The sequence below is a fragment of the Companilactobacillus hulinensis genome (assembly GCF_003946555.1).
In the GTDB taxonomy this organism is placed as follows: domain Bacteria; phylum Bacillota; class Bacilli; order Lactobacillales; family Lactobacillaceae; genus Companilactobacillus; species Companilactobacillus hulinensis.
In genome coordinates this window covers 1-40,779 of sequence record NZ_RHOO01000024.1, presented here as the reverse complement: position 1 = coordinate 40,779, position 40,779 = coordinate 1, and the positions used below count along the sequence as shown (strand labels likewise).

At 37.6% G+C, this 40,779-nt stretch carries 32 protein-coding genes and 1 pseudogene; 25 read left to right on the top strand and 8 right to left on the bottom strand.

Features of this window, described 5'->3' with window-relative positions; all coding sequences use genetic code 11:
* The first annotated feature begins 173 nt into the window (after nucleotides 1-173).
* The 6 genes and pseudogenes from EKM66_RS10540 to EKM66_RS12935 form a co-directional block, all read left to right on the top strand.
* Nucleotides 174-2,132 carry a GTP-binding protein gene (locus EKM66_RS10540; RefSeq protein ID WP_125764388.1) on the top strand — a complete coding sequence of 653 codons (1,959 nt, stop codon included), beginning with the start codon at nucleotides 174-176 and terminating at the stop codon, nucleotides 2,130-2,132.
* Nucleotides 2,133-2,284: 152 nt separating this feature from the next.
* On the top strand, nucleotides 2,285-2,779 hold the full coding sequence (locus tag EKM66_RS10535) for a hypothetical protein (protein WP_125764386.1): 495 nt from the start codon (nucleotides 2,285-2,287) through the stop codon (nucleotides 2,777-2,779).
* A 1-nt stretch (nucleotide 2,780) separates the two neighbouring features.
* Nucleotides 2,781-2,966: a hypothetical protein gene (locus EKM66_RS10530; protein WP_125764384.1), complete on the top strand. Its 186-nt coding sequence runs from the start codon at nucleotides 2,781-2,783 to the stop codon at nucleotides 2,964-2,966.
* On the top strand, nucleotides 2,951-3,124 hold the full coding sequence (locus EKM66_RS12630; protein ID WP_164505129.1) for a hypothetical protein: 174 nt from the start codon (nucleotides 2,951-2,953) through the stop codon (nucleotides 3,122-3,124). Before EKM66_RS10530 ends, EKM66_RS12630 begins: the two co-directional genes overlap by 16 nt.
* Nucleotides 3,125-3,276: 152 nt before the next feature.
* On the top strand, nucleotides 3,277-5,166 hold the full coding sequence (locus EKM66_RS12625) for a collagen-binding domain-containing protein (RefSeq protein WP_164505128.1): 1,890 nt from the start codon (nucleotides 3,277-3,279) through the stop codon (nucleotides 5,164-5,166).
* Between the two features lie 177 nt (nucleotides 5,167-5,343).
* Nucleotides 5,344-5,430, top strand: a pseudogene (locus EKM66_RS12935) (LPXTG cell wall anchor domain-containing protein); the annotation flags it as partial.
* 38 nt (nucleotides 5,431-5,468) lie between these two features.
* Here EKM66_RS12935 and EKM66_RS10515 read toward each other — a convergent pair.
* A complete protein-coding gene (locus EKM66_RS10515; RefSeq protein ID WP_125764383.1) occupies nucleotides 5,469-6,536 on the bottom strand; it encodes an acyltransferase in 1,068 nt (355 codons plus the stop codon).
* A 110-nt stretch (nucleotides 6,537-6,646) separates the two neighbouring features.
* Here EKM66_RS10515 and EKM66_RS10510 point away from each other — a divergent pair, with 110 nt between their 5' ends.
* On the top strand, nucleotides 6,647-7,312 hold the full coding sequence (locus EKM66_RS10510) for a CPBP family glutamic-type intramembrane protease (RefSeq protein ID WP_125764381.1): 666 nt from the start codon (nucleotides 6,647-6,649) through the stop codon (nucleotides 7,310-7,312).
* Between the two features lie 156 nt (nucleotides 7,313-7,468).
* Here EKM66_RS10510 and EKM66_RS10505 read toward each other — a convergent pair whose 3' ends face one another.
* Both EKM66_RS10505 and EKM66_RS10500 read right to left on the bottom strand, forming a co-directional pair.
* Entirely contained in the window at nucleotides 7,469-8,635 is a 1,167-nt protein-coding gene (locus tag EKM66_RS10505; protein WP_125764379.1) for an MFS transporter, read from the bottom strand.
* A 77-nt stretch (nucleotides 8,636-8,712) separates the two neighbouring features.
* A complete protein-coding gene (locus EKM66_RS10500) occupies nucleotides 8,713-10,140 on the bottom strand; it encodes a carboxylesterase family protein (protein WP_125764377.1) in 1,428 nt (475 codons plus the stop codon).
* A gap of 516 nt (nucleotides 10,141-10,656) precedes the next feature.
* Between EKM66_RS10500 and EKM66_RS12620 the strand changes: the two genes are divergently transcribed.
* Nucleotides 10,657-10,872 carry a hypothetical protein gene (locus EKM66_RS12620; protein WP_164505127.1) on the top strand — a complete coding sequence of 72 codons (216 nt, stop codon included), beginning with the start codon at nucleotides 10,657-10,659 and terminating at the stop codon, nucleotides 10,870-10,872.
* Here EKM66_RS12620 and helD read toward each other — a convergent pair whose 3' ends face one another.
* A complete protein-coding gene (helD, locus tag EKM66_RS10495; RefSeq protein ID WP_125764375.1) occupies nucleotides 10,873-13,137 on the bottom strand; it encodes an RNA polymerase recycling motor HelD in 2,265 nt (754 codons plus the stop codon). It abuts the gene before it with no gap.
* Between the two features lie 415 nt (nucleotides 13,138-13,552).
* On the opposite strand from helD, the gene trpS reads away from it, so the two are divergent.
* The 6 genes from trpS (at nucleotide 13,553) to EKM66_RS10465 (ending at nucleotide 21,712) form a co-directional block, all read left to right on the top strand.
* Entirely contained in the window at nucleotides 13,553-14,578 is a 1,026-nt protein-coding gene (trpS, locus tag EKM66_RS10490) for a tryptophan--tRNA ligase (RefSeq protein ID WP_125764373.1), read from the top strand.
* Between the two features lie 389 nt (nucleotides 14,579-14,967).
* A complete protein-coding gene (locus tag EKM66_RS10485; protein ID WP_125764371.1) occupies nucleotides 14,968-15,411 on the top strand; it encodes a MarR family winged helix-turn-helix transcriptional regulator in 444 nt (147 codons plus the stop codon).
* Between the two features lie 10 nt (nucleotides 15,412-15,421).
* Nucleotides 15,422-16,939, top strand: coding sequence for an MDR family MFS transporter (locus tag EKM66_RS10480; RefSeq protein WP_225426597.1), 1,518 nt, complete (start codon nucleotides 15,422-15,424; stop codon nucleotides 16,937-16,939).
* Nucleotides 16,939-17,661 carry a DUF4811 domain-containing protein gene (locus EKM66_RS10475; RefSeq protein ID WP_125764369.1) on the top strand — a complete coding sequence of 241 codons (723 nt, stop codon included), beginning with the start codon at nucleotides 16,939-16,941 and terminating at the stop codon, nucleotides 17,659-17,661. Before EKM66_RS10480 ends, EKM66_RS10475 begins: the two co-directional genes overlap by 1 nt.
* 353 nt (nucleotides 17,662-18,014) lie before the next feature.
* Nucleotides 18,015-20,216 carry a Tex family protein gene (locus tag EKM66_RS10470; RefSeq protein WP_125764367.1) on the top strand — a complete coding sequence of 734 codons (2,202 nt, stop codon included), beginning with the start codon at nucleotides 18,015-18,017 and terminating at the stop codon, nucleotides 20,214-20,216.
* 224 nt (nucleotides 20,217-20,440) lie between these two features.
* A complete protein-coding gene (locus EKM66_RS10465) occupies nucleotides 20,441-21,712 on the top strand; it encodes a peptidoglycan-binding protein (RefSeq protein ID WP_125764365.1) in 1,272 nt (423 codons plus the stop codon).
* A 48-nt stretch (nucleotides 21,713-21,760) separates the two neighbouring features.
* On the opposite strand, the gene EKM66_RS10460 is transcribed toward EKM66_RS10465, so the two are convergent.
* From EKM66_RS10460 to EKM66_RS10450, 3 genes are all read right to left on the bottom strand, one after another.
* Nucleotides 21,761-24,136, bottom strand: coding sequence for an isopeptide-forming domain-containing fimbrial protein (locus EKM66_RS10460; RefSeq protein WP_125764363.1), 2,376 nt, complete (start codon nucleotides 24,134-24,136; stop codon nucleotides 21,761-21,763).
* A gap of 263 nt (nucleotides 24,137-24,399) precedes the next feature.
* Entirely contained in the window at nucleotides 24,400-25,212 is an 813-nt protein-coding gene (locus EKM66_RS10455) for a 2-keto-4-pentenoate hydratase (RefSeq protein ID WP_225426596.1), read from the bottom strand.
* Between the two features lie 842 nt (nucleotides 25,213-26,054).
* Nucleotides 26,055-28,475, bottom strand: a complete 2,421-nt coding sequence (locus tag EKM66_RS10450) for a hypothetical protein (protein ID WP_125764361.1) — start codon at nucleotides 28,473-28,475, stop codon at nucleotides 26,055-26,057.
* Between the two features lie 304 nt (nucleotides 28,476-28,779).
* Here EKM66_RS10450 and EKM66_RS10445 point away from each other — a divergent pair, with 304 nt between their 5' ends.
* The 3 genes from EKM66_RS10445 to EKM66_RS10435 all read left to right on the top strand — a co-directional run bounded on the left by EKM66_RS10445 (nucleotide 28,780) and on the right by EKM66_RS10435 (nucleotide 31,198).
* Nucleotides 28,780-29,430, top strand: a complete 651-nt coding sequence (locus EKM66_RS10445; RefSeq protein WP_404811471.1) for an ABC transporter ATP-binding protein — start codon at nucleotides 28,780-28,782, stop codon at nucleotides 29,428-29,430.
* A complete protein-coding gene (locus tag EKM66_RS10440) occupies nucleotides 29,430-30,203 on the top strand; it encodes an ABC transporter permease (RefSeq protein WP_125764356.1) in 774 nt (257 codons plus the stop codon). The genes EKM66_RS10445 and EKM66_RS10440 overlap by 1 nt, the downstream gene beginning before the upstream one ends.
* Nucleotides 30,204-30,274: 71 nt before the next feature.
* Nucleotides 30,275-31,198, top strand: a complete 924-nt coding sequence (locus tag EKM66_RS10435) for a Ppx/GppA phosphatase family protein (RefSeq protein ID WP_125764354.1) — start codon at nucleotides 30,275-30,277, stop codon at nucleotides 31,196-31,198.
* On the opposite strand, the gene EKM66_RS10430 is transcribed toward EKM66_RS10435, so the two are convergent.
* Nucleotides 31,195-31,704, bottom strand: coding sequence for a YbhB/YbcL family Raf kinase inhibitor-like protein (locus EKM66_RS10430; protein WP_125764352.1), 510 nt, complete (start codon nucleotides 31,702-31,704; stop codon nucleotides 31,195-31,197). The genes EKM66_RS10435 and EKM66_RS10430 overlap by 4 nt on opposite strands.
* A gap of 43 nt (nucleotides 31,705-31,747) precedes the next feature.
* On the opposite strand from EKM66_RS10430, the gene EKM66_RS10425 reads away from it, so the two are divergent.
* From EKM66_RS10425 to EKM66_RS10390, 8 genes are all read left to right on the top strand, one after another.
* Nucleotides 31,748-32,704 carry a hypothetical protein gene (locus EKM66_RS10425; protein ID WP_125764350.1) on the top strand — a complete coding sequence of 319 codons (957 nt, stop codon included), beginning with the start codon at nucleotides 31,748-31,750 and terminating at the stop codon, nucleotides 32,702-32,704.
* A 21-nt stretch (nucleotides 32,705-32,725) separates the two neighbouring features.
* Nucleotides 32,726-33,427: an NAD-dependent protein deacylase gene (locus EKM66_RS10420; protein WP_404811470.1), complete on the top strand. Its 702-nt coding sequence runs from the start codon at nucleotides 32,726-32,728 to the stop codon at nucleotides 33,425-33,427.
* Between the two features lie 45 nt (nucleotides 33,428-33,472).
* Nucleotides 33,473-35,491 (top strand): methionine--tRNA ligase, encoded by a 2,019-nt coding sequence (metG, locus tag EKM66_RS10415; protein WP_125764346.1) that lies wholly within the window; start codon nucleotides 33,473-33,475, stop codon nucleotides 35,489-35,491.
* Entirely contained in the window at nucleotides 35,491-36,255 is a 765-nt protein-coding gene (locus tag EKM66_RS10410) for a TatD family hydrolase (RefSeq protein WP_125764344.1), read from the top strand. Before metG ends, EKM66_RS10410 begins: the two co-directional genes overlap by 1 nt.
* A complete protein-coding gene (rnmV, locus tag EKM66_RS10405) occupies nucleotides 36,255-36,824 on the top strand; it encodes a ribonuclease M5 (RefSeq protein ID WP_125764342.1) in 570 nt (189 codons plus the stop codon). The genes EKM66_RS10410 and rnmV overlap by 1 nt, the downstream gene beginning before the upstream one ends.
* Nucleotides 36,811-37,701: a 16S rRNA (adenine(1518)-N(6)/adenine(1519)-N(6))-dimethyltransferase RsmA gene (rsmA, locus tag EKM66_RS10400; protein WP_125764340.1), complete on the top strand. Its 891-nt coding sequence runs from the start codon at nucleotides 36,811-36,813 to the stop codon at nucleotides 37,699-37,701. Before rnmV ends, rsmA begins: the two co-directional genes overlap by 14 nt.
* Before the next feature lie 79 nt (nucleotides 37,702-37,780).
* On the top strand, nucleotides 37,781-38,068 hold the full coding sequence (locus EKM66_RS10395; protein WP_125764338.1) for a Veg family protein: 288 nt from the start codon (nucleotides 37,781-37,783) through the stop codon (nucleotides 38,066-38,068).
* Nucleotides 38,069-38,214: 146 nt separating this feature from the next.
* Nucleotides 38,215-40,602, top strand: a complete 2,388-nt coding sequence (locus tag EKM66_RS10390; protein WP_125764336.1) for a leucine-rich repeat domain-containing protein — start codon at nucleotides 38,215-38,217, stop codon at nucleotides 40,600-40,602.
* The last annotated feature ends 177 nt before the right edge of the window (nucleotides 40,603-40,779 follow it).

Below are 40,779 nucleotides of genomic sequence, written 5' to 3'. Positions count from 1 at the left end.
TGGCACCACGGTGATACTGTGTTAAAGTAGATATGCTCATAGTAAATGTCTTCTTTCATGGTCTGTTTAGTCACTACCATTGTAAAACATTTACTATGGGTATTTTTTTTTGATTAGGTGTTCGGATTAATTTTACAATTCACGAATTATTAAAATTTATGGAGGAAACAACAATGAAACACATAGTAGCAGGGATAGTGGCTCACGTTGACGCTGGCAAAACGACACTTTCAGAATCGTTATTGTTCCAGTCTGGTGAACTGCGTAAGTTGGGACGTGTGGATAACGGCGATGCTTTCCTCGACCCAGATAAATTGGAGAAGCAGCGTGGTATTACGATATTCTCCCATCAAGCTAGTCTACATTACGGCAACACTGAATTGACACTTTTAGATACTCCGGGACACGTGGATTTTGCTGCACAAACTGAGCAAGTGCTTAGTGTATTGGACTATGCTATTTTGGTAATTTCTGCTACTGACGGTATTCAAGGTTATACCAGAACATTGTGGAGATTGTTGCAACATTATCATGTTCCTGTATTTATCTTTGTGAATAAGATGGATGCTAACGGTGCTGATGAGCAACTGGTTCTCAGTCAGTTACAGGATGTCTTTTCTAAGGGATGTATCAGATTTGGTACCGAAATGGGTGAAGAGTCTTATGAAGAAATCGCTATGCAAGATGATAATGTCTTGGAGCAATTCTTGGATTCAGGTAGTGTTGAGGATGATGTCATTCGCGATATGATTGCTCATCGGCAAGTTTTCCCATGTTACTTTGGTTCGGCATTGAAGCAGGATGGTGTGGATAACTTTTTGGCTGGAATTGATCAATGGTCGACTGAAAGAACTTATCAACAGGATTTTGGTGCAAAAGTCTTTAAGGTCTCACATGATGAAAAAGGTGAACGATTGACTTGGATTCGGGTTACCGGTGGAGTGTTGCCTAATAAATCAATTGTTTTTGGTGAGCAAAAGGCCAATCAATTACGTATCTATAACGGTAGTAAGTACACAACTACCCAAGAGATTCCAGCTGGTGGAGTTTGTGCTATTCCTGGATTAACTGATACCTTTCCTGGCCAGGGACTTGGGAAGGAAAGGGATAGTGGAGCTCTCGAAATCCAACCTGTTTTGAATTATGCTTTAGATGTTTTGGGCAATGATGTACACACTTGTTTGACAGCATTGCGCCAATTAGAGGACGAAGACCCACAACTACATGTTTCATGGTCAAGTCATCTACAAGAGATACGTGTTCAAATCATGGGTGAGGTGCAGTTAGAGATTTTGCAACAAATAATGTTGGATCGATTCAATCTGGATATTGAATTTGGGGAAGGCAGTATTTTGTACAAGGAGACTGTGACTAAGGCTGTGGAAGGTGTCGGTCATTTTGAACCGCTACGTCATTATGCGGAAGTACATTTGTTATTGAAGCCTGAACCTGCGGGCAGTGGATTAACATTTGATACGCAATGTGACTTAGAAATTTTGAGCAAAAATTGGCAACACCAGGTGTTGACTAACCTTGGTGCTAAAGAACAATTGGGTGTTCTAACGGGTTCTCCACTGACAGATATGAGTATTACCTTAGTTGGCGGCAGATTCAGTAATGTCCACTCAGTCGGTGGGGATTTCCGTGAAGCTACTTGGAGAGCTGTACGACAGGGATTAATGGAATTGAAACAAGTCGGGGCTTGTCAGTTATTGGAGCCTTGGTATAGGTTCCGATTAGAGGTTGGAACGGATCAAGTTGGTCGTGCCATGAATGATATTCAAAGGATGAGCGGTAGTTTTGATACACCTGAAGCTGGTAGTGCGAATGAAATGACAGTTTTAACAGGGACTGCTCCAGTATCAGAGATGCAGGATTATGCACAAGAAGTTAATGCCTATACGCATGGCCAAGGACAATTCGAATGTTTGGTAGATGGATATCGGCCTTGTCATAATGCAGAAGAGGTAATTGCTGAGTTTGATTATGACCCAGTATCAGATTTGGACAATACTCCAGGTTCAGTTTTCTGCGCACATGGTGCTGGTTATCCAGTGCATTGGGATGAAGTTCCGGAGATGGCACATTTTCCATATGTTTATTCACAGGACCAATTAGATGAGATTAAATAAGCATAACAACTACTGGTTGTGGTGCTTTTTTTACACAAATTTTACGTTAAATAGGTAATCATTATATATTTGTTGTTTATAATTTTTGAATTATACATTTTTGTGGAGAATATGAGGATAAAATTATTAACAATAAATTTGAAATTGATATTTTGATTGATGAATTGACTGAGTGTCTGGAAGATTCGATAACAGGTGAAGTATTTCGAACTGAGTATGAAAAAATTGAAATGACACCTAGGTTGTCCAAAAAATTATTGAATCAGGGATGGAGATTTAATTGGGATCTGGTAGATGATAAAAATACTATTATTAAATTACATCTTAAAAATTCGTTAGCCATTGAGGGTTTGGTAGCATTCCATGAAGATGATGATTTCTTAAAGATTGATTTAGTTGAATCAGCCCCGTATAATGTCGGTACAGGAAATGGATTAAATGGAGTCGGTGGGCATCTTTTTGCGATTGCTTGTAAGGCCAGCTTTGGTTGTGGTAGTGACGGCTATGTACTATTTATTCCAAAAACAAAATTGAAAAATTATTATGTAAATAAATTAGGGGCAAAGTATACTCCGAGTGGGAATATGTTTTTAGACTCTAATGCAAGCTCTCTTTTGATAAGTAAATATATGAATACTGGTGAATAAATTGAAAATAGATAATATAGACGATCTTGTAGAAGAACATAATCGATTATTAAATGGTAATATTCCAACAATGGGTGAAGAAAGCAGGCAATTGGATAATAAATTCATTAAAGCAGTCAAATTGGTGAATGGTAATTTAACCGTTGAGGAATTTAATGAGAGAAGTAGACAATGGACGAAAAAATGATACTATTGGATGAAGTAATTGCTGAACAAAATCGGCAAATGAATGGTGTCATTCCAAAAGAAACAGAAGAACACCGTCAGATGAATGCTAAATATATCAAAGCAATCAAAGAATCTAATGGAAAAATAACATATGAAGAGCTTTGTAAAATTAAATGAGACACCACAACTACCAGTTGTGGTGTTTTTTTAATATCAAATTGACACGAAAAAATATCAGCGTGATAATGAAAATGTTAAAGAAAAATTTATATTTTACACTAATATGCCAATGCGAAGTCGACGTATTAATGCTCTAGGGGGACATTTCCATGAATAGTAAAAAGGGAATGAAATGGGCTTTATCTTGCGTTGCAACAAGTGCAGCTGTACTTTCATTCATGATTGTTTCGAGTAATGTTAATGCTGCTGAAAATGATACAACAGGAGCAGTAACAGCTAGCCAATCAGAAACACCGGTTGAAAAGACCGGAGAACAACCAGCAGGGAATGTTGGTAACGTTGATCAACCTGCTGATCCTAGTCAAAATAATACTGATGAACATAGTTCAGAATCTGGTTCAAATTTGAATGGTAATGAGGATTCATCGCAATCAGATAATCAAAAGGGCTCAACTGATGATCAACAATCAGCAGGAGCTCAAAAGGTGGCTACTGGTGCACCAATTCAATCTAGAAGTGCTGCACCGGTTGATTCGAATATTAATCCACAATCAGCAACTAGAGATAATAACGATGCTGTGAATTATGGCGGTACGTTTGCCAATGATATTAAGAATTATAGTGAGAGTGACAAAACTGGATTTAATCTACATCCAGAAGATAATGAATTAGGCTATGCTGCATACTTCCATATTTTTGCCAACGAAGCACATTTGAGTACTCATACAAATGGTAATGTTGCTACTGGTTTGCTTGATGGACAAGTGAACTTTGGTACTAATATTAAAGAAGAGCTTGTTGATTATGATGTTTCATATATTCAAAAAATTTCAAAAATTGCTGGAAGTTCATTCGTATCGGGTGGAAGCAATCGTCAAAACAAAATTGTTTTTGGTAATGGAATAGCAATCGATGTATCTAATCCAGATAGACCATTGGTAACTTTTGGTGATAATGATGAGCAAGTATACATCGATCATTTGAAGGCTAAAGAGACTTTCCAGGACAAAGCAGGTCAACCGGTATATATTGACTTTGCTGACATGTTTAATAATTATCTTGAACCAAAATCACAAGAGTTGGCTACAAGAGAACCAAGTACGTTTGAGTCAGGCAAAAAAGCATTAATTACTAATAGTCAGTTTGAAGACAATAATAATCGTGTTATCGATTTGATGGATATGACACCTGACAAGGATAATCAGATTGTTATTTATCTATCACCTGATGTTTTGCAACAAAGTACGCCATTGACTATTAGAGGATTAGCAAGTCTTCCCGAAGGCCCAACCGTAATTCTCAATGTTGATACTCAAGGAAGCAATCTTCCACTAAATCAATCAAACAACCAACAATATACTGTTGGTTCACAAATAAAAGTCATTTACGATGATGGTAATGACAGAAATAACCATGAGACTGAATACTTTGGTGATAATCACTTATTGTGGAATTTCTATGATAGTACGGCTTCAGATAAATTGTTTGATGGAAACATTGACTTCAACAACACATTCCAAGGTAGTGTTCTTGCACCCAAGGCTGACGTAACGGTTCACCATAACCTAGATGGTAATATTGTTGCTGATAAGGTTAATATCAAGGGTGAGTCTCATAGATGGGATCTCCAAGATAACGCTACTCAAGAAGAAGAAGAGGAAGACAAAGAGGGCGAAGAGGAAGAAGAAGACAAGGATGACAAAGAAGAGGGAGAAAAACCTGAAGAGGAGTTTCAAACTATTAAGCCTCTTCCAATTGAAGTTGAGCCTGATTTAGGAGTTGATCCTGGAGAGCCAGAAGAACCCGGTGAATGGGAAGGTACTCCAGATCCAGACCCAGAGGAACCTGGTGAAGAAGGTAATTGGGAGAAGCCTGGAGAACCAGGAATTCCTGCTACTCCTTGGGAACCTGACGATGAAGATAACAATGGTGGCAATACCGAAGAACCTGACAACCCAGGTACTGAGACGCCAGGTAAACCAGGAATAGATGTTGAAGAACCTGGTGAACCCGACAAACCTGTAACGATCCCCGGTTAAGTTCCTGGTATTCCAGATTATCCAGAAGTAGATACTGATGGAGATGGAATTCCTGATACACCAGTTACATTACCTGGAACTGAAGCACCAGTTAATGAAGTATCAAATGACACAAATGCTTCAAGTTCTAATTCAGCTTCAACAAGTACTAGTGAAGGAACATTTCCTCAAACAAATGCATCAAATGGTGGAATCTTAAGTATCTTGGGATTAGCCTTGATGTCATTCTTAGGATTGTTCGGATATAAACGCAAACAAAATTAATATGTGATACAAAAAATAGGACTCGCAGTTTGCGAATCCTATTTTTTGTGCGTCCCTGTTAATAAGTAATTCAATCCTGGAATCAAGCTAATGATCCAAATAATTAATGTTGAAAGTGCTGCTACGGCAATGTAACGAATAAAGGTTGAGGCTAGTCCGCCAAATGGAAGAATTGACATGAACCAAGGTTCCAAGTATAGAATCAGCAAATTGTGAATTAAGTAAATTCCGAATACAAGTGGTGCTAGGAATTCAAAGACACGAATTACTTTTTCAGATTTGATACGTTCTCCCCATTTTTGTAACAGAATGTAAGCTGGAATTGACATCAAGGGGATGAAGATTGAAGTTACATAGTAGCCATTGTAAGCATCGAAGATTTTGGGAACCATTTCTGAGATAAAATTACCGGCAAATCCGAACACTAGCATCATGATCCATAGACCGATATTGCTGTACTTGTGGATATCAATTTTTGTTAGTAAATATCCAAGAATAAAGTATCCTGTAAATCCTCCAACGAGGAAGAAGTTGGCGACAGGGTAGATTGTTAATGCGTTAGTCCAGTTCTTGGGTACCATCACAGCAATCGATGGCAGCAGTGAATTCGTTACCAGCCAAATTGCCATAGTATACAATAGCATCTGCTTGCTGGCGTTCTCAGTAAATTCTTTGATGATTGGTGATAAAATGTACACACCAACTAGTGGATACATGAACCAGAGAGTTGGGGATGTTGGTTGGTATAACATCATTTTCATTGCTGCAAGTACATTATGAGCTGACAATGAATGTGCGTAGATACCGACAACAATTGGTGAAATTATTGACCAGAGTACGAATGGAATTACCACACGTGGAACTCGCTGCTTCCAGGTGTAGCTGATTGATTTGGTTTTTTTGCTGTTCAACAGCAGTGCACCCGATATCATGAAGAAGACCGGCACACTGATATGTGCAAAATAATTTAGAATTTTGGTAATTTGCCATTGACCACTGCCAATGTTCAGGGTAGTGTCGATAGCTGATACGTGAATGAAGATAACTAGAAATATTGCGATAACACGAATAAAGTCTAGAAAAAAGATACGTTTACTTTTTCTCATTGAATTTCCCTCCGAATACTTATCTAATAATAAGTTAAATAGAGAAAAAAATGAAGTATTCGTATATGATATAATAACGAAGTAAAATTATTGATTGGAAGATATTAATTATGCGAGTAGGAGAATCTCCTGGAACAGACTTAGTCAGGTACATTATTTGGATTATTTTTGCCGTAATTACACTAAGTTTAAAAAATATAACCGCAACAGATAAAGGCTTGAATGTGATCTTAGCTGTAGTATTCTTTGCAGTTGGAATTGTCTTTACATTCTTGATGACGAGAAGATATTTACGTGAAAGACGTTCGTTCTCTGATAATCCTAATGGATTTATGAGTTCGTTAGTTTCAAACATTGGATTAGTAACATTGATGATTATTCTGGTTTGTGCACTAAGAATTATGATCAGTTATCTACAAGTTACTGGTAAGTTGCCACAGTTTAAGAACGATGATGTTATGAGTTCTGACCAAAAAGTATTTGCTTTTAATATGATTGCGAATGTGTTCATTATTACTATTCAGCAACAGTTGGTTCAAACTGGGTTTTTCTTTAATTATTTCTTTAGAAAGAGTACACCAAGCAATGCCATTATTGGGATCGTCTTTAGTGGTATTATCGGTGGTTTGATCAGTTTGCCAGGTTCATTATTGCAATTCTTCATGATGATGGCTCTGGGGTGGTGTTATGCATTGACATATCTTTATACTCAAGATGAAAAGATGTCGATGTTGGTTGCCATTGTAAGTTCTATTGTTGGTACGATTTTAATTTGAATTTGATGATCCGTTGATGAGGTTTTTACCTTGTTGGCGGTTTTTTTGTTTGGTTTTTGTGATCTACAGATGAATAGTAATTATTAAATTCTGTGGGTCTAAATATTCTTAACAGCAATTTATTTCAAAGAAAGTAGTTTTGAAAATAATGTGGCTTTAGTTGTACTGTACTGCTGAATTGAGTTTACGACTATTACATAAATAGAGAATTACTGTTAAAGGAACGATAAGTAGCATCACTGGGTAGAAGAATTTGAGTGGAAAAATAGTTGGTAGAATTCCACCAATGATGGGTCCAAGTGACATACCAATATCGGTTCCCAAATAATAAGTGGCATTAGCAAGTCCTTGCTCTTCCAAGGGGGCTAATAAGAGAGCAGTTGATTGGGAAACAGAAACCATGATTCCAAAGCCGACTGCCATTAATCCAGCTGCCAGAATCATTTCAAAGTTATTCTGCATTATGGTTAACAGTGTTATATAACCAATTGTTGCAATTATGCAGATAGAGAACCAAATACCAAATGAAATAGTATCAAAATAATTTTTTAATAGAATTCGAATAACAATCAAGATAAGTGAGTAACTTAGGAAGAATAGACTTACGGTAATATTCAAATGGCGTTCTTGAACGTACATGACAATATCGGCTTGAGTAACAAAGTAAGGAATAGACAATAGTGAAAAAATTATTGCTACCGGTAATGCATCTCGTTGAATAATCTTAAAGTGCTGAGCTTCTAATTTAACAGATGGTTTTGCACGGTTATTGATCAATTGTATTACAACCACCATAGCTACTGCACTTAAGGCAGCTAACAATATAATGAATTTGTATCCTAGAAGTTGATAGATGCTGATGGCTAGTGCTGGGGCAATCGCCATTGCAAGGGCATTTAATAATCCGTAATATCCCATCGCCGCTCCAAGATGTTGCCGTGGGACTAGAAAGGCCATCCAAGTTGCTAGGCAAACGGTACATAAAACGAAACCTACACCATTGACGATTCTAAAAGCTAATAGCAACGAAGCATTGGAAGCAAAAAGGTATCCCAAATCACTAATTGCGCACAAACTACCGCCGACTAGTGCTAAACGATATTTGGAAATTCGATCGGTTAAATTCCCAGCAAATGGTCTTAATAACATTGAAGTAATGCTCATAGTTCCCACAATAATGCCGGCAAAAGTACTATGGATTCCTAGATTACGGGCATATCCATTCATTAGTGGGTTGACTGCCTGAATGCTAAATTGATAAAAGAAAGTTGCTAACATGACACAAATAATATCCCTTGAAAAAAACGAAAATTTCTTTGTCAAAACTTATTTTTCCCCTTTGAAATCTATTTTGGGCAAATAAAAAGGGTGGTTATAAACACCCCTTTTGTAAATACTAATTATGGACGAGCGATACCTTTAAATAGTTGTAGCACGGTTTTGGCATGTTCAACTCCGTTATAAGGTCTCTGACCGATGTCTTTGATGACTAATTGATCTGCCTTCACTGGCGACCATAATTTTTCATGCTGATCAGTAGCAAAGTTAATTAATGTTTGACTAATAAAGCTATCACGGTCGAGCTGTTCTTGACTAGCATTGGGTGCAGCTTGACCTACAATACCGTACATATCAGTACCATGGTATGCAGGATCCCCCTCGGCTGGTCCAACACTTAGTTGATAGACACGCCCACCAGCTTGAGCATGATCGTGTGCTTCTCTAATAGCTGGTAAGGTGAAATTATAATCTGTAAAGAAGCGAGTTCTGACGTTAAGTGGTGAATCTTCGCCAGCTCCACAATGTAAGGCGATAGCCTCAGCTTGTTTGCGTGGAATATGGCAGTCATAAACCATTTCATCAATTACAGCTTCGATAGTTTTGGGATCAACATTATCCGGAATGTTGGCTGCATACCAGCTGGCTTCTTCTGTTGTTGAAGTTATTATTAAGTCGGTGTCTTTATGTTCACCACTTTTGATAACATCAGCAGGGTGAGCTTTTAAAATACCATTTGGTAAAAATTCATCATCAACAATTCCAATTGAAAGTGTGTTTAAATTGCCACGTTTCAAAACGTCAGTTGGCAAAACTTTATTGACGGCATTGATCAGTGATTTGGAATCAACTGTTAATAACTCTTCTGGTGAAGTTAATTCCAGTTCCTTTAAAGTTTTAGCCGCCAATTCTTCGGCCCACCAGGCTGGGATATAACGTGCAGCATATCCAGAAAATGCTGCTAATTTGTTATATAATCCGTCAGCTTCAGGTACAGCTAAGAGAGTTAGTAGTGAAAATGAACCGGCACTATGACCTGTAAGAGTAACTTGATTAGGGTCACCACCGAATAATCCGATGTATTGTTGAATCCACTTTAAGGCTACGATCATATCTTGCAAACCTAAGTTACTGGCATCTTTAAACTTTCCACCATATTGTGATAATTCAAGCCAACCAAGTGGTCCAAGGCGGTAATTAATTGAGACGCCGATAACTTTACCGCTAGCAACTAAGCCAGATAAATCCGATGTATCTTGAGAATTAGCACCATAAGTCCAACCACCACCATGGATATAAACGACGACTGGTAGTTTTTCTTGAACATTATCTGGAGCCCAGATATTAAGATTCAAGCAGTCTTCACTTTCACCTTTGTCGGAATTTAAAAAAGCAGGATCTGTTACTTGAACTGATGCTGGCCCACTTTGACTATATTCATGGTTGGGGTCGAATGGTACAATTTGAACTTTTTGGAATCGGCTAGCAGTACCGTAAGGTATCCCGAGCCATTCCTGAACGTTATTAAATTTTTTATTAGGATGTGACATGTTAAATTCCTTCTTCCGCATTTTTGTATCGCTTTAGTTCATTATTTGTTCATTGTAAACTGTACCGTAACGTTACAGTCAAGAAGAATTTTAATGGTTTGTTTTATAAGTTAATTTTGTGAAGATAATACGAACTAGTCGGAAGGAATGAAAATAATCACCCGCTATGGCAGTGTTGTTATGGCTTTAGCCATTACAACACCGGACGTGTTTGGAGACTTGCCGAACTTTGCAAGGCTTCAAACCGAAATCCGAGACCGAACTATGGCTCGGGTAGGTCCGCATAGCGGGTGATTATTCTCATTCCTGGAGACGGAAAACAAAAAAAGACTTGAAGAAAAATGCTCTTCAAGTCTTTACACATAATTTACATTAAATTAATCGAACCTTTACATTGCCGCATTAAAATTTTGATAGAGGGCAATGATTATGGGATTATCACATATTTCGATAGCTATGTTTCTCTTCCAAATCTTCGAAGCAGTTTTAATAGTACAGGTTTCAAGGTCACGCTCCATGATGACATTGTTGTTTCTGATGATGCTCGATTCACTATTTGTGGACAATGTATTATTACCGCTAATGGTAATTTTCATTATGGGAGTTATTTTAACGTATCTTGGCTACACTCGTCGAAGCAAGTTGCAACTAGTTTTTGGCTTGGCAACTTGTACTTCTCTGGCAAGTATTCTGTTATATGAAACCTATCTAGTTGCAGAAGAGGTTTCATAACTAGTTAGTTATCTTTGTGTGCTCCAATAATGGAGATGGTTCTTTTTCAACACATAATGTTAGATTATGCATAGCACGGGTACAAATTGTGTATAGCGTATCGCGACTTCTCGAATCAGGATAGTTGGCTGCGGAAATATCGTGTCCAATAACGGCATCGAATTCTAATCCTTTGGCCAGATAAATTGGCATGACTAAGATGCCCTTTGGAACTGAACGGAAGCCGGCATCAACCAAGGTGACTAATGATTCATCACCGAAGTGAGTATAGACTTGTTCGGCTTGTGCCTGGTTTCTAGTTAAAATAGCCACCGTTTCGTATTCATCAGTCAAATCACGTGCGGTTTGTTTTAGTCCCATGTAGTAGTCAGTTTCATCGTCAAAAATCTTAACGGTTGGTGTTTCGCCTTTTCTCGAGAACGACTTAACTTCATCCGCATTTGGTAATAATGACTTGGCGAAGTTAGTGATTTCAGCGGTGGAACGATAACTTTGATTCAAGGTAATAGTTGTGACTTTCTTACCTTTGTACAGTTCACAAATGGCGGTAATGACGTCCTTATTACGATATGAACTTGTCAGGACATCCTGTGCACGGTCACCTAGTAGTGTCATTTTGGCATTCGGGAAAGAGTGAGAAATGTACTTCAGTTGTGCCATTGTGTAATCTTGAATCTCATCGATGAAGATGTGTTGGATATTGTGATTGATACCATTGTCAGTTATGAAATCACGTAAATAAAGAATAGCTACGGCGTCACTCAAGCCTAGTTTATGAGCTTCCACACTTTGGTCGATTGATTCGATCATTGTTTGCCAAACACTGTCAGAAACAATATTTTGGCGCATATTATCTAGTAAGAAAACATATTCTTTGTATGGATCAAAGAAATAATTATTGATCAGAGCATTGTAAATAGGAGCGTAACGTTCCTTCAGGAATTCTTCAGCGATAATTGAACGCTGATTAGTTGATTCCTCAATATTGTGATCAGTAATGATTTGTTGGAAGTCCTCATCGTTTAGATTATCGATTTCCGCTTGAACCCAGTCTTCATCACGATCATTGTGAATGCGACGTTTCAGACGTTTAATTAGGATATTCTTAGTCTTGAGGAAGCGGTCAGGAATGCTGAAAGCTGTATTTTGCTTGTCATATATTTCTGAGATTTCTTCTTTGGTGAAGAATGGTTTACCTTCGAAGATAATATCTTCGAAGTACAAAGTGTGTTCTTTGTTTTCTTTTTCAGTTTGTTCCAGTGTTTCAAGGAATTCGGCACTTTCTTTGAACAAACGAATGTTAATTGTAGTCTGAGGTAGATTATGCTCGTCTTTTTCGTAACGGTCGAATAGTGTTTCAACTTGAATACCAGTCAGACGTAGTGAAATGAATTCATTAAGGGTGACCTGGCGCATGTTTCTTTCACCCAAACTTGGTAGAACTTCAGAAATATAGTTACTGAATAGTCTGTTTGGTGAGAATAGAACAATTTTGTCGGCATCCAAAGTTGAACGACTGTGGTATAGCAGGTAGGCTACACGTTGCAAGATAGCTGAGGTCTTACCACTTCCGGCAACACCTTGAACCAGTAGAACATCCGAGTGTGTATCGCGAATAATAGTGTTCTGTTCATGTTGAATAGTTGCGACAATATTCTTCATATATTCGTCGCTGTATTCGCTAAGAACAGATTGCAGAATTTCGTCTCCAACAGTTTCGTTGGTATCGAACATGTTGCGAATCTTGTTGTGGATGATCTGGAATTGGCGTTTCTTTTTTAAATCTACCTCAGCTTTACCGGTTGGGGTAGGATAGCTGACTTTTCCAAGGACACCATTGTAATAGATACCAGAAATAGGGGCACGCCAGTCATAGATCAGGAATTCTCCGTCGTCGTCTTGAAGCGTAGATGTTCCTATATATAGTGTGTCTTCTTCGCCATCTTCAACAATATCAATTCGTCCGAAGTATGGAGAACCTTGCAGGTTTTCTAGTTTTAATTTGTTTGATTCGAGAATGTTTTCATTTTCAACGGCCAAGGCAACCAATTGTTTCTGTTGCTGAACAGAAGCATTAGTTTCCATTTGGTCATCGACTTCAAAGGTATTAACTTTGGTATTTTCACCGTAATTACGGTAAATGTTATGTGTTTCGGTATGAGCTTTTTCGAGATTTTCTGTAGCACGGTTGATCTTATCGTCAATCTTTTGTGCGATTTCATTAACTCGAGTTTGTTCTTCTTCTTTAGTTTCGTTAACGGTCATAAATTACCTCTCATTGACAATTTGGTCATTATTAATTATGCTTATAGCAATTAAAGTACATTAAAGCATAAGCATTTTTGAGTACTAATTCAAGTAAGTTGTATCAGAGAATGACTTCAAGGCTGAAAAAGTCATCGCTCTTGGATTGGAAACTGGGTATGGGTTGCTACCTTACAGCTAATGAGTGGTAGAGAAATTCTACAAAACAGGTGGCACCACGTGCAAGCGTCCTATTGATATATTTATATCTTTAGGCGCTTTTTTTATGCAGAGAATGAAGAAAAACGATAGTATTTGAGTACTGCCTAAGATAATGATTTCAGCGTGTAACTCTGATGTTATTATCTGTAGCAGGCGCAGAATACTGTTTTTCGTAATTCGTTTTGTTTTGATGATATTAAATGGAGGAAACAATATGAAAACAAATACAATTTTAACAGGTGATCGTCCAACTGGTAAGCTTCACATCGGACATTACTTAGGTTCATTGAAGAATCGTGTCAAATTACAAAACGAAGGCAAGTATAACATGTTTATCATGATTGCGGACATGCAAGCCTTCACTGATAATGCTAGAAATCCTGAAAAAGTTCGTAACAGCTTGATTCAAGTTGCTTTGGACTATTTATCTGTTGGAATTGATCCAGCTAAGACAAATATTTTGGTTCAATCACAAATTTCAGCATTGAACGAATTGACTATGTATTACTTGGATATTGTTAATGTTTCTCGTTTGGAAAGAAACCCAACCGTTAAGTCAGAGATCCAACAAAAAGGTTTCGGTCAAAGTATCCCTGCTGGATTCTTAACATATCCAGTTAGTCAAGCAGCTGATATTACTGCTTTCAAGGCTGATACAGTTCCCGTTGGTGATGATCAGGAACCAATGCTTGAACAAACACGTGAAATTGTTCGTTCATTCAATAGTATCTACAACACAGATACATTAGTTGAGCCAGAAGGTGTCTTCCCACCTAAGGGACAAGGACGTCTTCCTGGTACTGATGGCAATGCTAAGATGAGTAAGTCAATCGGTAACTGTATCTACTTGTCAGATCCAGCTGATGTGGTAACTAAGAAGATCATGTCAATGTATACAGACCCTGATCACGTTCACGTTGAAGATCCCGGTAAAATTGAAGGCAATACAGTATTTACATATCTAGATGCCTTCGCAGATGACAAAGCCAAAGTCGCTGAATTGAAGGAACAATATCAAGCCGGTGGACTAGGTGACGTCAAAGTTAAACGTTACTTGAATGATGTATTACAAGGAGTACTAGAACCAATTCGTGCACGCCGTGCTGAGTACGAAAAGGATATTCCTGGAGTTTACCAAATTCTAAAAGACGGTAGTGACCGTGCTAACGAAGTTGCTAACCAAACATTAGCCGAAGTTAGAGCCGCCATTGGTGTTAATTATTTTGACGATTTAAAGTAGAGAGCGCAGGAATCTGGCTTCTGCAGCTCGTTTAGGAAGTAAAATTGCCGGGAGATTCTGAGCATTACCTAGGATAATGAAGGTGCCACGTAGTGGTGCATTTATTATTCGTAGTAAGCGCAGGAATCTGGCTTCTGCAGCTCGTTTAGAAAGTGAAATTGCCGGGAGATCCTAAGTGAGCACAGAGTTCTGGCTTCCATAATTCATTTAAATAAAACATACTTAAAAGATGGTGATAGCAAAATATCACCATCTTTTTTTGTACTTGCAAATATGGAAACAGTTTCATCAAAATATATGGTATCTAACTCTTGATTTTGTCAACAGTTGGGTATAGCATATTTTTTGTTGCTATTTAGAAATATATTTTTAATTTTATGAGGTGAACAATGGACGACTACGATTTGATAGGCTTTGCGGTTAGATTTATGATGCAACGCAAGCGGATTATATCAGCTTTTTTGAAAGGAACCGATTTCAATCCTGCCGATTGCATAATAATGATGATTGTTACGAAACACCCTGGATATAATCAAGAAAAGATTAGTGAAGCTACTTTATTCGATGGAGCAATTGTTGCCCGATCAATGAAAAAGCTGGAACAACAGGGATTTGTAACTCGAGAAGTTGACGAAAGCAATCGACGTAGAAAAATTGTCCAAGCTACTGAAACAGGAAAAGAGTTTGGTAATAAACTTAGAGCGGCATTTAGAGATTCTAACAAGGCCATTTATTCTGGAATCACTGAGGATGAACAAGAGCAATTGAAGATCATTCTCGCAAAAGTTTATGCCAATCTCGATAAGGTCAAAATTCCCGATATTAATAAATAGATACGAAAAAATGAAAGAAGGAAATATTATTATGACAAATGGTGGTGCACACTTAGATGTCAACGGCAAGCCATTCAACCGTAATTTGTTAGTTATGGTTTTACTTGTCGGTACATTCTGTACTGTTTTGAACGGTACTATTTTAACTACCGCATTTCCAACTTTGATGAAGGAATTCAACGTTACAACATCTGATGTTCAGTGGTTGACTACTGGATTCTTGATGGTTAACGGTATTATGATTCCAGTTACTGCTTGGTTAAGCACTAACTTCAGTAACAAGATTCTGTATATTGTTGCGATGTCTACATTCTTAGTCGGAACAATTATGTGTTTTACAGCTCCAAACTTTGGAACTATTCTTGCAGGTCGTTTGATCCAAGCGGTTGGTGTTGGTATTACAATGCCACTGATGCAAGTTATTATGCTTTCAATATTCCCAGCTAATCAGCGTGGTACTGCCATGGGATTGGGTGGATTGGTTATCGGACTTGCTCCAGCCATCGGACCTACATTGTCTGGTTGGATCATCGATAACTTCACATGGCGTGATTTGTTCGGAATGATCATTCCTATCGTTGTGATCGTATTGATTTTGGCCTTTGTCTATATGAGACCAGTTATTCAAACAAAGAGAACTAAGCTTGATGTTCTATCCCTAATCCTTTCAACTGTTGGGTTTGGTTCAGTTCTATATGGATTCTCATCTGTTGGTGACAATGGTTGGGGTTCACCAATTGTTCTAAGTACTATTATTGGTGGTGTTATCGTCATTATCTTGTTCGGTTACCGTCAACTTAAGATGAAGACACCGTTCTTGGAATTACGTGTCTTTAAAGTTAAGAAGTTCGCAGTTGCTGCAGCTTTATCATCTGTAACTAACATGGCCATGGTCGGTGTTGAAATGATCTTGCCATTATATCTACAGATTGTTAAGGGTATGAGTGCGTTCCATTCTGGATTGACACTTCTACCTGGTGCTATTTTGATTGGTGTTATGAGTCCTATCACAGGACGTGCCTTTGATAGATTCGGACCTAAGGATCTAGCTCGTATGGGTATGTTCTTACTTACTGCTGGTACAATTCCATTCTTATTCTTAACTAAAACAACACCAATTTTAGATATCGTTGTATTATACATGGTTCGTATGTTCGGTATTTCGATGGTCTTGATGCCTGTTACAACTGATGGTATGAACGCATTGCCATTTAACTTGATGAGTCATGGTACTGCTGTTAATAACACTGTTCGTCAGGTGTTCAGTTCAATGGGTACAGCTATCTTGGTCAGTGTCTTGACTAACGTTACAAATACTGACAAGCCTGGCAAAGGTTTATTAGCTTCAGATCCACTTAAATACGCTGATCACTTCTTTAATGCTACTTTGAGTGGGTATCATGCAGCCTTTGGTGTTGCTATTCTATTCTGTGTGATTGCTTTGGCTATTACATTTATGGTTAGAAATGACACTAAGTCTAAAGAAGTCGATATTGAAAAAATGAGTGAAATGGCAGGTGACAAATAATGGTTATTATTTCAATTCTTATTTGTGCCGTATTATCTTATTACTTCGCAGTTTTTATTCAGAACAAAAAAGTCGGCTATACATTAGCTGGAATCTTCATAGTTATATTTATTGGAAGTATCGTCTTATTAGTATCAAATGAATATGGTCATTTTGGTATGAAGAAGGTAACTTCTGAAAAGACTGAACAGATTCAAACTGTTCAAAAGGGTAACAATATTTTGCTTTATAAAGAATTAGGTACTAGCGGTAAGGAAAATGTGTATATTTATCGCACACCAGAAACTGCCAAAGCTAAGAATCCTGATCACACTAAGGCAAAACTTCATGTTACAAACAAAGTCAAGAAGGGTTCAAGTTCAAATACTTTAACTTCTAAGACTACTCGCTGGGAATACAAGAATGGTTTCTATTCATTCTTATTCAGTATTTCTGGAAATAACAAGGAGTTCATCAAACAATCTAATACATTCCACATTGGGGATGATTGGATTGTCTTGAGTACAACTCAAGCTACTAAGTTGAGTAAAGAAATGAAGAGTAAAAAAGTTCAAGCTCAAATGGGGTCCGAAGGTGAGGCTTATGTCAAAGCTGCAGTCACAAAAGCAATGATGGCTAATCCAACCATGACCTCAGCACAACAAAAGCAAGTTATGCAACAAGCTCAAAAAGAGTTTAAAGCACAAGCAATGGCTAAGATTGTGGAAGAAGTTACTAAGTAAAAATATCAGAGAGCGGAGAAGCACGGGAGATTCTGAGCACTACCTAGGATAATAAAGGTGCCACGTAGTGGCGCATTTATTGTCCGTAGTAGGCGCAGGAATCTGTGCTTCGTAGCTCGTTTAAGAAGAGGATCGTAGGATCTCCCCATTTTGGGAGAATCACCTTACGATTCTTTTTTAATGTTCATATTAAAAGTTTGTAGCGATACCGTGATATAATTGGTGACGTTATTTCAAAGGAAGACTTGGAATTTAATTCTAAGTCTTCCTTTGATGCTATGTTAAGTACAAAATGATACTTGACGTTTTTGCCCAACAATAAATAAGCAGCTTGATTAAAATTGGAGGTCCACATGGTAGTAAGTAAGTCAGAAGATAGCTTGGTTGATTTAACTCAATCAGTTCATAAACAAATGAGTAAGTATAAAGTCCAACAGATAAAAGCAGTTCTAGAATTATTAGATGAGGGTAATACCGTGCCGTTTATTGCTCGTTATCGTAAGGAACGCACCGGTACTTTAGATGAAGTTGCTATTCGTGATATTGAAGATGAAGCACGTCGATTGATGAAGTTAAACCAACGTCGTAATGACGTCATTAACTTGATTCAAGAACAGGGCAAGTTGACACCTACATTAAAGAAACAACTTGAAGAAGCGACGGTATTACAAAAAGTTGAAGATTTGTATCTTCCATATAAACAAAAGAAGCAGACCAAAGCTAGTATTGCTCGAGAAGCTGGATTAGAGCCCTTAGCAAATTGGTTATTAAGTTTTCCATCGAATGGTTTGAATAACAAAGCCAGTTCTTTTATTAATGCTGGTAAAAATTTACCAGATTTAGAGTCGGTTTGGGCTGGAGTTAATGAAATTCTAGCCGAAAGATTCAGTGAAAAAGCTAGTTTTCGTGAGTGGATAAGAGGGTATACTTACCAAAATGGTGAATTGACTAGCAAGGTGAAACGTGGTGCTAAAGAAAAGGATGAGGGACAAACTTACGAGACATATTATGATTTTCAGCAATCATTGAAACAAATTCCTCCATATCGAGTATTAGCTATTAACCGTGGAGAACGTGAAAAAATATTGACTGTCGGTATCTCTGTCGATACTGATAGAGTTTTGAATTTTGGATATTCTCGAATAATTGGTAACCATCAAGGCCCAGCTGTAGAAAAAGTTAAGATAGGCTTTGCGGATGCGTACAAACGATTTATGGGACCAGCTATTGCAAGGGAAATTCGTCGTAAGTTATCTGACCAAGCGAATGAACATGCAATTAAAGTTTTTGGAAATAACTTATATCATCTTTTAATGGCGTCACCATTGAAAGGCAAAGTTGTTATGGGATTTGATCCAGCTTATCGAACAGGCTGTAAATTAGCAATTATCGACGCTAATGGACAGTTCTTAACTAAACAAGTAATCTATCCTCACAAACCGGCAAATAAAGAAAAACAGGCTGCGGCTAGTACAGAATTTAAGAAGTTACTTGAAGATTATCAAGTTGAAATGATTGCTATTGGGAATGGAACTGCTAGTCGAGAATCAGAAGAGTTTGTCAGTGGAATTTTAAAAACTCTAAAACGTCCGGTTTATTATGTGATTGTTAATGAAGCAGGCGCTTCAGTGTATTCAGCCAGTGCCAATGCTCGTGCAGAGTTTGGCAATCTTCATGTTGAGGAACGTTCAGCAATTAGTATTGGTCGCCGATTGCAGGATCCGCTGGCTGAATTGATAAAGGTTGATCCTAAGGCAATTGGTGTGGGGCAATATCAACATGATGTTCCTGAAAAAGACCTAGATGAACAATTGGACCGGGTTGTAGAAACAGCTGTGAATCAAGTAGGCGTTAACGTTAATACAGCAAGTCCAGAATTGTTGACTCATATTTCTGGGTTGACCTCAACTACCGCAAAAAATATCGTAAAGTTTCGAAATGAACAAGGTTCCTTCGATAATCGTGAATCCTTAAAGCAGGTTCCTCGATTGGGTCCCAAGGCTTATCAACAATCGGTTGGATTCTTAAGGATTATTTCTGGAAATGACCCACTGGATAATACTGATATTCATCCGGAAAGCTATGCAGCTACACGGAAATTATTCAAGGGAATTGAAATGTCCACTGAATCAATTGGTACTGCTGAACTTCATCAAAAGTTGGTTAAGTTGGATAAGCGTGAGTGGACTCAAAAGCTGAATATTGGAGAGGAAACTCTAACTGATATTATTGAGGGATTGAGTAAACCAGGACGAGATCTTCGTGATAATATGCCGGCACCATTGCTCCGACAAGATGTCTTAACTATGGCTGATCTTAAGCCAGGGATGGAACTTCAGGGTACGGTTAGAAACGTGATTGATTTTGGTGTATTTGTTGATATTGGAGTTAAACAAGACGGATTGGTCCATATTTCACAGTTGGCCGATCGATATGTTAGTGATCCAAGTACGGTAGTAACAATTGGCGACATTGTGACTGTTTGGGTACTTAGTGTCGATGAGACTCGTAATCGTATTCAACTAACGATGCTTGGAAATAAGGTTAATAATTAAATTTAGTCAAAATAATAGAGTCACTGTCCACCTGAACGATAAAGTGGATAGTGGCTCTATTTCTTTCTATAACCAAGCTATACATCTCGTCCCGAATAACCAGACAAATACTTTCGACAAACCAAATCAATCAGAGTAAAACATAGTCTGAAAATGAGAACAAAGAGTTCCAATTATTTTGAGGATTAATAGTCGTTAGCGACAGTTATTTGGAAGTAATTAATATGAAGAATAAATATGGAATCTTTTTATATAGTGGACTATTGGCAGCGGTATTGATCAGCACCCAGCCGGTTGCAACAGGTATTGGACCATCAATTGTATCTGCGGAAACTTCTCAGGCAACTACAACTTCAATTAAAGTTGGAGTTGTGAAGACTCATGGTGTGACATCGTTGTACAAAAAAGATGGTCAACAAGTTAAGAATCGCGCGTTGGCAGCTGACACACTTTGGTTAACTGATAAGGAATTAACGTTTAATGATCAGAGATACTATCGTGTTAGCACGTCTGAATATGTGAAGGCCAGTGATGTTTCGTTGAATTACGGCAAATCCACTAGTGGGATTATTCGTGTTAAAAGTGATGGGGCAAAGAAATACAAGAGAGCCTATAGTGATTTTGAAGCTATTGATGATGTTGATTTAACTGCTGGTTCAGTTTGGAAATACAATCGTATCGACGAATTTGGCGGATTGAAATTTTATCAAATTGCCGATGATGTTTGGATCAATAGTGATGACGCCACAACCGCCGATTATTATCAGAATCCCAGCGGTTGGCTACAGATTTCTAACAGTCAAATTCAACCAGTGGGAAATGTTGGTTATGACCTCTATAGTGGTGTTGAAGGTGTGAAAGTCTGGCTGGTCAGAGGTTATTTTGGACTTTCAAATCATCATACAATTTATGATGCTGAGCTTGCTAGTGACGTCAGAAGTTTCCAGTCTCGTCATGGATTACCAGTCACTGGTATTGTCGATCTACAAACTTGGGAAGCTATGGGATTCTCTAGTTCGCAATGGTATGGGATTGATTCATATGTGTCTCCATTACAAACAAATACCAATAGTAGTAGAACTGACCACGTTAATGCAATGATTGATCAGGCAGAAAAATACGTTGGTCTACCTTGGATTTCTGGGGCATCAAGTTCACCTGCGTATGGTGTTGATTGTTCTGGATTAGTAGTTCAAGCAATGTACGCATCGGGAATCAATCCAGAGCCAGTTTCATCTATTCAACACGCCCAGCCGGGTAATGAATGGAACAGTAGATTGCTATGGGCTGACTCAAGAATTCACCAAGTTAGTTTTGGTGATCGTCAAAGAGGCGATTTGATTTTCTTCGCCGATCCAGCGACAGGAGTTGTTTGGCATGTCGGTATTTTGACTGACGCTAATGACATGGTCGATTCATATGGTCCCTATGTTGGTAACTCTTCTATCTATAGTAATAAAGGATTAATCGTTGGTGTGAAACGTATTTTTTACTAAAATTTGAAAAAGCTGCAATCTCATTTAAACGAGACTGCAGCTTTTTGATTAGGACGTCATAACATCTGACATGGTCCATGTTAACGTTCCAGTATATTTTCCAGGTTTGGTATCGGAATTGAGATTTAATTTCCAAGAACCAGCACCGATGTAACTTGTCAGATCCTCATCGTTAGTGAAGCTGTTGGGACTTATTGATATTCCATCAGATGTTATCCGTGTCCATATACCATCGTTGGTTGAAGGATTATTGCGAACTTTTAGGAACATCAATCCATCGGCCGTCGGCGTTAACGTGTCGCCATTGCTATTGTGCATTTGCGTATCGGGATTGTCATTGTCGTAGGCAACTGAGACCGAATATTTATTGCTGTCATTACGTTTGGTTTTTAATTCACCGATAGTAGCGATATTAGTAAGTGTTTGAATTTTCCCAGCAAAATTTGTCTGACCAAACTCTATCGCTTGCGGAACTTTTTCAAAACCATCTGAGGAAGTTTTGACTGATAGATCCGCATTGTTAGTGGAGATATCGTTTATTTCCGTCCCAGAGCTTGTTGCTCCACCGGTCATAGTAGCAATATTGGAAGTTGGGTTACTAGCAGCACTATTAACCGTAGCGGGAAACTTGATGGTCAGATTTTGACCTGGCAAAATTTTATCAATCCAAGCATCAAAGTGACGTGGATTAGTTGCTGTGAATGAAGTTTGTCCATTAGAATTTGGATCAGTGTAGATTGTATATATGGGTTCGCCAACTTTTCCATCGATACCTGTGGGTAGAGTTTCATGGATAAAAGCCCCATCTGTCAGATAGTTGGAGCTATTTCCACTGACTGCAAATTTGATAAGATATTCAACCTCGTCACCGATATCCGCATTGGTTTTATTACTATAAGTTGTTTCACCTTTGGTAATGTTTCTGACTTGCTTGGTAAATGTATAATCAAAATTAGATTTTTCCACCGGAATGTCGACTGAAGCAGTGTAGGTTTTGTCAGTGGCGTTAGGGATGTTCATATCTATACCGGTAAATGAACCAGTGTTGGTTATTGTTGAACTTGTGGCATCAGGCGTGATAGTTGCTTCAAATGTGACTATGACATCTTTACCATCAGTTATTGTGTAATTTGTTGGAACAGTTAAAGTTGAATTCTCGTAGGTTGAATCTACATTGACCAGGCCAGATGTTGGAGTTTCCATTTTTACGGAATTTGGATCTAGTTGTAATCCGGCTGGTAGTTTGTCAGATAATGATTTGTAATTCCATTTCGATCCGTAACCATTATTTGACATTTTTAGATTGAATCTTAATTTATCACCAACACGGTTTTTACCGTCGGTACTTGTTTCGTTTTCGAAATTCTTTTTTGTTTCAAGCATGGCATATGTTTGTTTGATAACACCGATTGCTGAAGAATAGTGTTTGATTTCTCCAGGCTGAATGGTGTCATAAGGCCATTTTAATGTATAAGAAGAATCTTGCATGTTATACAATGGATCTCCGTAGTTGTAACCGAATCGCTCATCACCTTGACCAGAGAAGTTATCGGGGCTGAAACGTGATACCCAATTAGATCCGAATGATTGACCAGTATAACTTGTGAATCCATCTTTTAGGGTATTGCTCACAACTAACTGATAATCATTATCCGACATGTAGAATCCTTCTCCATGTCCCAAATCGTAAAGTGGAATTCGATCGTTTGCACTTAACTTTGTGTCTTCAGCGAATAGAACACCGTATGATTGTGCATGAGAATTATTATTTTTTAAATACAATTCTCGTTGTATAACTGGTAAGCCACTGGGGGATGGTCTTAGAACTACTTCAACGCGTAAAGGATCTTGTTCAGTAGAGGAATTCTTTTGGATTAGATTACCGAAAACTCTGTATGCGGGATGATTATTAGAGTCAGTTCCTGTTGAGTATCCCTTGTTGTTCATATTTAATAATAGTGAATAGTTCTTAACATTAATGTTGTTTGTATCTTTGTTTGGAACAATCATGAAGTCCGGTGATGTAGGCGATACAGTCTCACCTGGACCACCAGTTGAGTGATATCCAGCTTGATATGTGGAAGGGATATACTTTGTTCCATTCTTTAGGAAAACATTGATTTTAGAGAAACGTGTATTAGATCCTCCATCTCCAGTTGAAGGTTTACCAACATCCCAATCGCCTCCAGTTGTGACATTTCCGTTTGCGTCTTGTGCCAGTCCCAATGCATAGCCTAAGGATAAGTTATTCCCAATAGGAATGTTACCAACCTCATTGGGACGTTGATTAGTATTATTAGTAGACCAGGTAATCCCATCATCGAACTCATTGGCTTTAACCGTACTATAAATACCAGCGAACATTATAATTGCAATTAAAAAGTTTAAAATCAATAAAATCTTACGGATCTTCTTGTTGAGCATAGGGTACTCCTTCAAAAGAATGTGAAGATGATTTAATCAAATACTTTTTCATGTCATGACGTAAACATTATAACGTTTGATTGGTGCAAAAAGTAGGCCAAATATTATTTGAATTATTATCTAGAAATATTAAAAAATACATAAAAAGACCAATCTCGTTGGCTGAGATTGGTCTTTTCTAATCGGATTTATGTATTATGTAACGAAATTAGTCTTTAGTTCTAAGGAATGATTTAAATAGAAGTACTGATATTTGATCTATATTACTTCACCTCCAAACTAACGGTACCCAAACCGTTGTCGAATTGTGCTTGCCACGTTCCTTTTGCCAGGGAATGTGGCAATATCAATGTTCCTGATGATACTTGTTGACCTTTTAGTAAGGTTTTATTTTGTGTTGCTAATTTATCGACCAGCCACTTAAGTGATCGTAGAGGATTCCCCAATACCTCTGTTGATCTGCCTGATCTTAAATTCTCCCCGTTATAAAACAATGTACAGTTGATATATCCTAATGCATCAACTGAACTGAACAAATTTGTGTCGAACTCATCCCCGTATACAACCAGTTCACCTACAGCATCGTCTGCCATTATCATGTACTTGGATAGACTAGGGAACCAATTTCTGAATCTTGAATCCGGCACTTCTAGTGCTGGAGCAATGGTCGTCTTGTTCATCAGATCTTCTAATGTATCATCTGTACTAAGATCCTCTTTAGCACGGAATACCAATTCTACTTCAACTAGTGGTTCCATCAAATCGCTGAGATGTACCAATGCTGGTGTGTGTAAGAAATGACTTGCCAATTGTGCTCCATAAAGTGGTTCGTCTGCGAAGAACATGTTCTGAGTTTCTTCACTGGTTAGTGAAACCTTATATCCCCCAAGTGGTTCATTTTTCAATTTTGTTAATTCATTCTGGACACGATAAGCTGTTTCGTCGTCGGTAGCTAGATTCGACCAATCATCTTCATTAAGTGGTTCTTGAGATTTCCAAGCATTGTACAGCGCCTGTGTTAATTCTCTTTCATTTTCGGTAAGTCTTGTTTCGTTCATTGTTCTGACTTCTTGCATAAGTGGAGCCCCTCCATCCATTTTGCGTATTTTTAACATATTAATCTGTCCCTTAATCTGTGATTCACTAATATTTGATTCCACCGAGCCCCACCACACTTCTAATCCAAAATTTAATTAACAGAAAACAAAAAGACGCCTTAAAATGAACTATTCACTAAAGGACGTCTCAGACGTGTTACCACCTCATATTCACATATGTATCACTACAAATGTCTCGGACAAACTATAAATAATTTGTCGGCACGATAATGGGTGCAACCAGAACTTTCTAGTACAAGAGTAAATTGATTTCGAAGTTCAACTGACAGGTGATAATGAAATACATTTACGTATATTGCCTTGCATCAACCGGCAATTTTCTGAAGTAGGATGTATTACAATGTCCTGATAAACGTCATTGTTCTTTTGTTAAGTTATTGATTGGTTGTAACTTTAGTTGCTTTTATTAGATATGTCAATGTTAAATTATAATGTTATTAGGTATTTTCTAATTTAATCTAGACCAATATATTGATGTAATAGTATTTTCGGAAAGTAAAAAACATTACTAGAATTTCTCTAGTAATGCTTTGTTTTGGCGTCTGTTTAAACGCTCTGTTTGAAACGCGCTTAAAACAGACACCACTTTCCGCTTACTACGAATAAGTAATGCAACACTACGTGTTACCTCACTTATCCTAGGTAATGCTCAAGTTCTCCCGTCTGTTTATGCGCTCTGTTTGAAATGCGCATAAAACAGGCACCACTTTCCGCTTACTACGAATAAGCAATGTAACACTACGTGTTACCTCACTTATCCTAGGTAATGCTCAAGTGTTCCCGTCTGTTTACACGCTCTGTTATAGTCCATCAGTCATCGACCAAGTTAATGTTCCTGAATAATTACCAGGTTTGGTATTGGCTCCCAGGTAAAGTTTCCAATCACCAACGCCAATGTAGTTAGTCAAATTCTGACTGCCACTGAATGAACTCGACTGGATCGGGGTACTTGAAGGGCTTGAGGGGATGGGCGTCCAAGTGCCGGGATCAGTGTCAGAAGATTCACGTTGTTTGATGAACATTAATCCGTCCGCAGAAGGAGATAGGGAGTCTCCATTTTCGGAATTGATCATTTGGTTCTCATCACCGGTATTGGTGAATCCAACTTGAACATAATAGTTACCAGTGGTTGGGTGATTTACAATCAATTGACCAGTCGTTGAAACATTTGTGAGTGATTTTTCTTTACCTGCAAAGTTTGTGGAACCGAAGTCGATTAATTGTGGTATTTCTGTGAATCCTGTTACATCACTGATATTGATTTGAGCTTCATTTGATTTCAGTTGATCAAACGTTATGCCTGAACTTGTTGTGACGTTGTTCATTAGAGCAGTGGTACTGATAGTTCCAGCTGAGGCTTTGGATATTTGAACTTGGATATCCATTGTCACGGTGGTACCTGCTATAACGATTGAGGCTATGCCGAAACTAATACTCGAAGGATCATCTTTATCTGGACTGCCTATAATTGAAGGGGTTCCATCGGAACCTACGATTTGGGCGCTCTTAAATGTCACCCCATCTGGAAGTGATGCTTTAAGTCGTCCACTGCTGAATTTATCAGTACTTGTATAAGGTACAGTGAACTTTATTTGATAATCCACTATATCTCCAGCAACGGCATCGGTTTGTTTGGCAAAATCAGCATCGCCTTTAGTTTCGTTTTTAACCATATTTGTAAATTCATAAATGAATGGTGATTTCTCAACTGGTATATCAATTGAAGACTTATATGTTTTATCGCCTTCACTCGTTGCAGCATTATCCAAACCTGTGAATTCACCAGTATTGGTTAAGGTCGTTGCACTAGCAATTGGATCAATAGTCGCTTCAAAAGTCACGGTATTACTTAATCCATCAGTTAGGCTGTCTGCCATTGGAATCGTTAAGGTATTGGACGATGAATCATAATTGCTGGCAGAAATACTAGCTGAGATTCCTGCACCATTAGTCATTTTGATTGAGTTTGGGTTAATAGTTAGCCCATTTGGAATTTTGTCGACTAATGTTTTGTAGGACCAATTACTATTAAAACCATAGTTTCCAACTGTCAGTTTGAATTTTAATTTGTCACCAACACGATTCTTGCCATCAGAACTAGTTTCGTTAGTATATGTCTTGTCGGTTATTGGCATTGCATAAGGTTTCTCAGTAACACCGATTATTGTGTTGTAGTGTTTTGTTTCTCCGGGGTTAATAGTGTCATAGGGCCATTTTACAGAGTATGATGTATCTCCATTATTGGATGTCAACTCGGATAAAATATCACCATATACGTGATTTTCAGATTCAGCACCAGTACCTGAGAAATTTGGTGAATTGAATCCTTTTAGCCAATCCATGGAATTACTGTTATATTGTTGGCCGGAATAGTTTGAAGGACCATCTGTGACGTTTTTACTAATCATTAGTCTATAGTCGCCATCTTGGATGAATAAACCTTTCCCTTCACCTAGATCCTTGATAGGGACACCGTCTGATCCCATCTTTGTATCTTCACCAAATAGAACACCATATGATTGGGCTTTTGACGAGACGTTCTTCAAGTACAGTTCTCTTTGTACAATTGGGGCCTTACTTGGTGAAGCACGCAAAACAACTTCCGCTTGTAAGTCGTAAGATGTCCCACGAACGAAGTTACCAATAACTTTTAGTGCCAAATTACCATTAGAATCATGACCGTAATAAAACTTCTTGTTTTCTAACTTGTTAGTTAGAAGTGAGTAACTTGCACTGGTAGCATTTGTAGTGGTTTTACCTGGAATAATCATGAAGTCTGGTGATGAAATTGAGACCATTTTTGTATCAGTAGTATTACTTTGGAAGGTTGAAGAGATATACATTCCAGATACACTTTTGAGAAAGACGTTCATCTTTGAATAGTATGAATTATTTGTACCAGCGGCTTCACTAGCTTTATTAACATCACCGTCAGGTCCGGATACGCTAGTGTTAGTACCAGTAGTCGGAATTGCCTGTCCATACTTGTTGGTGGCTAGTCCCAAAGTGTAACCCATTGATAATCCGTTACCGATAGGTAAGTATTGGATTTGATTGACACTTCCGGGATACCATTTTGGAATACCGTCGTTAATATCGTATGGACCAGTAGGATCACCAGACGCCGCCTGAGCAGTTTTCACCAATCCAAAGGATAAAATCAAACTTATAAAAAAGAAAAAAATCAGGAAGATTTTTCTGAAGTATTCTTGTTTTCTCATAATATTTAGCCCCTCGCTTAATATTTCGAATGCTTCGATTTGAAGGGATTTGGCTACTATCCCCAGCATGTTCACTGTAAGTATATTAAATATCATGCTGTATGCGGTGTCATAATTGGTAAATTTTTTTGTTGTATTTTATTAATCAATCATATTTATTTTATTAATTGCTTAATACGGGCACTATTTGTCGTTTGTAGAATTTGTTAGAATCTCAATTCAGTTATTGGCAATTTGTCTTCAAATGAAAGATAATTCTTGTTAGCATATTTGTTAGTAAAATAACTTCAATTTGAAATATGGGGTGGAACATTTGAACAATATTTTTGAACTGAACAATCTTTCTTATCAGGTTGGCGATAAGGAAATTCTCAAGGATATAACGTTGAATATTGAGCGGGGTAAGTACATTACAGTTGTAGGACCATCTGGCTCTGGTAAGAGTACTTTAATGAGGATATTAGCTTCTATGATCAGTGCTACTTCAGGGAAAGTCTTGTTTGAGGGTAAAAAAATAAGCTCTTACGAGCCAACAGAATATCGCCGAAGAGTTTCTTATGCTTTCCAGCAACCGACACTTTTTGGTAAGACAGTTAAAGACAACTTGGAGTTTCCTTATACCGTCCGTGGCAAAGAGTTCGACCGTAACCAAGTAGTTGAATTCCTGAATTATGTTAATTTGGATGAAAGTTACATCGACAAGAATGTTAATGATGTTTCTGGTGGTGAGAAGCAGCGTATTGCCTTGCTCAGAAATCTGATTTTTAAGCCAGAGGTATTGATAACTGACGAGGTTACGACTGGACTTGATGCAGAAAATAAAGAGATTGTTCATAATATTTTGAACAAATTTAATCGTGATGATGGCTTAACAATTCTGCGTGTTACTCATGATGATTCAGAGATCGAACAGGCAACTGACAAAATCACGATTAAGAATGGCGAGGTGATCTAATGTCTAATCTAACGGTTTCTAATTCAACTTTAGCTTTGGGATTTATTTTGGTAGTGATTGCTCTAGTTATCGGTTATTGGCAAAAATTACAGATTGATAAGGATATTATTATTGGAGTCGTTCGTGCCATTATTCAATTAACGATTGTTGGGTATGTTTTGAAATTCGTTATCAAAGCGAACGATATTTGGTTGACGATGGCATTCTTTGTAATTATCGTCATTAATGCATCGTGGAATGCTGGGAAACGTGGGAATGGAATTCCTAAAGCATTTCAATTTTCGTTATTAGCAATTTCAGTCGGAACAGTCGTCACGCTGGGTACGTTAGTCTTGACTGGTTCCATTCAATTCATTCCTGAACAGATAGTTCCATTCACAGGGATGATTGCCAGCAATATTATGGTTGCTATTGGATTGTGCTACCGTAATATGAAGCAATCATTCACTGACCGTCATCAACAGATTCTTGAGAAGTTGGCGTTAGGTGCTGACATAAAACTGGCATCTGAAGATATTATTCGTGAGAGTATCAAGAGCGGAATGCAGCCAACAATTGATTCGATCAAAACTTTGGGATTAGTTGCACTGCCCGGAATGATGTCTGGATTAATTATCGCTGGTGTTGATCCAGTTAAAGCTATCAAATATCAGATCATGGTAACGTTTATGTTGCTGGCATCAACTAGTATTGGTTCGTTCATTTCATGTTATTTGGCCTACAAACAGTTCTATAATGACCAGAAACAATTGAAATCTGAACTAATTTCATAACTTTGTGAAGATAGACCTACTATGTGGGTCTATTTTTTTATATAATTGAAACTAATGGGAAGTGATGCAATGTGAAGTTAGCAGTGATAGAAATAGGATCTAACTCCATCAGAACATCAGTGTATAAATCTTCAAAGCGGAATCGTTTTAAAACCTTGGATCGATGGCGCGAACCAGTCCGGTTAGGCAAATCGATTGCACAAAGTCGATTATTAACGAATGAACAAATTGAAGAAACAATTGATGTTTTAGAGAAATTTCAAGATAGAATCCAAAGATATGAAGTAGATCAAACAAGTTTGATAGCTACGGCAGCTGTTCGTATGGCAAAAAACCAAGAACAATTGATTTTTGCGGTATTAAAAGAAACAGGTCTGCAATTACACATTATCGATGAACAGGAAGAGGCCTTTTACGATTATGTTGCTGTACGCAACACGATGCGGATAAAAGATGCTCTGATCGTTGACGTCGGTGGTGGTAGTAGCGAAATCAGTCTTGCCAAGAAAGGCCGTTTGAAGCACGGATTAAGTATCCCAATTGGAGCAATCTCCATTTCGGACCTTTATTTGAAGAGTGATCCAATCAAGTCTAGCGAACTAGCCGCTGCCAAACGAGATATTAATGAACGTTTGGAAAGCTTACAGTGGATGAATTCTCAGGCCACATTCGTTGGACTAGGTGGAACTTTGCGTGCTGTCACTAGTATTTTGAATCGTGAAGGCAAGCGCAAGAAAACGTTGCACAATTCAATTGTAACAAGTGACCAGATCGACAAGTTATTTAATCGTCTGTTGCACGCGTCTAATGAAGAACGCAGTCAGATCAAGGAATTAAGCGATGGCCGTTTTGAAGTTATTCTCGGTGGAATCCTAATTATTTCTGAGATAATCAAAAAAACCCCCTCTAAGGAAATTCGTTTTTCGAATTTCGGAGTTAGAGAAGGTTATGTCTTCAATTATTTTCACAAAATGAATCAAATCGATAAAGATTAAGCACGACTTGGTAAATCGATTTTTTCGGAATCTATAATGTGGCCGTCCATTTTATGGATAAGTTCGTTCATCCAGAAGCCTTCTTGGATATCAAGAACACTGTCAAGAGCGTATACTTTTAGTACATAGGCGTGTGTGGCATCAGGTGGATATGGTCCATTATAACCAGTCTTGAGTTCTTCATCATTGTCGCCGACCAGTTTGCTTGCGGAACTGTTTTTACCTTGAGCAACTGAATCAGGAGCATTTTGACTGAAGTTCTCAGGGATTTCCAATTGTTTTGGTGAAATATTAGCGACTGTCCAGTGAATCCATTCAAATCCACAAACAGGGATGGAGTCAGGATCAGTAAATGTGAAAGCAATCGATTTGGTACTTTCAGGAACATCTGATAACTTAATTGGGAAACTGATGATGGGTTTCCCATTTTTAATATCACTAGCTGGAGCGTACTTGCCGTATTTATCAGGCAGAAGTCCATCTATCAAAGGTACAGTTATTTCCATATAAACCCATCTCCTTAAAAATATTTGTAGCGAGGTAATCATATTGGAAAAAATAGATATAAAAGATCTATCTGACAATATTGTAAATCAGATATCAAAAATTGAACAACTTACCGGCAAAACGGTTGAAGTTTACAGTGATTATGCAGATCAGGAGTATTTGACGCTTGACCAAGCTAGCCATCAAACGGATGACAAAATAATCTCAGTAACAATAACTAATAAGAAGTATAGTGATTTTGTTTTATTGCATGAGTTATATCATATCGAATTAGAGAACTCTGGAGAGCCATTGATCTCTTGTGCTGTAACAAGTGGTAATGATGATGTAGATGGTCGAATTCTTTCGACTGCCAATTCATTGTTTGAGAGTATTGAACATTCAATAATCGTTAAGAAGCAAGTTGAAGACGGTAGTTATACTGACGAAGTTAAAGAAGAATATTTGAAGGGTGTGGACCATGCTCTAAGACCTAATGTTCAACTAGATCCTGCCAATATGAGATTCTTCCGTTCATTGGTCATTTTTGACGGTATCGTCTTTGGTCAACATGCTAAGGACAGTAATTGGAAGTTGGAATTCCCAGTTTCATTCAAGACTGCTTCGAAGTTTGTTGAACAAGTTGAGAACAATGATTTAACTGTTCCATTCAAGTTCAGACGTGCACTCGTTAATATCTTGGACGGATATAATGATTTGATTTTGTCTAACGGATATGAAAGTATGCACTATCATGAATTCTTAAATGTGACACCGATCGTTTCAGAACGCCAGTTGCGTTTGAATCTGAATCAAACTTATAACATCAAGCATTCAGCATACAAGAATCGTGCTACTAAAGATGATGCCTTTGTCTTGATTGCTATCAATGATGGTCAAAGTGTTGCTACATTGAACTTCGATTCAACTAAGGTCAATCCAGAGTTTTACAAAGCATATTACCAGAGAACACTAAAAGAAACGTTTGCTAAGAATGGAATCAAATATCAATTAAGATAGGAGAAAACTATGTCAGACGAAATTTCAGAGTTTAAGGATCTGCTTGAAAAGGCCAAATTTGTTACTTTCTTAACCGGTGCCGGCGTGTCTACACCATCCGGTATTCCCGATTATCGTTCTAAAAATGGTTTGTATAAGCGTGAAAAGTACGATTTTCCACCAGAATACATGTTGAGCCATGAGAATCTATTGAAGCATCCAGATATCTTCCATGATTTCACAGTTCATAACATGTACTTCCCAGACGCTAAGCCCAATATCATCCATGAAAAAATGGCTGAAATCAGCAATAAAAAGGGAGCTATCGTCACACAAAATGTCGATAAGTTGCATACCAAAGCTGGAGCTAAGAATGTCGTGGAATTTCACGGTAATTTGTATGATAATATTCATTGCCTAACTTGTGGTAAAGAATTTGATTACAAATATTACTTAAAGGATTATCGTCATCACGAAGATAATGGAATTATTCGTCCAGGAACGACTGTATTATATGGAGAAAATATCAATCCTGAAAATATTGAACATGCGGTTCAATACGTTCAACAGGCTGATCTATTAGTCGTAGTCGGAACAAGTTTCAAAGTTTATCCTTTTGCTGGACTGTTAAATTACGCATCACCTGATGCTAAGTTAGTAGTTATTAATAAGGAGAACATTGATCTTGATTCTGAAGGATTAGCAATCTCTGATGACGCTGTTAATGTTTTTTCTCAAATTTAAAATGATATACTTATAACAATTATTTGCGGAGGCTTAAATATATAAATGACTCAAGATAAAAAGACTTTTTACATAACTACTCCGATCTATTATCCATCGGGGAAACTTACAATTGGTAACTCATATACAACTATCGCTGCCGATACTCTTGCACGCTACAAGCGTAATGAAGGATTCGATGTATTCTTCCTAACAGGTACCGACGAGCATGGTTTGAAGATCGAACAAAAAGCCGAAGCTAAGAAGATGCAACCTCAAGAATACGTTGATATGATGGCTACAGACATCAAGAAATTGTGGAAATTACTAGAAATTTCTAATGATAAGTTCATTCGTACAACTGATGATTATCACGTTAAGGCTGTTCAAAAGATCGTTGAAAAATTGATTGCCCAAGGTGATATTTACTTAGGTGAATACACTGGCTGGTATTCAGTTGACGATGAGGAGTACTTCACAGAATCACAACTTGCTGAAGTTTACCGTGATAAAGATGGCAAGGTCATCGGCGGTAAAGCTCCATCAGGTCACGAAGTTACTCTAGTTAAAGAACCTTCATATTTCTTCAAGATGAGCAAGTACGCCGATCGTCTATTGAAGTACTACGAAGACAATCCTACATTTATCGAACCAGAAATTCGTAAGAACGAAATGATCAACAACTTCATCAAGCCAGGACTTGAAGACTTAGCTGTCTCAAGAACTAGTTTTACTTGGGGTGTTCCAGTTCCTAGTGACCCTAAGCACGTTGTCTATGTTTGGGTCGATGCTTTGTTGAACTATATCACGGCACTTGGTTACATGAGTGACGATGATTCATTGTTCAAGAAGTACTGGCCAGCTAATGTTCAATTCGTTGGTAAAGAAATTGTTCGTTTCCATACTATTTATTGGCCAATCATTCTTATGGCTCTTGGAATCGACTTGCCTAAGCAAGTCTTCGGACATGGTTGGTTGTTGATGAAGGACGGTAAGATGTCGAAGTCTAAGGGTAACGTTGTTTATCCTGAAATGCTCGTTAACCGTTACGGACTAGATTCGCTACGTTACTACTTGATGCGTGCAATGCCATTCGGTAATGACGGTGTCTTCACTCCTGAAGATTACGTTGATAAGATCAACTATGACTTGGCTAATGATCTTGGAAACTTGTTAAACAGAACAGTTTCAATGATCAATAAGTATGACGATGGCAAAGTTGTTACGGTTAAGGCTGTGACTGAATTCGACCATAACCTAGAATCTGCATATGCTGACACATTGACTGACTATCGTAACCACATGGATAAGTTCGAATTCCCAGAAGCACTTGCTAGTGTATGGGCATTCATCAGTCGTGCCAATAAATACATTGATGAAACAAAACCATGGGTTCTTGCTAAAGACGATGCTAAGAAGGAAGAATTACAATCAGTTCTTGGTCATCTAGCAGAATCATTGAGATTGATTGCTCTATTGATCAGTCCAGTTATGACACAATCACCAATTAAGATTTTTGCTCAATTGGGATTGGATTATGACAATGATAAGAGTCTTGAATTCGGCGATACAGTTGTTGGTAAGACTGTTACAAGTGATCCAGAACCTATCTTCCCAAGACTTGATGCCAAAGAAGAAGTAGAGTATATCAAGGGTAAAATGGCTGAAGAGCAAGCTAAGAATGGTAGCGGCAAGTTGAGTAAGTCTGCTCAAGCTAAGGCCAAGGCACAAAAGGACGCTGAAGACGAATATCCTAAAGAAATCAGCTTCGATGACTTCTCAAAGGTAAAGATGGTCGTTACAGAGATCCTCGATGTTAAACGTGCCGCAAATGCTGACAAGTTACTACAATTCACATTGGATGATGGTACGGGCGTTGATCGTCAAATTCTATCAAGCATGTACGAATTCTATCCTAACTTCAAAGAATTGATCGGTAAGAAAGTCGTTGCTGTTATCAACTTGAAGCCAAGAAAGATCCGTGGCGAATGGAGTAACGGTATGTTGCTTTCAACCGAAGCTGGCGATGATGTGAAGTTAGTACTTGTTGATAATTCACATAAAAATGGAGCAATCCTAGGATAATGAAAATTTTTGATACGCATACACATTTGAACGATCCAGCCTTTGCTGGTAAGACTCAAGAGTACATTGATCGTGCTGCTGAGTTCGATGTTGATGAAATGGCGATTATCGGTCAGAACGAAGAATACAATATTGAAGCAATTCGACTAGCTCAGAATTACAAGCCACTACATGCTGTAATTGGTTGGCATCCCGAATTTGCCAAAGAATACAACGAAGAACAATTGGTCAATCAAATCAAACTTCCAGAAGTTGTCGCAATTGGTGAAATCGGCTTGGATTATCATTGGGATGAGAATCCTGATCCAGAGATTCAAAAGGCCACATTGATCAAGCAACTTGATGTTGCTCAACAATACAACATGCCAGTTTCGATTCACTGCCGAGATGCCTTCGCAGATATGTACGAGATTTTGAAGAATCACGATATGTCGAAGTCAGGTATTATCATGCATAGTTTTAACGGTAATCTTGATTGGTTAAATAAGTTCTTAGATCTTGGATTGATGATCTCTTATAGTGGAGTTGTTTCATTCAAGAATGCTCCTGAAGTTCATGAATCAGCTAAGAACACACCATTAGATAGATTATTGGTTGAGACTGATGCACCTTATCTAGCACCAGAACCATATCGTGGACATCAGAATGAACCGGGATATACTCGTTTCGTTCTCGATGCAATCGCAAAATATAAGGATATAGACCCAGATATTGTCGCTCAACATACGTTTGAGAATTCACATCGTGTCTATAACATTAAATAATGAAAATAAAAGAAATAATTGTAGTGGAAGGAAAGTCTGACACTAATCGATTGAAGGATTGCTTAGGGGATGTTGATACGATTGAAACTATCGGCTCAGCTATCAATGATGAGACGATTCAACGGATCAAACTTGCCCAAGAGAAGCGTGGAGTTATTATTTTTACTGATCCAGACTTCAATGGGAATCGATTACGGACGATAATTTCCAAAGCTGTACCAAATGCAAAACAAGCATTTTTACCTCGAAACAAAGCTGTTCCTAAGAAGAGTGACGGTAGTTTGGGAATCGAACATGCCAAAGATGAAGACATAAAACAGGCGTTGGCAGCGGTGTATACGACTTCGGATTTGGTAGACGATTATAGTACTGATGATATGATCGACCTGGGATTGATCGGGGATGTTCATTCACAGAAGCGCCGTGAATTCGTAGGTTCAGAGTTGAAGCTTGGTTATACGAATGCCAAACAATTCTTGAATCGCTTGAATATGCTTCAAGTAGCACCGAAGGACTTGCTTGTTGCAGTTGAAAAATTTGATAAAGGGAGTACCCATGACACTAAATAGACTAAGTATTGCTGACCCAATTCGCACCAATGATATTCTTCGTAAGTATAAATTGCGTGCAAAGAAGAGTTTGGGACAAAATTTTTTAACGAACGAAAAAGTTCTAGATGATATTGTTGATGCAAGTAACCTACAGTCTGATGAGATTGCTATCGAGATCGGACCTGGTATCGGAGCATTGACTGAGAAGTTATCTCAAGTAGCTGAGAAAGTTTATGCATTCGAAATCGACTCAACACTTATTCCAGTATTGGAAGATACATTGAGTTATTACGATAATATCGAAGTATTCAATAAGGATATTTTGGATGTTGACCTTGATGAATTCGTTGAAGAACATCATCTTGAAGGCAAGACTATCAAGGTAGTTGCCAATCTTCCTTATTACATCACCACACCGATCATGCTGAATCTGATCAATAGTGATTATCCATTCCAAGCATTGGTCTTGATGATGCAAAAAGAAGTAGCCGAAAGAATCACTGCTAATCCGGGGCATCGTGAATATGGCTCACTGACAATTGCGGTTCAAACACAAATGAACGCACGAATAGATCGAATCGTTGGTAAAGAATCGTTTATCCCAAGACCAAAGGTTGACTCAGCCGTTGCCGTCTTGGAAAGATTACCAAAAGACGAGATAAATATAGAAGATCCAGAGTTCTTCAATAAGATGATACGTTCAGCCTTTGCTCAAAAGAGAAAGAGCTTGATGAATAACTTCTTGAACTGGCTTGGAAGAACTGATGAAAATCGTGAAATGATCAAGGAAGTTTTCAAAGACTGTGAAATCGCTGAAAACGCCCGTGGTGAACAGGTTTCTATTGAACAATTCAAGAAATTAGCGGTAGATTTCAAACAAAGAACTAAAAAATAATTAGTTCAAAAAATGATAATCTTCTTGCAATTTTCAGGAAATCGTGGTAATATTGCACTCCTAAGGAGTGATAATATATATGCCAACGTCATTGAAATCAATTAAGAGTCGTCTAGACTCTCACTTAGGTGAAAACCTAACGGTTGTAGCACAAGCAGGTCGTAAAAAGGTTATCCGCCGTCGTGGGACCTTAGCAGAAACATTCCATTCAGTTTTTGTTGTTGATTTAGATCAAAATGAAAATTCTTTCGAGAGAGTTTCATACAGTTATGCCGATCTATTAACAAAATCTATCGATATTACATTCGATAGTGAAGCAACAGATGAAGAAACAAGTGCCGACGAAGAAGTTGCCGACGCAGAATAATATATATTTGATACTGAAAAAGAGGATTACCGAGAGAAGGTAATCCTCTTTTTTTGCGTTCAGTTGTGTTTTAGCGTGACAGAGTTGCGGGTAATTATATAAGCTTATGGAACGTTAAATAAATCACAAAAAAGGAAGTGAATAGTATGTCAGGTAAAAAATTAGTTAAGGTTGTCGCAGGGGTTGGTGCAGGATTATTGCTTGCATCGACAGTAAGTTCACATTCAATATCACATTTAGCTAGGACACATGTTGTACATGCTGAAGAAATACCTGGATATTTATCTGAAGAATCATTGGTGCCGGATGACAATTTGAGAGCTTTGATTAAAGGAACTTTAGGAATAAAGGGTAGGGAATTAAATCGAGAAGATTTAAAAGGTTTGACAAGATTAAGTGGATCTTCTAATGGGATAAAAAGCCTAGAAGGATTAGAATTTGCTGAAAATCTAAATACGTTAAATTTGAATCGTGATGAAATAGAAGATTTATCGCCACTAGCCAATTTGACAAAGTTGAAAACCCTTGGCATTGTTTATAGCAAAATCAATGATATTTCGCCATTAAAAGGATTATCTAATCTAACCAGTTTAAACTTGGTCGGAAACAAAATAAAAGATATCACACCACTAAAAGAATTATCTAAGTTATCTACTTTGCAGTTGGGCTTTAATGAAGTAGAAGATATTTCCTCGTTGGAAGGATTATATTTGTTGGAGAAATTGGGGTTAGCTATAAACAAAATAGAAGATATGTCGCCATTAAATGAATTAGAAAATTTGACGGATTTAATCTTGATTGGAAATAAAATACAAACGATTACACCGTTGAAATTAATCCACAATCCTGCATCTGGTGTAAGGCTTAGTCTTTCTTCCAATCAAATAACAGATATCTCATTACTTGGAGGAAAAACAAATATTAGTATGCTTGACGTATATGATAACTTCATAACTGAGATGCCTTCGTTTGTAGGAAGTACAGCACTTCGAAATTTAGATCTGTCTAACAATCAAATTACAAATATATCACCATTACCTGAAAATATAGGATATGTAAATTTGTCAAATAATCAAATTGAAGATTTATCACAATTGCCAGAAAATATAGGTGTACTTTATCTGTCAGATAACAAAATTAAAGATATATCTTCATTGCCAAAAAATATATATGAGCTTAATTTATCAAATAATCAAATTAAGGATATATCAACCTTGTCTGATTACCCTAATTTATGTGATTTACATCTTTCAAATAATCAAATTATAAACTTTGATGTTTTGAATGGCTTTGATGTTCTGAATGACCCATATCTGTTTTATTCACCAGATACTCTATCCTTAGACAATCAAAATGTCGTACTTGATGACGTTAATGTGGATAAGAATAGCGATGGTTTTATTGAAATTGATTTCAGTTCTATCTTTGGGGAAGTTTATGAAGTAGACCTGGATAACGATGGATTTGATAAAGTAACACGTAAGTTGAAAGTATCAGAGAATGAAATATCAAATGGAAATCTTAATTTAAAATTCCTTATTAAATATAAGGGTAATTTTGAACAAGATATCGTTGTTAATGTTACGCAACCAGTTAATATCACGGGCACAATTCCGAAACCAAAAACTGAGATCATAACTAAGAATCAAGAAGTTGAATACGACTCAGATTGGGATAATAGAATGGGGTTTGTTAGTGCAGTTAAGGACGGGAAAAACTATGAATACGAAGAAATTGAGAAAGATGGTCCTGTAGTTGATACTAAATCTCCAGGTGATTACACTGTTAATTATTGGTTTACTGATGATTCTGATACAAAGTATCCAGCTGTGATTACCGTAAAAGAAAAGTCTCCAGATACAGATCCTGGTGATGGCGGTGACGGAGATGATGGGGACAATGGGAATACTGGAAACGGTTCTGATAATTCTTCAAATATCAAAGATATTGATGAAACTAACATCATGACTGACCAGAAATCGCTAGATATTTACAATGTTAGTGGTAATAAAACTGGTGAAAAGAAGCTAACTAAACAAACTACAGACTTTAAGACGAATAAATTGAACACTGTTGGAAAGAATGAATATTACCAAATTGGTGATAATGAATGGGTTAAGAAGGATGATGTAAAAGTCTTTTACTATAACAATTCATACGTTCAAACTCATAGAGATTCCATTAAGGAACTAACTAAGTTTAGAAACTCTGGAAAAGTTCAGAATAGAGCATTAGAAAAGATGACAGATTGGTATACAGATCGTTATGCGTATTTCCAAGGTGAATGGCACCATAGAGTTGCGACTCACGAATGGGTACATGCTGATCATGTTGTGGAATATAAAAAGATTACTGGAACTGTGCATGCCAATGAAGTTGCTCAACTTTATACTAGTAAAGGTAAAAAATCTAATCGTGCATTGAAGGATGGATATACATTTGTAACGGATAAGACTGCTACCATCAATGGCAAATTGATGTATCGTGTGGCAACTGATGAATGGGTACCGGCAGAATTAGTTACATTCGAATAGTTTTTAATATGAGAGATTGCGAAAGCAATCTCTTTTTTTGAGTTTAGTTGTGTTTAAACGTGACAGAGTTACAGGTAATTATATAAAATTATTTACAAGTGAGAGATTGCAAGTTTAATCCGAACACTTTGTTAAATATCCACGAAATGAATCAATGGCAGTATTCCAGCCTAAAAC

Excerpts from the sequence above, each read along its gene's own strand:
- EKM66_RS10540 (WP_125764388.1), top strand. The coding sequence starts at position 174 with ATGAAACACATAGTAGCAGGGATAGTGGCTCACGTTGACGCTGGCAAA.
- EKM66_RS12630 (WP_164505129.1), top strand. The coding sequence starts at position 2,951 with ATGGACGAAAAAATGATACTATTGGATGAAGTAATTGCTGAACAAAAT.
- EKM66_RS12625 (WP_164505128.1), top strand. The coding sequence starts at position 3,277 with ATGAATAGTAAAAAGGGAATGAAATGGGCTTTATCTTGCGTTGCAACA.
- EKM66_RS10515 (WP_125764383.1), bottom strand. The coding sequence starts at position 6,536 with ATGAGAAAAAGTAAACGTATCTTTTTTCTAGACTTTATTCGTGTTATC.
- EKM66_RS10510 (WP_125764381.1), top strand. The coding sequence starts at position 6,647 with ATGCGAGTAGGAGAATCTCCTGGAACAGACTTAGTCAGGTACATTATT.
- EKM66_RS10500 (WP_125764377.1), bottom strand. The coding sequence starts at position 10,140 with ATGTCACATCCTAATAAAAAATTTAATAACGTTCAGGAATGGCTCGGG.
- EKM66_RS12620 (WP_164505127.1), top strand. The coding sequence starts at position 10,657 with ATGATGACATTGTTGTTTCTGATGATGCTCGATTCACTATTTGTGGAC.
- helD (WP_125764375.1), bottom strand. The coding sequence starts at position 13,137 with ATGACCGTTAACGAAACTAAAGAAGAAGAACAAACTCGAGTTAATGAA.
- trpS (WP_125764373.1), top strand. The coding sequence starts at position 13,553 with ATGAAAACAAATACAATTTTAACAGGTGATCGTCCAACTGGTAAGCTT.
- EKM66_RS10485 (WP_125764371.1), top strand. The coding sequence starts at position 14,968 with ATGGACGACTACGATTTGATAGGCTTTGCGGTTAGATTTATGATGCAA.
- EKM66_RS10480 (WP_225426597.1), top strand. The coding sequence starts at position 15,422 with ATGAAAGAAGGAAATATTATTATGACAAATGGTGGTGCACACTTAGAT.
- EKM66_RS10475 (WP_125764369.1), top strand. The coding sequence starts at position 16,939 with ATGGTTATTATTTCAATTCTTATTTGTGCCGTATTATCTTATTACTTC.
- EKM66_RS10470 (WP_125764367.1), top strand. The coding sequence starts at position 18,015 with ATGGTAGTAAGTAAGTCAGAAGATAGCTTGGTTGATTTAACTCAATCA.
- EKM66_RS10465 (WP_125764365.1), top strand. The coding sequence starts at position 20,441 with ATGAAGAATAAATATGGAATCTTTTTATATAGTGGACTATTGGCAGCG.
- EKM66_RS10460 (WP_125764363.1), bottom strand. The coding sequence starts at position 24,136 with ATGCTCAACAAGAAGATCCGTAAGATTTTATTGATTTTAAACTTTTTA.
- EKM66_RS10455 (WP_225426596.1), bottom strand. The coding sequence starts at position 25,212 with ATGCAAGAAGTCAGAACAATGAACGAAACAAGACTTACCGAAAATGAA.
- EKM66_RS10450 (WP_125764361.1), bottom strand. The coding sequence starts at position 28,475 with ATGAGAAAACAAGAATACTTCAGAAAAATCTTCCTGATTTTTTTCTTT.
- EKM66_RS10440 (WP_125764356.1), top strand. The coding sequence starts at position 29,430 with ATGTCTAATCTAACGGTTTCTAATTCAACTTTAGCTTTGGGATTTATT.
- EKM66_RS10430 (WP_125764352.1), bottom strand. The coding sequence starts at position 31,704 with ATGGAAATAACTGTACCTTTGATAGATGGACTTCTGCCTGATAAATAC.
- metG (WP_125764346.1), top strand. The coding sequence starts at position 33,473 with ATGACTCAAGATAAAAAGACTTTTTACATAACTACTCCGATCTATTAT.
- EKM66_RS10410 (WP_125764344.1), top strand. The coding sequence starts at position 35,491 with ATGAAAATTTTTGATACGCATACACATTTGAACGATCCAGCCTTTGCT.
- rnmV (WP_125764342.1), top strand. The coding sequence starts at position 36,255 with ATGAAAATAAAAGAAATAATTGTAGTGGAAGGAAAGTCTGACACTAAT.
- rsmA (WP_125764340.1), top strand. The coding sequence starts at position 36,811 with ATGACACTAAATAGACTAAGTATTGCTGACCCAATTCGCACCAATGAT.
- EKM66_RS10395 (WP_125764338.1), top strand. The coding sequence starts at position 37,781 with ATGCCAACGTCATTGAAATCAATTAAGAGTCGTCTAGACTCTCACTTA.
- EKM66_RS10390 (WP_125764336.1), top strand. The coding sequence starts at position 38,215 with ATGTCAGGTAAAAAATTAGTTAAGGTTGTCGCAGGGGTTGGTGCAGGA.